The organism is Deinococcus sp. AB2017081 (genome assembly GCF_034440735.1).
GTDB lineage: Bacteria > Deinococcota > Deinococci > Deinococcales > Deinococcaceae > Deinococcus > Deinococcus rufus.
The window spans coordinates 652,676-706,587 of record NZ_CP140098.1 but is presented as its reverse complement, the minus strand read 5'-3'; the positions used below and the strand labels follow the sequence as shown (position 1 = coordinate 706,587).

Sequence of the window (53,912 nt, the reverse complement as noted above, 5' to 3'; positions counted from 1 at the left end):
CACGACCACAAAATCGATCGCCTGCCGCGCCCGGCCGACCAGACGCTCGGCCGTGGCAAAGGCGTTGGCATCGTTGTCGATCCACACCGGCACGCCCAGGTTCGCCCGCAGCAGATCCCCGAACGGCACGTGGTGCCACCCCGCCCGGTGCGACACGACACACACGCCACGCGCCGTATCGATGATGCCGGCCATGGCCAGGCCCACACCGATCAGCGGCGTCAGCGGGTCGCGCTGGGTGAGCCGCAGATGGTCGCAGGCCACGCGCGCGGCGGCCACCACATGATCCGGGGTGGGGCCATCCAGGGGCACACGGATCTGGTCGACCACATTCAGGGCCAGATCGGTCAGCACGGCCTGGATCTCGGTTTCCAGGAGTTTCATGCCGATGGCGTGGTGGCCGGCGTAGTTGATCCCCAGCGGCACCGGGTGGCGGGGCAGCTGCCGGGCAAGCTCCGGGTGCTCGATCAGGAGGCCCTCGGCGAGCAGGTCGCTGGTGACGATGGTGATCGAGGCGGCGCTGAGGCTGGTCTGCTGCGCGATCCGGGTGCGGCTCATGGGGCCCTCGCGCCGCAGTTCGTCGAGGATCAACCGGCGGTTCATGGCCCGCGCGGCCCCCTGATCGACTTTCCGTGCGCGCATGGAAGGCATGCTACCCGCTGCCCGTGCCTTCGGGAGGAGCGGGTGTGCGGCGTGGTCATGACCCCCACTTATGAGATTTCTTTCATTTGACAAAGTGAAGACAAGTCTCTACCATTGTTCAGACGCCACAATTTTTCAGGCCCGCTCCGGGCACCACCCGCACGTACCGGCCCCCGCCGGGAGGTCTTCCATGCGCCTACGGTCTGCGCTGGCCCGTCCACTCCGCCCCACCCCGTCACCGGCCGTCCTGGCACTGGCCACCCTGATCCTCGCCGCATGCGGCGCCCCCACGGCTCCTGTAAAGACGGACGCGACCCTGCACGCCGCCGCTACCCGCAGTTCCAAGCGCGGCATCGCCTACGACCTCGCCACGGTCGCCGACGTGAACGTGCTGTCGCCCGGCGTGGGCTGGTGGTACAACTGGAGCCCCACCCCGAACGCCGGCGCCCCCACGGGCAGCACCATGGAATTCGTGCCGATGCTGTGGAACGGCAGCTTCGACACGGCCACCGTTGTGGCCCAGATCCGTGCGCTGCCAGCGGCGAAAAACCTGCTGGTGCTGAACGAACCGAACCTGACGGATCAGGCGAACCTGACGCCCGCACAGGCGGCGGCCCTGTGGCCCCGCTACGAGCAGGTGGCACGCGACGCCGGCGTGAATCTCGTCGGGCCGGCCATGACGTGGGGTACCATGGCGAACTACCAGGATCCCGTCGTGTGGCTGGACGCCTTCTACGCGGCGTACCGCAGCACCAACGGACGCGACCCGCGCATCGACGCGCTGGCCTTCCACTGGTACGACTACGGTCTGGCGGGGCAGCTCGACCGCCTGAAGAAGTACGGCAAACCCCTGTGGGTGACCGAGTTCGCCAACTGGCATGGCCAGCAGGACGGCGCACAGATCGACACGGCCGCCAAACAGATCGCGCAGCAGACCGACATGGTCGCCACCCTGGAGGGCCGTGCCGACGTCGTGCGGTACGCGTGGTTCACAGGCCGCTGGAACGCCGACCCGCACTTCACCAGCCTGCTTGCCGGACAGGGGCAGCTGACCCCTCTGGGGCAGAACTACCTGAATCTGCCCGGCGCAGCCGCCACCTTGACCTGCGCCGCGACGAACATCGCCCAGGGCAGACCGGCAGTCGCGTCCTCCAGTGAATCCGCCGGCACGCCCGCGAGCGCCGCCGTGGACGGCACTGCCGGCACCCGCTGGTCGAGCGCGTTTGCAGATCCGCAGTGGCTGCGCGTCGATCTGGGCAGCACCCAGCCCATCTGCGGCATCACCGTGCAGTGGGAGGCCGCGTACGCCAGGGCCTTCCAGATCCAGACCTCGAACGACGCCACCACCTGGACGACGGTCTACAGCACCACGGCCGGTACGGGCGGCACCCAGACCCTGAACGTGACCGGCAGCGGGCGCTACGTCCGGCTGCTCGGCACCGTACGCGCCACCCCCTACGGCTACTCGTTGTGGGAGATGCAGGTACGCCGCACGAACTGATCACCGTGTTCCCCTCAGTGCGCCCCCCCGGCGCGGCTCAGCAAGGAGTCCCATGAACACACCGCTGTCTTCGTCCCTCGCGCGTGCCACCCTCGTTGCCAGTCTGGGCCTGCTGCTCGGGGGGTGCTCGGAACAGGCGGCCCCCACGACGGCCGCTGCCTCCCCCACCCTGGGTGCCCTGGCGACCTGCGCGACCCCGAACCTCGCGCTGAACAGGGCCTCGATGTCGTCCAGCAACGAGACGAACGCGAACCTGTCCGGCGCCGCCTTCGACGGCAACACGACCACCCGCTGGAGCAGTGCCTTCAGTGATCCGCAGTGGGTCTACGTGGATCTGGGCAGCGTGCAGACCCTCTGCCAGGTCACCCTCCAGTGGGAGGCCGCCTCGGCCAGGGCGTTCAAGCTTCAGGTGTCCAACGACGCCAGCACTTGGACTGACGTCTATAGCACCACTACTGGCGCGGGCGGCACCCAGACCATCCCCGTGACCGGCAGCGGCCGCTACGTCCGGATGTACGGCACGGCGCGCAACACCACCTACGGCTACTCGCTGTACGAGCTGCAGGTCAACGGGCCGGCCACCACCACGCCCACCGGGCCGGTCTGCTTCTACGCCGACCCCAACTACCTGGGCGAGTCGTTCTGCGCGAGTACCGACAGCAGCTGGGTCGGCAGCACGTGGAATGACCGCATCAGCTCGGTCAGGGTGCAGCCCGGCTATCAGGTGCAGCTGTTTAATGACATCACCTATGGCGGCACCAGCAAAACCCTCACGGCCAACGCCGCCTCACTGCCTGATTTCGATAATCTCGCCTCGTCCTTCAGGGTCAGCCAGGTCGTGAGTCTCCCCACCTCGGACACGCCGAATTTCGGGCCGAACGTGAAGATCTATGACCCCAGCGTGCCGGCCGCGACGATCCAGGCCGACATCGACGCCGCCTTCAACGCAGGGAAACTCAATGCCAGTGCGCAGTTCGGCAGCCAGCGCTACACCTTCCTGTTCAAGCCTGGCAATTACGGCCGCGTGTGGGCGAACATCGGCTTCTACACGCACATCGCGGGGCTGGGCCTCAACCCGGACGACGTGACCATCAACGGCGCGGTCAATGTGGACAGCGGCTGGAACGCCGGAGACGAGACGAACGCCACGCAGAACTTCTGGCGCAGCGCCGAGAACCTCGCGGTGGTGCCGGAAGGCGGAACCAACCGCTGGGCCGTGTCGCAGGCCGCCCCGATGCGCCGGGTGCATATCAGGGGAGCTCTGACCCTGGCTCCCAGCAACCAGGGCAACCCGACCGGGTATGCGTCGGGCGGCTACCTCGCGGACGCCCGCGTGGACGGCGCCGTCAGCTCCGGTTCGCAGCAGCAGTGGTACACCCGTGACAGCTCGATCGGCAGCTGGAACGGCGGCGTCTGGAACATGGTGTTCTCCGGCGTGAGCGGCGCCCCCGCCCAGGCCTTCCCGAACCCCCCGCACACCACGCTGGCCACCACGCCCGTGTCGCGCGAGAAACCGTACCTGTACATCGACAGCGCCGGCAAGTACCGCGTCTTCGTCCCGAACCTGCGCACGAACGCCAGCGGGGCCACCTGGCCGAACACGCCCGGCAGCAGCATTCCCCTCAACCAGTTCTACGTCGCGAAACCCACGGACAGCGCTGCCACGCTGAATCAGGCGCTCGCGCAGGGCCTGAACCTGTTCTTCACGCCCGGCGTGTACCGCATCAATCAGACGCTGAACGTCACCCGCGCGAACACCGTCCTCTACGGCCTGGGCTTCCCCACCCTGATCCCCGAGGGCGGCGTGAACGCCATCCAGACCGCCGACGTGGACGGCGTGAAGATCTCGGGCCTGCTGTTCGACGCCGGCACCACCAACAGCGCCGCGCTGCTGACCATCGGCACCGCCGGCTCGCACGTCAGCCACGCCGCGAACCCCACCAGCGTGCAGGACGTGTTCTTCCGCATCGGCGGCGCGGTCGCCGGGAAGGCCACCACCAGCCTGATCGTGAACAGCGACCACACCCTGATCGACCACATCTGGGCGTGGCGTGCCGACCACGGCACCAGCCCCACCGGCTGGACGATCAACACTGCCGACACCGGCCTGATCGTGAACGGCCACAACGTCCTGGCGACCGGGCTGTTCGTCGAGCACTACCAGAAGTACGAGGTCATCTGGAACGGTCAGGGCGGCAAGACCATCTTCTTCCAGAACGAGAAACCCTACGACGTGCCGGACAACGCCACGTGGCGCAGCGGCGCCAACGGCTACGCCGCTTACAAGGTCGCCGACAGCGTCACCACCCACGAGGGCTGGGGCATGGGCGTGTACTCGTTCTTCAACGTGAATCCCAGCGTGCACGTCGACCGGGGCTTCGAGGTGCCGAACGTCGCCGGCGTGAAATTCCACGACCTGCTCACCGTGTCGCTCGGCAACACGGGCACCATCGACCACGTCATCAACACCACCGGCCCGGTCGCGCCGCAGCCTGGCACGAACACCTCGCCCAGCAACGTCGTCAGCTACCCCTGACCGGCTGACAAGCACGCGGCCCACCCTCCACACCGGAGCGGTGGGCCGTGGCGGGTCTAGGCCAGGTGCGGCGCGAGGTTCACACCCGTCACGTAGGCCGTGTGTGAGAGGCGACTCAGTCGCACGGTGGCGAAGGCGGTGTCCCCGAATGGAAACCAGCCGTGCTGCATACCCAGCAGTTCGCGCAGCAGAGAGTTCCCGAAGCCGCCGTGCGTCACGACCAGCACCCGCTCTCCCCCACCCTGCCAGATCAGCTCCAGCGCGTGCAGCGCCCGCGCCCGGATGGCCGCCTGACTCTCGCCCCCATGTGGCGTGAAGGCGTCGAGATCGTGCCGGAAGGCGGGCATGGGGCATTTCTCCAGCGCCTCGTTCCGTTTCATGCCAGCAAGTGGCCCGTTGTCCCACTCCCGGAGGAGATCCGAGGGCGTCATGGGCACCGCCAGCGCGTCCGTGACGATCCGAGCCGTCTCTTGGGCGCGCTGCAACGTCGAGCAGTAGGCGCGGTCAAAGCCCGGCGGATTCGCCGTCCAGTACGCGGCGAGGGCCGCCGCCTGCGCCTCTCCCTCGGCACTCAGTGGCGAGTCGTAGCGCCCTTCATGGACGTTCTCGTCGTCAGCGCGGCTGCGGCCGTGACGCAGGATGGTCAGGTGCAGGGTGGTCACGTGGTTCTCGTGGCGACGATCACCCGTTCGCGGCGGCTGACCTCGACCTCCACGCACGTCAGGCGCGGGTGGGTGAACAGGAGGTCGCGCAGTGGATCGCCCGCGTACAGCGCCTCGGGGATAAACGCGGGCGGGCTGAAATTGTCCATGACCAGCGTGCCGCCCACGCGCAGTGCGTCGGCCAGCCGCTCGACGTCGACCTTCGCCGCAGCGCAGTCCGCGAAGATCAGGTCGAAGGGCGCACGATCCAGGCTGCCCGTCCAGTCGCCGTGCAGCACCTCGGCACGCGGGTCGGTCGCCAGCAGTGCCCAGACCGTCTCTGCCCACAGGGGATCGGCCTCGACGGTCAGCAGCCGGGCCGCGGCGTCCATGCCCGAAAGCAGCCACGCCGCGCCCACCCCGGCCCCGCTGCCCAGTTCCAGCAGCCGCCCACCGGGGCGCATCGCTGCCAGGGTGCGCAGCAGTCGGCCCGTCTCCAGCGAGCACGAGCGGTCGAACCCCAGCCGAGCCGCATCGCTCTGGGCCAGCCAGACCAGGGACGGCACGTCCAGATGCGCCGGTATCCTGCCCCGCGCGGCCAGCACCTGCCGGATCTGGATGTCGTCGGCCCACGGCAGCGCACGCGGGTTGACCCACGCCGCCGGCCGCCCCTCCGGGCTGGGCTCCTGCGAGAGCAGCCGCAGCGGTACACACGCCGAGTCACCGTGCAGGATCACGGCCTCTCCCGCGACCTCGCAGTGGGCTCCAGCCTCCTCCCACGCCTCGCGCACGGCCGCCTGCTCGGGCGTCTCGCCGGGATGGATGCCGCCGCCGGGCAGCGTCCAGCCACCCCACTCCAGGCCGGTCATGAGCACCAGGCCCTCGTGTTCGATCCAAGCACACGCGCGGCCCACGCGATCCAGCCCTGGCGACAGGTTCAGGAACTTCGGGCCGCTCACGCCAGCACCGCCAGGGCCCCGGCCAGCGGGGCGCGGTGGTCGCGCAGGGTGGTCAGGGTGCCGGAATGGTGAACATGGGCGGCGAACTCCACGTCCTGCGGATGTTCGGAGTGAAAGCTATCGAGGACACTGTTCGTTCCCAGCGCACGTCCCTCGTCCATCAGGGCATGAATCATCAGCCGCAGCGCCGCCCGCTGCACCTCCTCCGGGGCGCGGCCCACGCGGATTCCCTTTCTCGACACATACGGGTCGTCGGTCAGGAGGTGCGTGCAGCCGGCCCAGGGGTCGGAGGCCGCGTACTCCACCGCCCGCACACCACTCATGGCAATCGCCCCAGCACACTGCGGACAGGGCTGCACTGTGGTCAGCACCGTCCAGCCGTAACAGGCCGGGCGCGGCGTGTCCTTCAGGTTCAGCAACGCATTGATCTCGGCGTGCGCGAGGTCGTGCCCACTGATGACCCCACCCTCCGCGCTGCGCGGGTCGCCCAGCCGGTTGCGGCCCCGCGCAATCACCTGTCCCCCGGCATCGACCACGCACGCGCCGATGGGATAGGAGCCGTGCAGGTAGGCGTCCCAGGCTTCCAACAGGGCAGCGTTCCAGCCTGCCGACAGAGGAACACGGCTGCTCACGCCGGCCACGCATTCATGGCCTGTCGCAGCGCCACGATCTTGCCCAGGTGGTAGGCGTTATGCACCGCCAGGCCGTACAGAATATCGGCCATCGTCTCGCCGGGATTGACCTCCGCGTGCAGCTTCTCCGGCGAGGTCGTCCACGCGAGCGCCCGCTCCAGCCCGGCCAGGAAGTCCTCGACCAGCGCGTTCCATTCGGCCAGATCGGTCGGCGGATGCTCCGGGTAGCGCAAACCGGCCTGCCACGTCCGCTCGTACAGTGCCTCGTCGCGGTCGACCATGATGGTCTGCCACAGCGCCGCGTGCCACAGCTCGTCGTAGATGGAATGCGACTGCGCGGACGCTCTCGCGGTGACCTGCTCCAGCGTGAGGCCACTCAGGAGCTTGCGCCGGTCGGCGAATTCGCCATGGAAGAGATGTTCCCACCTGTTCATCAGTCCTTCCTCCATCTGGTTAAGGAGCCAATACCGAGCCACGCGATCACGTCTTGGACGTTGGCCGCCAGCCGATAGTCAACTGTCGTCCTCAAACACGGGAATGTCCTGCAAGTTGTCGGGAGACGTCAGCAGGTACGTTGACGGGGAAACCGGGAGGGTTGTCGACCGTCCGAGAATGTTGGGAATGATCTGCTCCGGCTGATGCTGCCGCGCGGGGGAAACACCAAGACGAATCTCGAACACGTCTTCCACCGCCTCCGCCTTCTCCAGCACAGCCCAGTCACTTCCCAGGGCCTGCATGGCCTCGACGGCCCGACGACAGGTAGCTGGCGTATTGATGGCATCGAACGGCATGATGATTTCGACTCCCTGTACGACCTCGATCTTGCCCTTCGACCACCTGAAGGTCACAGCTCGCCCCGGTTCTTCTCGATCAGGTCGTCCACGGCCTCGCGCAGCAGGCTCGCCTCGGTGCGGCCCAGGGCTCCGGACAGCTTGGCCAGACGGTCGAGCTGGCTCTTGGAGTAGTAGTTGCTCTTGAGCACCATCTTGCTCTCCACATAGATGCACGCCCGCGCCCGGCCCTCGCGTTTGGCGCGCAGCAGGGCTTCCTCGGCGGCGCGGTACAGGTCGGCGTACAGCGTGGCGTGCGCGGGGCGGGCGGCCAGACCCACGCTCAGGCCCAGGCTGCGCGGCCACTGCGGGTCGCGGTGGATGTGGAAGTGCTTGATGACCTCGTCGAACAGGATCAGCGAGGTCTCGGCGGCGGTCTCGGGCAGGATGCTGGCGTACTCGTCGCCGCCGATCCGGCCGATCACGCTGCCCGACGGCAGGCTGCCCGACAGCAGCCGCTCGACACCGCGCAGCACGCGGTCGCCCTCGCCGTGGCCCAGCGTGTCGTTCAGGGTCTTGAAGTGGTCGAGGTCAAGGACAGCCAGGGTGAGGGGAGCACCCTTCAGGGACTCGAAGGCGTCCTCGAAGGCGTTGCGGCTGAGAATGGCGGGGCGGGCGGCCATACGGGTACCTCCGGGCAGGGGACGGCAAGGATGTATGTTCCCAATACATATATATGTCCAGGGTAGGAGAATGCAAGCGCATATGCGCTTTCTCCGTGCCAGTGCACCTTGAGCGCATCACACTCAGATTCTCAGATTCTAAAGGTTGACAATTTTCTTATCGAAGCTCTAGTCTTGCGTGCGGAACGGCAAAAACCCGCCGGGCTGTCCGGCGAGCTTTCTGGCCCCACATCCCAAATCACTCTAGGAGGAACCCACATGCTGAAACCTTTGGGCGACCGAGTTCTCGTGGAAATTATCGAAGAAGCCGAGCAGAAGACCGCCGGCGGCCTGTACGTCCCGGATTCCGCCAAGGAAAAGAGCCAGCGCGGCAAGGTCATCGCCGTCGGCAGCGGCAAGACCCTGGACAACGGCACCAAGTCCCCCCTGGAAGTCAAAGAGGGCGACACCGTGTACTTCGCCAAGTACGGCGGCACCGAAGTGACGCTGGAAGGCAAGAACTACAGCATCCTGGCCGAACGCGACATCCTGGCGATCGTCGAGTAAGGGGCGGTGAGCTCTGGGCTGTGAGCCACAGCGCAGAGACGCTCTCCCCTGACCCGCCTGCAGTCAGCACCACCCTCACCCCAGGGCCGTGATCCCTCTGAGCCCAGAGCTCAGCGCCCACCGTCCCTCCGAAGGAGCAAACACCATGGCCAAGCAACTTGTATTCGACGAACAGGCCCGCCGCAGCCTCGAACGTGGCGTGAACGCCGTCGCCAACGCTGTCAAAGTGACCCTCGGCCCCCGTGGCCGCAACGTGGTCATCGAGAAGAAGTTCGGCAGCCCCACGATCACCAAGGACGGCGTGACCGTCGCCAAGGAAGTCGAGCTGGAAGACAAGCTCGAGAACATCGGCGCGCAGCTGCTGAAGGAAGTCGCCAGCAAGACCAACGACATCACGGGCGACGGCACCACCACCGCCACCGTGCTGGGCCAGGCCATCGTGAAGGAAGGTCTGCGCAACGTGGCCGCCGGCGCGAACCCGCTGGCCCTGAAGCGTGGCATCGACAAGGCCGTGCTGGCCGCCATCGAGGAGATCAAGAAGCTCGCCGTGCCCGTCGAGGACTCCGAGGCCATCAAGAAGGTCGCCGGGATCAGTGCCAATGACGAGCAGGTCGGCATCGAGATCGCCAACGCGATGGACAAGGTCGGCAAGGAAGGCGTCATCACGATCGAAGAGAGCAAGGGCTTCGACACCGAAGTGGACGTCGTGGAAGGCATGCAGTTCGACAAGGGCTTCATCAACCCCTACTTCGTGACCAACCCCGAGAAGATGGAAGCGGTGCTGGAAGACGCCTACATCCTGATCAACGAGAAGAAGATCAGCAACCTCAAAGACCTGCTGCCCGTGCTGGAAAAGGCCGCGCAGACCGGCCGCCCCCTGCTGATCATCGCGGAAGACGTGGAAGGCGAGGCGCTGGCGACCCTGGTGGTCAACAAGCTGCGCGGCACGCTGAACATCGCCGCCGTGAAGGCCCCGGGCTTCGGCGACCGCCGCAAGGAAATGCTGCGCGACATCGCCGCCGTCACCGGTGGTCAGGTCGTGTCCGAGGACATGGGCCACAAGCTCGAGAACACCACCCTGGACATGCTGGGCCGCGCCGCGCGCATCCGCATCACCAAGGACGAGACCACCATCGTGGACGGTAAGGGTGAGCAGAGCGAGATCGACGCCCGCGTCAACGCGATCAAGGGCGAACTGGACACCACCGACAGCGACTACGCCAAGGAAAAGCTCCAGGAGCGCCTCGCCAAGCTGGCCGGCGGCGTCGCCGTCATCCGCGTGGGTGCCGCGACCGAGACCGAACTGAAGGAAAAGAAGCACCGCTACGAGGACGCCCTCTCGACCGCGCGCAGCGCCGTTGAAGAAGGCATCGTGTCGGGCGGCGGCACCACGCTGCTGCGCATCATCCCGGCCGTCCGCAAGGCCGCCGAGAGCCTCAGCGGCGACGAAGCGACCGGCGCGCGCATCCTGATCCGCGCCCTGGAAGAGCCCGCCCGCCAGATCGCCGTGAACGCTGGCGAAGAAGGCAGCGTCATCGTGAACGCCGTCATCAACAGCGACAAGCCCCGCTACGGCTTCAACGCCGCGACCAGCGAGTACGTCGACGACATGATCGCCGCCGGCATCGTCGATCCGGCCAAGGTCACGCGCACGGCGCTCCAGAACGCCGCGAGCATTGGCGCGCTGATCCTGACCACCGAAGCCATCGTGTCCGACAAGCCCGAGAAGCCCCAGGCCGGTGGCCAGGGCGGCCAGGGCATGGGCGGCGGCGACATGGGCGGGATGGACTTCTAAGAGCAAGAAAGCCTACGTTGACGTGGCAAGAAAGACGAGGGGCCGCCCCCAAGTCTGAGGCCACTAAACGCAAGCCGCCCATCCAACACGGTGGGCGGCTTTGTCGTGGATATGGAGAGGCCGGGGCGTCATGCTCTGGCCTCTTTCGTTGCACCATGGAGCATGGAAGAAGAGGCCGTCCAGACGCATCACGACCTGGCAGAGTTCGTCCGGCACCTGCTCCGTGATTATCAGGCGGATGCTGGTACCTGGGAGAACATCACCTTGCCTGACTTTCTGCAGGCCATGAGCGCCTGGATTGACGATATTGGGGGCTGGTATGCCAATCGAGGCGAGGCCATTCCGGATCACCCCTCATGGGCGACGTTTGCACAGATTCTGGGAGCAGCGACCGTCTATGAATAGCACTCCGACCCTCCTCTACAGCTCATCCGGCGAGAACACCGGCATCCCCAACGTTCGCCCCGCTTTCAAGACCTGCACGTCTCGCGTCACCAGCGCGTCTGCTCCCGTGTGGTACAGCAGATCGAAGAGGTGCCAGTCGTTCCGGTCGCTCAACGTCGGCCAGGAGATCGCCGGGACAGGCGCGGCGTACTCGCCCAACAACAGCAGTTCCGTGGCGGCCGTAAATGCCGTGCCAGCGCTGATGCCCAGGCGGGCCACGCTGGGGTAGTCGAGGACGCGCTGAATCTCCAGCAGCAGGATCTCACCGAAGACCAATCCGAGTTCACGGGTGCGGAAATCCTGCCACGTGCGGGCCAGGGCGGTATCGCGCCCATGCGCGTGGGCGGCGACCGCGCTCAGGAAGCAGTGGGTATCGAGAATCAAGCGTCTCAACGGCCAAACCGCGCCCTGATCTCCTCGGCCGTGGGGGTGGCCTGCGTCTCGCCCGTCGCGGTCTCGCGCCGCGCTTTCACAACCTGCACCGCTTCCGCTATCGCCGCCTCAACCTCTTCATAGGGGTGGGCGGCAAAAGCCTCCTCGACCGCACGCAGGCTGGCCCCGATGCCGAACAGTTGCCCAGCACGCTCTGGCCCGAGCCACGCGCTCAGGTCGGTGGCCGTGATGCGGTACTGCTTGCGCTCCCTGCCACCGACCTCGACAGCGCCTAGTTCTCCGGACACGATCTTCCGGCGGATGGTCTCCGGCGTGACGCGCAGCACGCCCGCGACCTCCGCAGGGGTGAAAACCAGGACTGAAGGCAGGGCCGTCATGACACAATTTTAGCACATTAGCCACATCAGCGACTTCACGCTCCTCCAGCACCTTTCCGCCACCACTGCACCCCGAAATCCACCACCTCGCGCTGGGACATGAGTTTTGCGGTGGCGGAACCGACCGTGCCGACCGTAACCGCGCCGGTTACCTCAAACGCGGCCTTCACGGGTGGAAAGGCCTCCTCGTTGTAGTCGGTCTCGTCGAAGGTCACCCACTGGCGCTGCCCACCCCGCTGGATGGGGCCGCTGAACGGCACCGTGGGCTGCTGCCCGGCGCGGACTTCCGCGAGGTGCAGGCTCGTGTTGACCTCGGTGCCCAGCAGGAGCACCTTGCCGTTCAGGTCGTACACGCGGGCCAGCGGCGAACCGTCGCCCAGCGAGTAGGCCAGCGGGTGGTCTGCGGTGATCGCCTGGGCGTGCTGCCCCCACGCCGCAAACGAGCTGTGCGGGTGGTCGCTGCGCCGCACGTCCGGGAATGTCCGGAACAGCTCCGCGACCTGTCCCATCCCGCGACTGGGCGTCAGCGCCGGGTCGAAGGCGGACATCTCGGCGCGGATGGTCTCCCACCACTCTTCCGGCACGGCGAAGCGTCGCCACCCGGCCGGGTCGGTCAGCTGGAGGGTGAAGGTGGGCATGACCAGCGTGCCCAGCGGCGTCACGGCGTCCTGCAAGGCCTGGATGACCGCCACCGGGCCACCCGCGACCCAGCCCAGGCGGCTGAGGCTGACATGCACGATCAGCACGTCGCCCGGCTGCACCCCCACGGCACGCAGGTCGGCGGCAAGGGTCTGACGGGTGCGGGGAGCATCGGCCCGCGCGATGGCGTCGGCTTCGGTCATGGATAAAGCCCATTCGAGCGCGCAGGCCCGGCCGCTGTCATGCGCCATTGGGCGTAGGTGAGCGATACACCGCCTGTCCGGCTACTCAATGGTTCGGACACTTTTGACGAGAAGTCCTCAAGAACACGATGGACACGGTGTTTTTGCCCCTCCCCCTTGAGGGGGTAGGCTGGGAGGGGGTGAACAGGCATCGCGTCCCAGCCGGCGAATACTGTTTCCCTCTGGAGCGGCGTCATGAAACTGTCCGAACCATTGCTACTGACAGATTTATATATCAAACCAGTTTACTTTTTCAAGCTAAAACGCTACTCTGGAGGTATGAAGAAGATCGGCTTTCTCTCGTTCGGGCACTGGAACCCGTCGCCGCAATCCGGCACGCGGTCGGCGGCGGAGGTGCTGCACCAGACCATTGACCTCGCGATCGCCGCCGAGGAACTGGGCGCGGACGGCGCGTATGTGCGGGTGCATCACTTCGCGCAGCAGCTGGGGTCGCCGTTCCCACTGCTGGCCGCGATGGGCGCGAAGACGAGGCGCATCGAGCTGGGCACCGGCGTGATCGACATGCGCTACGAAAACCCGCTGTACATGGCCGAGGACGCGGGTTCGGCCGACCTGATCTCGGGGGGGCGGCTGCAACTGGGCATCAGTCGCGGGTCGCCGGAGCAGGTGATCGACGGGTGGCGGCACTTCGGCTACGCCCCCGCGCCCGGCAAATCCGAGGAGGACATGGCCCGGCGGCACGCCGAGGTGTTCCTGAACGTGCTGGAGGGCCAGGGTTTTGCCCAGCCCAGTCCGCGCCCGATGTTTCCGAACCCGCCGGGACTGCTGCGGCTGGAGCCGTACTCGGCGGGCCTGCGCGAGCGCATCTGGTGGGGGGCGGCGTCGAACGCGACGGCCGAGTGGGCGGCGCGGCACGGCATGAACCTCCAGAGTTCCACCCTGAAGCAGGACGAGAGCGGGCAGCCCTTCCACATCCAGCAGGCTGAGCAGATCCGCGCGTACCGGGCGGCGTGGCAGGAGGCGGGGCACCCCCGCGAGCCGCGCGTGTCGGTCAGCCGCAGCATCTTCGCGCTGGTGAACGACCAGGATCGCCTGTACTTCGGGCGGCAGCAGGGGCAGGATCAGTTCGGGCTGATCGACCAGTACCGTGCAGTGTTCGGCCGCAGCTACGCCGCCGAGCCGGATCGCCTGATCGAGGAGCTGCGGCAGGACGAGGCGATTGCCGAGGCCGACACGCTGCTGCTGACCATCCCGAACCAGCTGGGCGTGGACTACAACGCCCACCTGATCGAGAGCATCCTGACGCACGTGGCTCCCGGCCTGGGCTGGCGCTGAGCCGAGGGATGGGGCGGACAGCCTTCCAAGCTCAGGCCCGGTGCATCTCGTACAGCTCGATCAGGATGCCGTTGTTGTCGCGAAAAAAGGCATATCGGTCGCCGCCGGAGCCCGGCACGGTCGCGGGTTCCGAGACGAACTCCACGCCCCGTGTCCGCAACAGGTCGCGGGTCGCACCGATGTCGTCGACCGCCAGCGCCACGTGCCGGAGCCCGTGCACCCGCAGATCCTGGGCGTTCTCCGGGGCGGGTACGGCTCCGCTGACCTCGAACAGTTCCACCCAGACGCTCCCGTGGCGCAGAAAGGCCGCCCGTGCTGACAGCGCTGGAATGTCGTAGGCAGACTCCAGTTCGAAGTCGAGGGTGTCGGTGTACCACGCGATGGTCGCGTCGAGGTCGGCCACCGAGAGGCCGAAGTGGTGCATGGAGAATTGAAGTCCGGTCATGGCCGCAGTGTCCTGCCCGGACGGGCGGCCAACCAGGGACGCGCCGACGGGGGGACGGAAAAGACCACCCTTGGCCTCCGCGCCACCCGCTACCATGCGGCCGTGACATCCTCCGAACTCGGTCTGGGGGCCACGCTGCGGGCGTGGCGCGACCGGCTCGACCCGGCCGGGGCGGGGCTGCCGGTCACGCGGCGGCGGCGCACCGCCGGGCTGCGGCGGGAAGAACTGGCGGAACTGGCGGGTATTTCCGTCGATTACCTCGTGCGGCTGGAGCAGGGCCGGGCGGCCACGCCTTCGGCCGGGGCGGTGGCGGCGCTGGCGCGGGCCCTCCAGCTGGAGACCACCGAGCGCGACCACCTGTACCGGCTGGCCGGACTGCAGCCGCCCGCACCGGCCGTCATCGAGGACACCGTGCCGCCGGGCGTCCAGCGGCTGGTCACGCGCCTGGGCGACGTGGCGGTGGCCGTGTTCACCGCCGACTGGCGGCTGGCGTGGTGGAGTCCCACGTGGGCGGCCCTGCTGGGCGACCCGGCAGCAGTTGCGCCGGAACAGCGCAGTCTCGTGCGGGCCCGCTTTCCGGTGCCGGGGCAGGCGGGGCAGGTGGAGGCCTGGCCGGTGCAGTCGAGCAGCCTGGAGGCCTCCAACCGGGCCATCGTCGCGGACCTGCGCCGCGCCAGCGTCCGGTACCCCACCGACACCCGGCTGGTCGAGCTGCTCCAGCGGCTGATCGCCGGGAACGCGACCTTCGCGGCCCTGTGGCGGGGCGCAGAGGTCAGTCAGCACACCGAGGATCGCAAGACGGTCGAGCATCCCGTCGTCGGTGACATCCACGTCGACTGCGACGTGCTCTCGACCGGCGACAGCGACTTCAGGATCGTGGCGCTCACGAGCCCGCCCGGCAGCGAGGACGCCCGCCGGATCGACCGGGCCCGGCAGCGGCTGGTGGCGGACGCGGCGGCCGTCTGACCGCCGGGGCCGGGAGCGTTCCCTCCTCTACACTCCGCCCATGCGCCTGTATCTGTCGTCGTTCCGGATGGGCAACCACACGCACCGGCTGCTGGGCATGCTGCGGGGTGGCCGCAGAACCGCGCTGATCCGCAACGCCGTGGAGGGCCTGCCCTTCCGGCAGGACTCGCTGGATCGGGACGTCGGCGACCTGGAACAGCTCGGGCTGGACGTGACCCTGCTCGACCTGCGGGCACCGGACGCGGTGGAGCGGCTCCAGGACTTCGACCTGCTGTTCGTGCGGGGCGGCAACGTGTTCACCCTGCGCCGCGTGCTGGCCGAGACCGGGGCGGACGCGGCCATTCTGGAGCTGCTGCACCGGGACGCCGTGGTGTACGCGGGCTTCAGCGCCGGGCCGTGCATCCTGTCGCCGGATCTGCTGCCGCTGGCGGCGGTCGATCCGATTGGCGACATGCCCGATCCGGTCACGACCGGCCTGGGCATCCTCGACCGGCTGTTCATGCCGCATGTCGATTCGCCGGGCCATCCCGAGACGGCCGACTGCACGCGGCTGGCCGATCAGCTGGCCGCCCAGGGCCTCCCGCACTGGCGGCTGCGCGACGGCGACGTGCTGGTGCGGGACGGAGAACGCGACGACCTGCTGACGTGATGACAGAGGGTAAGCTCACCACATGCTCTATGTCACCTCCGGCGTGCCCGGCAGCGGCAAGTCCACCCTGGCGCGGCAGCTCGCCCGGCACCTGGGGGCCGCATATCTGCGCGTGGACACCATTGAGGCGGCGCTGCTGCGCTGTGGCCTGACGGCAACGGTCGAGGGCTACGCCGTGTCGTACGCGCTGGCGCTGGACAACCTGCGGCTGGGTCACGCCGTCGTGGTGGACGTGGTGAACCCGCTGGCCGTCACGCGTCAGGCGTGGGCCGGGGTAGCGCAGGAGGCGGACGTGCGGCTCGTCAACATCGAGGTCATCTGTTCGGACGCGACGCAGCACCGGCAGCGGGTGGAGGGGCGGCGAAACGACCCGGCGAACCGGGTGGGCGAGTGGATTCCGCCCACCTGGGAGTCCGTGCAGGCGTCCGCCCAGGAGTTCGAGCCGTGGAGCACGCCCCACGTGGTGGTGGACACGGCCGGAAAGTCGGAGGCACAGGCCTTCACCGCGCTGCTGGACGCCCTGACGGCATGAGGGTGCGGCTGACCGCCCTGCTGCTGGGCGTGGCCACGGTGCTCCTGGGGACGGGCGCGGCCCCGCAGACCACGCCGGGCGGCGCATGGCGCGACGACTTCCTGACCCTGAACCGCGACCGCTGGGTGGTGTCGGCCGGCGGCACGCCGTTCTGGGTGCGCGGCCCCCTGAGCGGCACGTGGGCACCGGAGCACGTGCAGGTGCAGGGCGGCCTGCTGCGCCTGCGCCTGACAGTGGACGCGCGGGGCGGGGCACGGGCCGCCGAACTCGCCACGCGGCAGGTCTCCGGCTACGGCACGTACACGGCGCGGCTGCGGGCCGCCGGCCCGGCCCGCAGCGGCTCGATCAGCGCCTTCTTCACCTACGTGGACGGCTCGGCCACCGAACTGGACGTGGAACTGCCCGGCGACGCGCCTCAGGCCCTGTGGACGAGTGTGTACCGCACGGTGCCCATCGTGCGGCAGCGCCTCACGGACACGGGCCGCAACCTGAGCACCGGTTTCCACACCTATGCGTGGGAGTGGACACCCCAGCGGGTGCGCTTCTCCGTGGACGGCCGGGTGGTTCACGAGGTCACCGACGTGGTGCCCACGCAGGCCGCGCACGTGATGTTCAACGTGTGGCCCTCGGACAGCGATTTCGGGGGGGCGTGGACGCCGGGCGAGCGGACGATGCTGGTGGACTGGGTGAGCTACGAACCGCTGAGGTGAGGAGGACTCCGACCCCCTCCCGCTGAAAGCGGGGGAAACAGAGCCGGGCTCGCGGAGCAGCGAAGGAGAAACGACAGACTCCCGGCAATGGACGGAGGCCGTATGACGGGGCGTCCAGCGTCCAGCACGGGTACGCTCTGGAACATGTCCAGCCCCGGCCCACTCCTGCTCGTCGTGACCGGGATGCCGGCCTCTGGCAAGTCCACGCTGGGTGCCCGGCTGGCGACTGCGCTGCGCTGGCCCTTCGTGACCAAGGACGAGTACAAGGCGCTCCTGCACGAGGGGCTGTCGGATCTGAAGCCGGCCCAGAGCGGCCCCCTGAGCTTCACGTTGATGTACCACGTGGCGGGCGTGACGCTGGCGGCGGGTGTGAACACCGTGCTGGAGACGCACTTCTACCGGGGCCTGAGCGAACCAAAGCTGACAGGACTGGCAGCCTCGCACGGGGCACGGCTAGCGCAGGTCTACTGCGACGCGCCGGTAGATATCCTTCAGGCCCGGCACGACGCGCGGGTGGCGTCGGGAGCGCGGCCCGTCATCGACCGGCCGATGGACTACGGCCCGCTGCCCGGTCACTGCTGCTGGACGCCGCTGGCCCTGGACGCGCCGCTGCTGTGGGTTGACACGACTGGCCCGGACGCGCTGCGGGACGTGCTGGCGTGGGTCAGGTCACTGGGCTAGAGCTTCCACTCCGGCGGTCTCCCGCGGATACTTCTCCTGCCACAGCGCCCAGCCCTCGTCCGGGAAGGCGCGTTTCGCCTCCGGGGCGAACAGGACGGCGCCCTCATGCTCCAGGGCGGCGTCGGGGCAGGGGATGACCTCGGTGTCCTGCATGGCGGGGTGCTTCGACCACTCGATCACACGGCCCGAGCCGCCCCACGGGTCGGCAGTGGCCCACACGATCCGCCCGATGCCCATCAGGGCGCTGGCCCCGCCGCACATCAGGCAGGGCTCCAGACTGGTGTACAGGGTCAGGGTCTCGGGCTGCTCGGGGTTGCCCAGCTGGAAGTACAGATCCATCTCTGCGTGCGCCAGACCCGCGTCCCCGATGTGGTCGGCCGTCTGCGGTTCCTTGTGCCGGTTGCGGCCCCGTCCGACGACCTCGCCGCTGGCATCCACCAGCACCGCGCCCACCGGGGCACTTCCGGCGGCCTGCCCCTCGCGGGCCAGGGCCAGCGCTTCACGCAGGTAGCGGGCGTGATCCAGGGGCGGCGTGTGTGGTTCCGGGCGGGTCGACATGGGGGCACTGTAGAGACGCGCCGCCGCGCCGTCGGTGGGCCTTCGCCCTTTGCCGATGCTTGAGCAAAAAAGAGGGAGCCCGGAGGCTCCCTGTGTGGATCGGCTCGGCGGGTCTGACCCGGCCTCGCGGTTCGCGCGCCCGTTTTTAACGATCCCAGAGGTGGGCGCCTCCCTCAAGTGCATCATGTACATCGTGGACTGCACTGCACGGCCCTCTCAGGCCAGAACGATCACTGTAGCATGACACGGATAATCTGTCAAATCTCTGACCCGGCCGTCTTCAGTTCACCGCCCGCTCCCGACCGGCCCACAGCTCGCCGCGCAGGATGTACTTCTGGAACTTGCCGCTGGCGGTCTTGGGCAGATCACTGCGGAACTCGTAGTGTTTGGGCACCTTGAACCCCGCCAGATGGGCGCGGACATGGGCGCTCAGGTCGTCGGGGCCCGCCTGCTGTCCGGCGTGCAGGGCGATGAAGGCGCAGGGCACCTCGCCCCACTGCTCGTCGGGCATGGCGACGACCACGGCCTCGCGCACGGCCGGGTGGCCGTACAGGATGCCCTCGACCTCGACGCTGCTGATGTTCTCGCCGCCAGAGATGATCACGTCCTTGTTGCGGTCACGGATCTCCACGCGGCCGTCGGGGTGCGTCACGGCCACGTCGCCCGTGTGGAACCACCCGCCCTCCAGGGCCTTCGCGGTCGCCCCCTCGTTGCGGTAGTAGCCCTTCATGACCAGATTGCCGCGCACCATGATCTCGCCCAGCGTCACGCCATCGTGCGGGGTGGGGAGCAGGTGCTCGTCCATGACGTCCACCTCGCCGGCCAGGAGCATTTCAAAGCCCTGTTTCGCGATCAGGGCGGCGCGTTCGGCCGTGGACCGCGCCTCCTGTTCGGCCGACAGTTCCGCAACCGTGACCAGCGGGCTCGTCTCGGTCAGGCCGTACACCTGCGTGACGTGAAAGCCCAGGGCATTCATGTCCGCGATCGTGCGGGCGTGCGGGGGGCTGCCCGCCGTGGCCACGCGCACGGGGCGGGTCAGCATGCGGGCACAGGCCGGATCGGTCAGCATGGACAGCACGGTGGGCGCGGCGCACAGGTGTGTGACCCCGTGGGCCTCGATGGCGGCGTAGGCGGCGTCGGCCCGCACGGCGGGCAGGGTGACGTGCGTGGCTCCCACCCCGAAGAAAATCCACACCCCGCCCCAGCCGTTCGCGTGGAAGTCCGGCAGGGTGTGCAGGTACACGCTGTCCTGATCGGCCCTGAAGTAGAACAGCGTCTCGACGGCGTTCAGCAGGGTGTTGCGGTGCGTGAGCATCACGCCCTTGGGGCTGGAGGTCGTGCCGGACGTGAAATTGATGGTGATAGTGGCGTCCTCGTCCGTCACCGGGATGGGCAGCGGTGTGGTGTCCTGCGCGGCCAGGCGGGCCTCGAAGGCCGCCCCCGTCTCGCCCTGGCCCATGACCCACACGTCGATGCCCTGCTCTGCCGCGACCTGCTCCACCCGGCCGTGCAGCGTCTCGTCCACGAGGATCAGCCTTACCTCGGCGTGCCGCAGCTGGAAGGCATATTCCTCGGGGGTCAGGCGGGTATTCAGCGGCACGAGCACGCTCCCCGCCCACGGCACGGCGCTGTACGTCAGCAGACCCTGGTGCGTGTTCGGCGAGAGCACCGCCACGTGTGCCCCAGCGTGCCCGGCCGCCTGCACGGCGCGGGCCAGCCGGAAGATCCGCTCGCCCCACTCGCGGTACGTGAAGCGTGGGCCGCCCGGCTGGATCACGGCCACCTGCTCGGGGTACACGCTCAGGCCACGGCGCACGAGGTCAAGGGGCGTCAGGGGAATGTTCATGGCAGGGAACCTCCGGGGACAGGTGGGCGGAGCGTCGGTGCCCTGACTCTACGCCCGGCCCGGTTGGGAGGTGGTTGAGGACACGACAGCCCGTGTCCCGCAGCTCCCGCGCGATGACCTCCGGATCGGGTTCCGTGTCCACAGACAACTCTGTCAGCGGTGTTCAGTTCCGTCCCGGGGCTGAGAAGATGCCCCACCACGCAGGCCGCTGTCGTCTCCAGGTGCTCGCTCCGCTCGATTCAGAGGCAGTGAGGGTACCCCGGGGTGCCTCTGAAATCTGCTCTGACAGCACCTCCCATGCGGCGCGGCGGCGGGTCAGGTCATCCATGGGTTCCGCGTGTGTTCTCCCCGGGATAGCGTGCCGGCATGGGAACACAGGTGATCGTCCTGAACGGGGGTTCCAGTGCCGGAAAGTCCAGCGTGGCCCGGCAGCTGCAGCGCGTGCTGCCGCAGCCGTGGCTGACGCTGGGCACCGACACGCTGGTCGACGCGCTGCCGCCGTCGCTGCGGGAGCCGGGCGCGGGGATCGGTTTTGGCCCGGACGGGCAGGTCACGACCGGCGCGGTGTTCCGCGAGCTGGATGTGGCGTGGAGTGCGGGCGTGGCGCAGATGGCCCGCAGCGGCGCGCGGATCATCGTGGACGAGGTCTTCCTGGGCGGCGCGGCCTCGCAGGCGCGGTGGCAGGCGGCGCTGGCGGGACTGGAGGTGCTGTGGGTGGGCGTGCGCTGCGATCCGGACGTGGCCGAGGCGCGGGAACGGGCCCGCGGCGACCGGGGGCCCGGCATGGCCCGCACCCAGGCGGCGCTGGTGCATGTGGACGTGACCTACGACCTGACCGTGGACACGACGCACGCCGACGTGCGGGCGGCCGCACGGCAGATCGCCGGACACGTGACCTGACCGTCCTCAGCTCCGAGCGGGCCGGGACTCGACCCCGTACACGGCCAGCCCCGCCAGGATGCCCCAGAACGCCGACCCGATCCCCAGCGGCGTGATCCCGCTGAGGGTCACGAGCAGGATGACGGGCGTGGCGAGACTGCCGGCGCGGGTGCCCTGGAACGCGGCCCCCAGGCTGCTGGCGGTGGCGGTCAGCAGGGCCAGTCCGGCCAGGGCGGCGAGCGCCTGGGTGGGCAGCACGCCCATGAGGTGCAGGACGGTACCTGCGAACAGGCCGACGATGATGTTGAAGACCCCGGCCCATACGGCAGCCGTGTAGCGCTTCGCCGGATCGGGGTGCGCCTCGGGGCCGCTGACGATGTTCGCCAGCAGCGCCCCCAGGGTCAGGTTGTGGCAGCCGAAGAATGCCGCGCCGACGCTGGCGACCCCACACGCCCGCAGGATCGGCGCGGGCGCGGGCTCGTAGCCGTTGGCCTTCAGGACGCCGAAGCCCGGCACGAACTGTCCCGTGAAGGCCAGCAGGGTCAGTGGCAGGGCGAGGTTCAGCGTGGCGTGCAGGCTGAACGCGGGGAGGACGAACTCCGGGCGCGTCAGTTCGAACGGCACGGGCGCGCCGCTCAGCAGGCCCAGGCCAGCGCTGGCGGCGACACCGGTCACGAGCACACCCGCCACCGCCCAGCGCGGCGCGAACTGCCGCAGTACGAAGAACGTGAGGATCATTGCGCCGACCAGCAGCGGCAGTTGCCCGAAGGCCTGCAGGGCCCGGAAGCCGAAGGGCAGCAGGATCGCGGCATTCAGCGCGGCAGCCAGCGGCGTGGGAATGGCCTGGAGCGCCCGCGTGAGCGGCGGGACGGTGCCCAGCAGGATCACCAGCACGCCCGAGGTGATGAACGCGCCCACGGCCTCCGGGAAGGGAATGCCGGGCAGTGCCGTGACGAGGAACGCGATGCCCGGCGTACTCCACGTGCTCAGGATCGGGGTGCGGGTACGCAGGCTGAGCAGGATGCCGGTCAGGCCGGTGAAGATCGCGTGTGCCCACAGCCACGACATCGCCGTGCCGGTGGGGAGGTTCGCGGCCTGGGCCACCGAGTAGATCAGGACGTTCGGGCCGGCCCAGCCGATGACCATGGTGATCAGGCCGGCCAGCAGGGCGCTGGGATGCGTGTCCCGCCAGAAGGCGCGTGGAGTGGGCAGCACGGCGGTCATGCCCCGCAGTGTGCGCCGCCGATTGGCCTGCTGCCCAGAGGCAATGGCAGGCATATTGGACTGCTCAGGCGACAGCCTGACTAGATTGGCCTGTTAACCTGCCCATATGACGGCCTCTCCCCTGCTGCCCGATGCCCCGCGCTGGACAACCGTGCTGGACGGCTGGCGCGGTGGGGGGGGCACGCTGTCTGCCCGGCTGACCGCTGCGCTCCAGGCGGCCGTGACCTCCGGGCACCTCACCCCTGGCGAACGCCTGCCCGCCGAACGGCCTCTGGCGAGCCTGCTGGGCGTGAGCCGCAGTACGGTCGTGGCCGCCTATGACGACCTTGCGGCGGGCGGCTGGGTCACTCGGCGGGTGGGCAGCGGCACGCACGTCTCGGCCACTGCGCCGCGCCGGTCGCCGGTCATGACGCTGCGCACGCCCGTGGCCGCCCCCCACGTGGGCGACACGCTGGACTTCACCATCGCCGTGCCGCTGCTGACCGAGGCGCAGCGTGTCCAGATGCGGGCAGCCGCGCAGGACGCCTTCGTCGAGAGCGTGTACCACCCGCACGGCCTGCCGGAACTCCGCGCCGTGATCGCCGGCATCTATACCCGCGAGGGCCTGCCCACCCGCCCCGAGCAGGTCGTGGTGACCAGCGGTGCCCAGCAGGCCATCTCGCTGATCGCCGGGGCGCTGCTACGGCGGGGCGACCACGCCCTGCTGGAAACGCCCACGTACTTCGGGGCCATCGACGTGTTCCGCGCTGCCGGGGCCGAGCTGCACGGCCTGCCGGTGGGGCCGCAGGGGGTGAATCCGGACGACTTCCAGCGCCTCGTGCGCGCCCACGGCCCGCGCCTCGCGTTCCTGACGCCCACGTACCAGAACCCGACCGGCACGGTGCTGCCCGCGCGGGCCCGCCAGCACCTGGGAGCGCTGATCGCCGACGCGAATCTCCCCACCATCGAGGACGACACGCTGTACGATCTGGGCTTCGCGGACACGCCCCCGCCCCCCCGGCTGAGTGCCTGCGCCCCGGACGCCCCCATCGTCAACGTCGGGTCGCTGAGCAAGCTGTACTGGGCGGGTCTACGGGTCGGCTGGATGCGGCTGCCCACCGCGCTGGCGGGGCCACTGGGACAGGCCAAGACCCTGGCGGACTTCGGCGGGAGTCTCCCGGCACAGCACATCGCCCTGCACCTGCTGCAGAAGCTGGACACCCTGCGGCGTGACCGACAGGCACAGGTCAGCGCCGCCCGTGACCTGCTGGCGACCCTGCTGCGCCAGCACCTGCCCGAATGGACGTTCCGCGTGCCGGACGGCGGGCAGTACCTGTGGATCGAGCTGCCGGGGGGCGGGGCCAGCCGCTACACGCACGTCGCCGCGCCCCACGGCGTCCGCCTGTTCCCCGGCGCGAGCATGGGCGTCGAGCCGTTGCCCGACCGCTATCTGCGCTTGCCCTTCACCCTCGACCCCGCCCGCCTGCCCGACGCAGTCATACGCCTGCGGTACGCGTGGGACGAGTTCCGGGGGAGACCGGGGCAGGAGGGGCTGGCCTAGGAGCCGGGAAGCTGGAGCCGCGAGCGCCATCCCCTCTTCTCCAGCGCGCGGAAGTCATCGGTGGCCGCGAGAGAGCGCAGGTACGTGGCCAGATACCGAAGTTCCGTGTCCGAGGCGTCCCCCGTCCACGGCGTCACGCGGACGAGGTGTCCGTACCCGCAGGCGTAATTGCCGGGCACATCGTCCACTGCCAGGATGCGGCCCCGTGGGTAACGGGCACGCAGCCACCCGGCCCGGAACTTCCGCGCAGGCTTGCGCCAGGACAGGTCGCCGTCCTCGCCACGCCGCCACGAGCAGCGCTCCCGATCCCACAGGAAGACCGCGTGGCCCGCCAGATCGAAGCCCGTCTCGGCGCGCAGAACGTCCAGACCGCCACGCATCCAGTCGCCGGAGGCCGCCGTCCACACGGCGAGATCGTAGTCGTGGGCGACCTGTTCAAGGAAGTGGCGCAGGTACGGACGCAGCTGAACCCGGACGACCTCGCCGTCCGCTGGTTCCACGCCGTGCCACAGGGTCTCGTCGAGATCGAGCACCAGCAGGGGGCGGGACAGCTCGCTCATCCCCTCAGTGCGCCGCCGCCTTCTTCCCCGGCCGCAGGTGCATCAGCGCGACGATGATCGCGCCCACGACCACGCCGACGATGGCCGAGCCCAGCGTCTCGACGAGCCATTCCACGACGCCCTCGATGGCGGGAACGGCGTGCCCGGCAGCCACGGCGAGGTCGTGCAGGGCGTGGTAGGGGCCGCCCAGGCCGAACTCCTCCAGGCCGACCAGCAGGATGTGGCCGCCCACCCACAGCATGGCGGCGGTGCCGATGACCGACAGGGCCGACAGCACCATCGGCATGCCCTTCACGAGGCCCCGCCCGAAGGCCCGGCCCGCGCCGGTGCCATTGGCGAGCTTCAGGCCCAGGTCGTCCATCTTGACGATTAGTCCGACCACGCCGTACACCAGCGCGGTGATCATCACGGCGACGACGATCAGGATCACGGTGCGCGACCAGAAGGACTCGTCCGCGACCTCGGCCAGCGACAGGGCCATGATCTCGGCCGACAGGATGAAGTCGGTGCGGATCGCGCCGGAGACCATCTGCTCCTCGTGTTCCGTGGTGGACAGCTTGGCGGCCTGGGCCTCGGGAGCCGCGTGCCCGCCGTGTCCGGTGACGGCCTCGTACAGTTTTTCTGCGCCCTCGTAACACAGGTACGCGCCGCCGAGCATCAGGATCGGGGTGATTGCCACGGGCAGGAACTGGCTCAGGAGCAGCGCGGCAGGCAGGATGAACACGACCTTGTTGCGCAGCGAACCCCGCGCGATCCGCCAGATGATCGGCAGTTCCCGGTCCGGGCTGAAGCCCGTGACATAGCGCGGCGTGACGGCCGTGTCGTCCACGACCACGCCGATGGCCTTCATCCCGGCTTTGCCGGCCGCCGCGCCGATGTCGTCGACCGACGCTGCCGCCAGCCGGGCGATCACAGCCACGTCGTCCAGCAGGGCCACGAGACCCCCGCTCACGCGCAGGCTCCAGGGCGGGGGGAACGGAACGGTGAGCACATGGACGGACTGGGCAGCATCAGGACTTCAGGGTACCGGAACCGAGCCGTCATCCGGCAGGGGCCGACGTTACTGGACTCTATACACCTGCCGAACCGCACACCCGCCGCGCAGGGTGCAGGCCCGGGAGATTACTTGTGCCCGTGCGCCTTCTTGTACTGGCCGGGCGGCATCCCACCGGGCTTCTTCTGGAGCCCACGCGCCTTCTTCCACGCGGCCTGCCGACCCATGACGGCGGTCAGCGCGTAGTTCCGCCCGTCCCTGCTGCGGACGATGATCGTCTGTGGCGCCAGAGGCCGGGCGGCCGACACCGTCACCGGCTGCACCAGCGGGTAGATCTCGCGGATGGTGCCGGTAGGCGTGGGCGTCATGACCTGCACCTGCGTGATCCGCGTGGTGACCGGATACGCCGGGCTGACCACGATCCCGCCGCTCCGGTTCAGGGTCGCCGCCGTCTGGCTGCCGGAGGTCAGGAACGAGACCTGCACGCCCTGCGACAGGAAGCCCACGACATTCGTGAGCGTCTGGGTGACGGCCGGGAACTGCACGCTGGCGCTGATATTCACGCTGACCGACTGCGCCCCGACAGCACTCAGGGCAGGAGCGAGGGTCAGGGCAGCCACGATCAGGGCGGTACGCATGTCTCCACCCTGCCGCCCAGAACTGATCCGCGCCTGAACCGCCCTGCACGCAGCGTTGAGGAAGCGGGGGATGGATGGGGGAGCGGCGTCGAGTGGTAGTGCGGACTTGTGGAAGGTGGAGAGATCTTGATGTGGGTCGAGAAGAATTCGGTACAGAGCACGGCAGGCTGCGCCCGCCACCCCCCTCCCCAACCCTCTGCTGCGCAGCTCTTCAAGTCTCCCACAAGGAGAGAGGGGGCAAAGAGCACGACTGGCACGGTGGAATTTCTATTGCACACCAAGCGTCGCAAGGGGGAGATGTTTTTAAGACGAAGCTCCCACCCTGCCCCTGACCGAATGCCATCGCACGTGGCCCCATCCGCTCAGGGGCGGCCCTTCACTCCTCTTGCTCCATCAACGTAGGCTGACCCGCTCATGGGCGCGTAGCGCACGGGCGCTGACAGCGACAACGCAAGAAGCAGATACGCCGCCCCTCGCCAACGTCGATCTCATAAACGCCGGCCAGGACGCAGCATCGACCACATGCCTAGCGCAGCGTCGCTCCCCCTGTCCCCTGCGGGGATAGGGGGCTGGGGGGTTGGGGAGCCCGCCGCAGGCATCACCCCTTGTCTACCCCTTCCCCGCCCCTCCCCCACGCCCCGCGCCTATGCTCCCCGTATGCAAGTGGCGCGAATTACCGTGCGGACTGGGGCCAACGCCTGACAGCCGCCGCGCTGCCGTGTCGCCCCCGCTCCCTGCGGGGGTTTTTCATTTCAGACCAAGGAGACCGCTCATGTTGCAGACCAAGGAATTCAAGCCCGGCGAGCTGGACGCCATGGATGTGCTGCGTCTGGCCCTGACGAGCAAGGTGTACGGCGCGGCCATCGAGACGCCGGTCAGCGAGGCTCCACAGCTCAGTGGCCGGACGGGCAACCGCGTGCTGCTCAAGCGCGAGGATCTGCAGCCGATCTTCTCGTTCAAGCTGCGCGGGGCGTACAACAAGATGGCGCAGCTGACCCCCGAGGAGCGCTCACGCGGGGTGATCTGCGCGTCGGCGGGGAACCACGCGCAGGGGGTGGCCTTCGCGGCGCAGGCGCTGGGGGTGCGGGCCGTGATCGTGATGCCCGCGACCACGCCCGAGATCAAGGTGGGCGCGTGCCGCCGGCGCGGGGCCGAGGTGGTGCTGCATGGCGACAGTTTCAGCGACGCCGAGACGCACGCCTTCGTCCTCCAGCAGCAGCTGAACCTGACCTTCGTGCATCCCTACGATGATCCGCTGGTGCTGGCCGGTCAGGGTACGGTGGCGCTGGAGGTGCTGCGGCAGGTCGAGGCCGAGGACAGCTACACCGTGTTCGTGCCGGTGGGCGGCGGCGGCCTGATCGCCGGCGTGGCGGGCGTGATCAAGGCGCTGCGGCCGGACATCCGCATCGTGGGCGTGGAGCCCGATGACAGCGACGCGATGTACCGCTCGATCCAGGCTGGGGAACGGGTGCGACTGGATACGGTGGGCATCTTCGTGGATGGCGTGGCGGTCAAGCAGGTGGGGGCCTACACCTTCGACCTGACCCGGCGCTACGTGGACGACTGGGTGCGCGTGAACACCGACGAGGTCTGTGCGGCCATCAAGGACGTGTTCGACGATACGCGGGCGGTCATGGAACCGGCAGGAGCGCTGGCGGTCGCGGGCCTGAAGAAGTACGTGGCCGAACGGGGGGTGACGGGCCAGACGCTGGTGGCCCTGACCTGCGGCGCGAACGTGAACTTCGACCGCCTGCGCCACGTGGCCGAGCGGGCCGAGGTGGGCGAGCAGCGTGAGGCGATCCTGGCGGTGACGATTCCCGAGCGCCCCGGCGCGTTCCGGGAGTTCATCGAGGTGATCGGGGCGCGGGCCATCACCGAGTTCAACTACCGCTACGCGCCGAGGAGCGAGGCGCAGATCTTCGTGGGGGTGCAGCTGGCGCGCGCCGGGCAGCGCCGGGAGCTCGTGGCCGAACTCGCGGCGCTGGGCTACGCGGTGACCGACCTGACCGAGGACGAGCTCGCCAAGGTGCACGTGCGGCACATGGTCGGCGGCCGGGCCCCGGAGGCGACGGACGAGCGCGTGTACTCGTTCACCTTCCCGGAGCGTCCCGGCGCGCTGCTGGAGTTCCTGACCAAGGTGCATGGCCGCTGGAACATCAGCCTGTTCCACTACCGCAACCACGGCAGCGCCCACGGGCGGGTCCTGGCCGGCATGCAGGTGCCCCCCCACGACGCGGCGGACTTCACGACCTTCCTAGACGGTCTGGGCTACCCGGCGACCGACATGACCACGAACCCGGCGTACCGGCTGTTCCTGACCTGAGCTGGACACGCTGCCCGGTGAGGACAGCCGTAGGGCGCGTCACTTTCATGAAGGCTTATGATGGATCCGTGACCACACAACGGATTCTTGTTATCGAGGATGACCAGGACATCGCGAATGTCCTGCGGATGGATCTGACGGACGCCGGCTACGACGTCGAGCATGCGGATTCCGCCATGAACGGCCTGATCAAGGCCCGCGAGGATCACCCGACGCTGATCCTGCTCGACCTGGGCCTGCCGGACTTCGACGGCGGCGACGTCGTGCAGCGGCTGCGCAAGAACAGCGCCGTGCCGATCATCGTGCTGACCGCCCGCGACACCGTCGAGGAGAAGGTGCGCCTGCTGGGCCTGGGCGCCGACGATTACCTGATCAAGCCCTTCCACCCGGACGAGCTGCTGGCCCGCGTGAAGGTGCAGCTGCGGCAGCGCACCACCGAGAGCCTGACCATGGGCGAGCTGACCCTGGATCCCCAGAAGCGTCTGGTGACGTACAAGACCGAGGAACTGCGGCTGTCGCCCAAGGAATTCGACATCCTGGCGCTGCTGATCCGCCAGCCGGGCCGCGTGTACTCACGCCAGGAGATCGGGCAGGAGATCTGGCAGGGCCGACTGCCCGAGGGCAGCAACGTCGTGGACGTACACATGGCGAACCTGCGCGCCAAACTGCGTGACCTGGACGGCTACGGCCTGCTGCGCACGGTCCGTGGCGTCGGATACGCCCTGCGCGGCTGAGCGTTCCGTGGGCCTGACTGCTGCTGGCCCGGATTTCGGTGCGCTGATCCAGGCCATTCCCAATCCCGTGGTGCTCGTCCGCGAGGACGGCACGGCGGCCATGAACCCGGCGGCGCGGAGCCGGCTGCGGCAGCTCGGCGTGGCCGAGGACTGGCGTCAGCTCTTTGACGACGACGCGCTGCTGGAGGTGCAGCAGGCCACGTCGGACGCGTGGCGGGGCGAGACGTCGAGCGTGAGCGTGAAGCTGCGCGACGTGATCGCGCCCGGACAGGTGACGGTCGCGCCGGCCGGGCCCGGCCACGCCCTGCTGCACCTCCAGGTGGGCCGTGACCCGATGGAGACGGCGCTGAACCTGCTGGACACGCTGGGGCTGGGCGTCACGGTGCACGGGCCGGACAGCACGCTGCTGCACGCCAACGACCGCGCCCAGCAGATCCTGGGGCTGAATCTCGCGCAGCTCACCGGGCGCGACGCCATGGATCCACGCTGGCGGGCGATCCGGCCCAGCGGCGAGCCCTTCCCGGCCGAGGAGCGGGCCGCCATGCAGGCGATCCTGACCGGCCAGGTGCAGCGGAATGTGGCGATGGGCGTGTTCCATCCGCCGTCGGAGGCGTGGCGCTGGCTGCGGGTCACGGCCGTGCCGCGCCGCGTGCCGGGCAGTACCCAGGTGCGGCAGGTCACGGTGATGTTCGACGACGTGACGGCCACGCAGCGCACCGCAGCAGCCCTGCGGCACAGCGAGCGGCGGTTCCGCTCCCTGGTCGAGGCCACCGCCCAGATCGTGTGGACAGCCAGCGCGGACGGCTACTTTCCACCACCTCAGCCGGGCTGGGAGGCCTTCACCGGACAGACCCCGGCCGAGTACGAGGGCCGGGGGTGGCTGTCGGCGATCCACCCGGATGACCGGGCCCACACGCTGGAGGCGTGGAAGACGGCGGTCGAGTCGCAGGACGTGTACGCGGTCACGCACCGTCTGCGGCGCGCGGACGGGGCGTTCGTGCCCATGCGGGTGCGGGCGGTGCTCGTGCGCGACGAGAGCGGCGAGATCGAGGAGTGGATCGGCACCCACAGCGAGCTGAGGCCGGTGGGCGACGCCCTGCCGGAAGACGCTGCCATCCAGGCGACGCTGGAAGATCGCGTGCGGGAACGCACGGAGCGGCTCGCGGAGGTCACGCGCTTCTCCACGCTGCTGCTCACGGCGGCGGGCGAGGGCGTCTTCGGGCTGGACGCCCGGGGCGTCACGACCTTCGCCAACCCCAGCGCAGCGCGGCTGCTCGGGTACAGCATCGAGCGCATGATCGGATCGCGCCAGCACGACCTGATCCACCACCACCACGCGGACGGCACGCCCTTCCCGGTGCAGGACTGTCCGATCCACCAGACCCTCTCGGATGGCCAGGTGCGGCGCGTGGAATCGGACGTGTTCTGGCACGCTCAGGGGCATGCGGTGCCGGTGTCGTATGTCGTGACCCCCACGCATGACGGGCAGGGGGCAGTCACGGGCGCGGTGGTCATGGTGCAGGACAGCACCGAGCGCCTGCGGGCCCAGCAGGATCTGCGGGCCGCCGTGCTGGAACTCCAGCGCAGCAACCACGATCTGGAGCAGTTCGCGTCGGTCGCCAGCCACGACCTCCAGGAGCCGCTGCGCACCATCGGCAGCTACGCGCAGCTCCTGGCCCGCCGGTACGAGGGCCAGCTGGACACGCGGGCAACACAGTACCTGGGGTTCATGGAAAGCGCCGTGGAACGCATGCGCAGCCTGATCCTGGATCTGCTCGCCTTCGCACGGGTGAGCCAGGGCACCACGCCCATGCGGTCTCTGGCCCTGGACGACGTCATGGACAAGAGTGCCCAGAACGTGGAGGCGGCGCGGCTGCTCGGGGGGGGCACCGTGTCGTGGGAGACGCCACACACCGTCCTGGGCCAGCCCTCGCTGGTCACGCAGCTGCTGACCAACCTGCTGGGCAACGCCCTGAAATTCGTGCCGCCCGAGCGCCTTCCGGTGGTGCGGGTCACGTCGCAGGCACAGGGAGACATGGTGCAGATCAGCGTGACCGACAACGGCATCGGCATCGGCGAACATGACACCGAACGGGTGTTCGGGATCTTCCAGCGGCTGCACAGCCCCGAGGAATACTCCGGAAACGGAATGGGGCTGTCTATCTGCCGTAGAATCGTGGAGCATCACGGTGGTCGACTGTGGCTGGAGTCCACGCCCGGACAGGGCAGCACCTTCCACTTCACGCTGCCCGGCGCACCCACCGACTCCCCATGACTGATCCCGCTGCCCACCGCATAGAAATCCTGCTGGTCGAGGACAACGAACCCGATGTTCTCCTGACCCTCGAAGCCTTCGAGGAGGCCAGCGTCCCCAATCGTCTGCATGTCGCCCGCGACGGCGTGGAGGCCCTGCGCTTCCTGCGCCGTGAGGGCGAGCACGCGCACGCTCCCCGTCCGGACGTGATCCTGATGGACATCAACATGCCCCGCAAGAATGGGCTGGAGGTCTTGCAGGAGATCAAGGCCGACCGCTCGCTGGCCAGCATCCCGGTGGTCATGCTCACCACCAGCCAGTCCGACGACGACGTGCGCAACTCGTACGAGCGGCATGCCAGCGGCTACGTGGTCAAGCCGGTGGGCTTCGAGAACTTCCTGAACGCCATGCGGGCCTTCGAGAACTTCTGGATGACCTTCGTGCGCTTCCCTCCCCAGCACGACCGCCACTGACCGCACGCGGTTGGCCCGACCGAGAACAGCAGAGGGAGCCGGCGGACATACTCGCCGGCTCCCTCCGCTGTGACCGGAACTCAGTTGCGGACAGTCGTCGTGGTCGTGGCCGGGCGGCTCCGCCCCAGAAGGCCGAAGAGGCCCAGCAGGCCCAGCAGGCCCCAGGGGAACTGGCGGGTATCGGCCACGCCATCGTTGTTGCTGTCCACGACCCCATCGCCGTTGGGATCGACGGTGTTGTTGATGGCCTCGCCGGTGTTCTCGACCGCCTCGCCAGTCGCGGCGGCGGCGTCGTTGATCGCCTCTCCGGTCGCGGCAGCAGCACCCTCGACCGCGTTCCCGGCGGCATCCACGGCTTCCCCAGTGGCCTCAGCGGCGTTGTCGACAGCTTCGCCGGTGGCAGCGGCGGCGTCGTCGACTGCCTCGCCGGTGGCCTCAGCGGCGTTGTTCACGGCCTCGCCCGTCGCTTCGGCGGCATTGTTCACCGCTTCACCGGTCGCCTCGGCCGCGTTGTCGAGGGCCGCGCCGGTCTGTTCGGCGGCACCGTCGGCCTCGCCGGGCGTGGCGTCCGTCTGCACCTGCACGTAACCGGTGGCGGGAGCGCTGGCCAGCGCGGCGGGCGCGGTCAGCAGGGCGAGGGTCAGCAGGGCGGCAGTCGTGGTCTTGGTCATGGGCATCTCCTGGGGGTCGAAACGTGATTCGATCCGCAGTGTGCGGTGCGATTCGCCCGGCTCCCTGAGCGACGCCCCTACGAACCTTTAACGGACTCGGGGGCCTCCGGACTGCCCGCCGCTTCCTGGAGCGCCCGGAGGACGTTGTCGAGGTGCTGATCCAGATCGACACCCAGTTCAGCCGCTCCCTGCGTGACCTCGTCGCGGTTCACTCCCGCCGCGAAGGCCCGGTTGCGGAAGCGTTTCTTCAGGCTGCTCAGTTCCACCCCGCGCACCTCCCGATCCGGGCGGATCAGGGCCGCTGCCTGCACCAGTCCGGTCAGCTCATCCACGGCGAACAGCGTCCTGGCCAGGCGGGTCTCCCGGGGCACGCCCGTGTAGGTCGCATGTCCCATGATCGCGTCGAGGATCTCCGGGGCCGTGTCCGTGTGTTCGCGCAGGTACGCCACGCCCCACGCGGGATGCTCCTGCGGGTGCCGTTCGTAGTCGAAGTCGTGCAGCAGCCCGGTCACGGCGTAGGTCTCCTCGTCCTCATGCCAGTGGCGGGCGTACCAGCGCATGGCGGCCTCGACGTTCAGCATGTGGCGTTGCAGCGAGACGGACGGCGTGTGCTCCAGCATCAGGGCGTGGGCCTGGTCACGGTTCATGGGCGCAGTCTAGCCGGGGGAAAAGCGGGCATCCGGCACCGCCACACGCCGTCCGGGGGGAAACCAGGACAAGCGTTCAGTCTTGATGAAGATCCCTGCACAATCCGTAGAAAATGTTGAGACAGCGCGCCCCAGGGGCGCTGCCCCTGTACAACCAGAGCACCCCCACGGCGGCCCATCAGTCGGGCGTCATCTTCGGCCGCTACACCCTGGGGGTCTGCCGGCCCCGCCGCACCTCGCGGCCCGGTCGCACCCCTGGTTCCCGCCGCATACACCCAAGGAGTCCTATGAACATCACCCGTTCCCTGCGTTCCACCACCCTGGCCCTGACGGCCCTGGCCGCCGTGACCCTGCCCGCCCTGCATGCCAGCGCCCAGACCGTCACGGGACAGAGCATCGTCGTCAATCCCGTGTCGCCCGTCAGCGTGGGCAGCCTGACCCTGATCAACGTGGACACGGGCCAGCCGGTGCCCGGCTACAACCCGATCCCGTCCGGCACGACGCTGAACCTCGCCGCGCTGCCCAAGCGTCTGAGCATCCGCGCCAACACGGTCGGCCCGGTGCAGAGCGTGCTGTTCGGCCTGGACGGCAACCTGAACTACCACAGCGAGAACGTCGCGCCCTTCTCGCTGTGTGACGGCAGCGACTGCGCCACGGCGCTGCGCCCCGGCCAGCACACCATCGTCGCCACGCCGTTCACCGGCACCAGCGGTGGCGGGATCGCCGGTCTGGGCCTGTCCGTGACCTACAGCGTGGTGGGCACCGCCCAGACGCCGGCCCCGGCCCCGACCTTCGGCGTGACCAGCTTCACGCTGATCAACGCCGACACCAACCAGCCGGTGCCCGGCTACGATCCCATCCAGCCCGGCGCCCGCCTGCAGCTCTCGGCGCTGCCCAAGCGCCTGAACTTCCGTGTCAACACGGCCGGCAACGTCCGCAGCATCCGCTTCGTGCGCCCCTCGGGCCGGGTGTACGTGGAGAACGAGGCTCCCTTTGCCCTGTGCGGCGACACCAAGGGCAGCAATGGCCGCAAGGGCGACTACCTGGCCTGCGCCGCCGGCGAACTGACCGTGGGCAACCGCCGCATCAGCGCTGCGCCCTTCACCGAGATGTTCGCCAAGGGCAAGACGGCCCAGACCTACACCCTGCCGTTCACCATCGTGCGCTGAGCATTGAGTACACGCCACGGGCCGCCCCTGATGATCCAGGGGCGGCCCGTACTGTTTGGACTCCGGTCAGTGGATGTAGCGTGCCCACTCGGGCTGCCAGTGCGCGAACTGGCCGTGGGCGTACACACCGAACGTAGGAGCGCGAGGCCGGGTGCGCAGCGGCATCCCGGCCTCGTCGGGGGTGCGGTTCCCCTTGTGCTGGTTGCACGATCTGCAGGCCGTGACGACGTTCTCCCAGTTGTGCCGCCCGCCCCTGGAGCGGGGCATGACGTGATCGAGCGTGAGTTCCTCGGGGCTGCCGCAGTACTGGCACGCGAAGGTGTCGCGCCGCAGCACGTTGCGCCGGTTGAAGGGCACCGGGTGCACGCGCGGACGCCGCACGTACTTGCGCAGGCGGATCACGCTGGGCACGGGCAGCACGGTGCTGGGCGAACGCACCACGTCCGCGCTGTTCTCCAGAACCTCGGCCACGCCGTACTGCACCAGCGTGATCGCGCGTTTGGCGCTGGTCACGTGCAGGGGTTCGTAGGAGGCGTTGAGTACCAGCACGCGGGGGGCATTCAGATCCGCCGCTACGTGGGGTATTCGCACCTCCTCCTCTCTGGGCATGTCCTTTCTGGAGTTCATGCCCGGCATTCTACCGCCGGGCCGTCAGAGCAATGTTGCGCCTTAACGCTTAAGTACGTCGAAGTTGGTCTTCAGATCAACCGAGCGGAGCGAGTATCGAAGAAAGTACGTCGTAGCTACCATTACGAGCTTCCGGGACAGCACCGGAACCTCTCCATTCCCGCTACGACGTACTTAGTGTCGCGCCGTGGCATTGAGGATTCTGGCCTATCTACAGCGCTGATCGGCCGGGCCTAGCCGGTCTTCAAGCCGCCGCGCAGCAGTTCCAGCACGCCGTCGGCGACGTACTGCACGGCCAGGGCGCCCAGCAGCACGCCCAGCACACGGGTCACCACGTGCACGCCGGTCACGCCGATCACGCGCCCGATCTGCCCCGACAGCCGAAGCGCCAGATAGCACAGCAGCAGCACGAAGCCGGTCACGACGAACACCAGCCCCAGCAGCAGCGGGTCGCCGTGGGCCGTGTTGGCCTGGATCATGATGCTCGCCAGCGTGCCCGGCCCCGCGATCAGCGGGATCGCCAGCGGAAACACGCTGATGTCCTGGCGTTCCTGCGCCTCGCGTTCCTCGTCCGGGCTCTCCTTGCTGCCGCTGGGGCGGGCGAACACCATGTCCAGCGCGATCAGGAAGAGCAGGATGCCGCCGGCCACGCGGAAGGAACTCAGGCTGATGCCCAGATGCTCCAGCAGCGCGCGGCCGCCCAGCCCGAAGGCCAGGATGATGCCGCCCGCCACCAGGGTCGCCTTCAGGGCCACGCGCCGCCGCTCGAAGGCCGGCCGGTTGCCCGCCAACCCGATGAAGATGGGGGCCAGGCCCACCGGATCCATGACCACCAACATGGTCAGGAAGGTGCGGTTGATGGTGGTGAGTACCTCAGCCAGATCCGGCACAGAGGGCAGCGTAACAGGCCAGGCCTGCCAGCGCGTCACGCCGCCTGCGCGGACGTGCGGCGCGCACCTGGCGACAGATCGGCCTGAGGAGGGTTTGGAACGTACAGCACGATCTTCACGGGTACTTCACACACTGCGCTCGATGGTCACATCCGCTATGGGAAGGATCGGCCAGCTGCCACAGTAGGAGAACGATGACGGCTCCTCTGATGACCTCCAGCGCCCGGCACTTCACTCCGGATCGCGCCATCCGTCCGGCACCGCGCCGCGCCGGCAGCGTGGGCCTGGGCGTCCTGATGGTGGTGCTGTTGCCCGCCGTGCTGGTCGCCTCCGCGCTGGCTCCGCGTCAGGTGCGCGAACTGGCCGACGCCAGCGACATCGACTGATTCCCGAGTCACGGCCGTGCGGCGGGCCGGACATCGATCTCCAGGGCAGAACTGGCCGTGTCCGTGCGGCCGTCCTGGGTGGTCGAGGCCTCCACACCCGCGGTGTAGGTGTTCACGCCGGTGTCCGGCGCGGCGGTGACGACGACCGGGAAGACCTCGCCGACCCGAACCGTGGCCCGCGGCAGGGTGACCGTCACGCCGGCCGCGCTGGACTGCGCCCGCAGGGTGAACACGCCGGGGTGGGTGCGGGCCGTGTAGCCGCCGACCCGGCCGGTCAGGGTACGGCTGCTGCCGGCCGGCAGCGTCAGCGTGGACACGGAGGATCCGCCTTGCGGCGCGAAGACGATGTAGCCCCCGGCGCAGCCCTGGCCACGCAGCGCGGCGATGTCCCGTGCCCCGACGAACAGCGCGGGCAGCAGGGACGCCACGACCAGCCCCAGCCCCAGCGCCGCCCGCCCCGGCCGCCGCCAGTTCGCGGCCGTGAACGCCAGCCCACCGGGGCCGAGCAGCAGCGGGGGCAGCAGCGCCAGCAGGGTCAGTCCCTGGCACGGTGCCGTGAGCACGGCGTCGCCCAGTGCCCGCACGGCGAAGGTCGCGGCGGCCCCCACGCCCCAGCCCAGCAGGAAGGCCGGCAGAAAGGTGCGCAGGCGGTACGTGGGAAAGTCCGGGGCGGGCGCGGTCACGCTCCGCAGCGTACCCCGCACGGGCCGGGACACCCGGCCTGTGTCACGCGGCGCGGCGCTCCGCCAGGGTGCGGCGCACGTCGGCCAGGCGCTGACCGTGCAGGGGGTAGAAGGCCAGCAGGAGCAGGGCGAGCGCGGCGCCCGCGATGGGCACCGCCGTCATGAACACCCGGAAGCCCTCGGCCACCGAGGCGGGCTGCACGTCCAGGGTGGGGTCGTAGCCGTAGCGGCGCGACACCCACCCGAAGGCCAGCGAGATCAGCGCCCCGCTCAGGGTGGTGATCAGACCGCTCAGCCCGAAGTACATGCCCTCGCGGCGCTCGCCAGTGCGCACCTCGTCTTCGTCGATCACGTCGGCCATGATCACGTCGCCCATCAGGATCATGCCGCCCAGACCCACGCCGAAGGCCGCCGTGACCGGCCACACGCCCGCCACGCTGTCCACGACCGCCAGCAGGCTGACGCTCACGGCGGTGACCGCGAACGCGAGCATCAGGGTGGTGCGGGCCCCGAAGCGGCTGGCGACCAGCGCCCGCCACGGCCACAGGCTCGCTCCCGCCACGACGAAGGCGGTGGCGAGCAGCAGGGTCGTGGTGGTGCCCTCCGGCGCTCCCAGGGTGTATTTCACGTAGAAGCCCATCCCGGCGGCCAGCGTGCCGGTGGTCACGAAGCGCATGGTCTGGGCCAGCACCACCGTCAGGAAACTGCGGTTCGAGAAGGTGGCCCGCAGCGCGGGCAGCAGCGGCAACGACTGCGTCTGCTGGGCCTCCGGCCGCTCGCGCAGCGCCCCCACCCCGCTGTAGATCGCCACGCCCGAGATCACGGCAAAGGCGGCAGCGGTCACCCCCCATCCGAACCGCGCCGCCAGCACGGGCGGCAGCGCCAGCCCGATCAGCAGGCCCACGACCTGCACGGCGTTCATGCGCCACGCCACGCCGGTGCGCTGGGCGTAGGTGCGGAACATCTCGGGCAGCAGGGCCAGGTAGCCGGTGCCCAGGGCGGTGCCCGCCGTCTCCCACAGCCACCACGTCGCCGCGAAGTACGCGACGAGTGCCCACGGCTCCGTGGCCCCGGAAAACGGCGCGTTGAACATGAGCACAAAGCCCAGCAGCGACGGCAGCGCCCCGTAGCGGATAAAGGGGATGCGCCGGCCCTGGCGGCTGCGCGAACGATCCGAGAGGTAGCCGATCACCGGATTGTCGATGGCGTTGTAGACGGCAAAACACGCCATGACGGTCGCGGCCAGCGTGGGGCTGAGTTTCTGGCCGTCCACGTAGTACAGCAGCAGGAAACTGCTGGCCTGGGCGGGCACCGTCAGCCCGAAGTTCATGACCGCGTAGCGCCACGCCACGCTGGACGGCGGGTCATCCAGGGCGGCGTGGCTCATGCTGGTGCCCGCATCCAGTCCCGCAGCAGCCGGTAGCCGATGGCGTGGACGCCGCTGTCCGCGATGACGCCCTTCATACGCGGGTCGCGGAAGGCCTCGTAGTTGGCGACCCGGCCCGGCCAGTCGCCGCAGATGGCCCGCAGCTCGGGCGTGTCCCGTGCCGGATGCAGGATGAAATGCGTCAGGCCCGGCGGCAATGTCGCCAGCACCCGGCGGGTCAGTTCCAGATGGTCGCCGCCCTCGTGCAGCGGCAGCATGTACAGCCCATCGACCAGTGGGCGGCCGGCGTGTTCCAGCAGCCGGCCGTAGCCCCACGCTCCGGCCGCGCCCGCCGCGTCAAAGCCCTGGGCCCGCCATCCGGCCCGGTTCATGCGCGGGTACATGGCCGGCACCCCCTCCTGCCCCGCCAGCGCCATCACGGCGGGCAGGAATTTCGGGTGGGCCAGCGCCCCCATGTGCGAGTCCACGTGCGTGATGTCCACGCCCCACGCCCGCGCCCGGCTGACCTGGGCCGCCAGTTCCGAGCGCACCGCGTCCGGCCGCGCCGTCGCCTGCACGGCCTGGACGGTGCGGGGAAAGCGGCCCTCGGCGTCCAGCAGGCCGCTCGCCGGGTCGCGGGTGCTGACCGGCCCCCAGCGCAGCACGTCCCACTCGCTGGTGATGGTCAGGTGCACACCCAGGTCGGCGTGTGGGTACCTGCGGGCCACGGCCGCCCCCTCGGCCGCCGCCGGGCACGGCACCATCAGCGCGGCCGAGGTCAGGGCGCCGACGTCCAGCAGGTCGGCGTAGGCGTCCACCGTCGCCCCGCACATGCCGATGTCGTCCGCGTGGAAGATCACGACGCGGTCGGTGGGAGCGTAGCCAAGGGCCGTCAGGAGCGGATTGGGCCGCATAGTCCTCCAGCGGGGGGAAGAGGGGGAAGGGACGTGCCCAGCATGGCACGGCCTCCATGCAGCGGGACGCGCATCTGCGGCACTGACCACGCGCAGAGCACGCAGTAGGCGGGGTGGTACGTCGCACCACCGCACCGTTCATCTGCGGGTGCGACAATGCACCCCGTATGTCAGGCCCGACCCCCACCTCCCCCACTGCCGCGAAAGCCCGCGCGGGGATTCCCAAGACCGTCTGGGATCTCGTGTTCACCTTCGTCATCCCGATCCTGGTGCTCAGCCCGAACATCCTGGGCAGCGGCATCAGCGTGGCCGACCTGCTGGGCGGCGGCTCGGCCACGCCGGGCACCATCGGGACGGGCAACGTCCGCGCCTACGTGCTGGCCGCCCTGATTCCCGTCGCCTACGTCATCTGGGATCTGGTGCGCAACCGCACCCTGAGCCCGGTCGCCATGATCGGCGGGGCGGGGGCGATCTTCTCGGGGGCGCTGGCGTTCTGGTTCGTGGACGGCTTCTGGTTCGCCATCAAGGACAGCGCCCGGTCGTATCTGGTCGGCGTGCTGTTCCTGATCAGCGCCGCGACCAGCGTGCCCCTGCTGCGGGTCTTTCTGGACGCCGCCAGCGTGGGCGAGAGCCCCGAGCACCGCGCCGCCACGCAGCAGGCCATGCGCGACCCCGGCGTCCACCGCGCCCTGGCCCTGGGCACCGTGATCTTCGCCGGCGTCGACCTGCTCGGCGGCGTGATCAACAGCGTCGTGAACTACGCCCGCGTGACCGCGAAGTTCGGCACCGACGACTTCAACGCGCAGGTCGCCGCCGTGAACGCCATCATGCGGATTCCCGGCCTGATCGTCAGCCTCGCAGGGATCGCCGTTGCCTTCTGGATCGTGCAGCGGGCGGTGCAGGCCCGTTACGGCCAGGGCGCGAGCCTGCTGGAACCCGCCAAGCTGGAGGCGGTCATGCGGGAACGGGGCGAGCTGGGGGCGGTGCAGAGGGCAGAGGGCTGAGAGAGGGAGCGGGTCGGCGGCGGGCGAACCCCTCAGTCCGCTTCGCGGCCAGCTCCCCTCAAGGGGAGCCAATGATGTGCTCGTTGCCTCCCCTTGAGGGGAGGTGCCCCGCAGGGGCGGAGGGGTTCGCCCGCTACGCCGCCCCTACTCCCCCGTCCGTGCCCTTCTCTTCTGGAACGCGCCCGTCAGCAGCTCCGTGATGTACTCCTTCGTGAACGGCATGCCGCTCTGTTCGGCGGCCGTGATCTCCTCGTCGCGGTCGTAGGTCAGGCGGACGAAGGTGGCGCTGTGGGTGGGGCTGTGGGGGTCGAATTCCAGGATCAGGTAGCACGGCAGGGTGGAGTCCAGCGGATTGCCCACGCTGCCGCAGTTGATCAGCGGGCGGCCCTCGACGTCCAGCAGCAGGGCCTCGTGCATGTCGGCGTAGACCAGGGCGTCGGCGTGGGCCTTCAGGCCGTACTGGGCGTTGGGTTCAAAGGCGGTGATCTGGTCGGCCAGGCTGGAATGGGGGTACAGGCGGTGAAACAGCCCGCGTGAACTGGCGTGGACGAAGCGCCACCACGCGCCCGCGAACTGTTCCTCGATCCCGTACGGCAACTCGCCCAGGTACGACAGCTGCGCGGGCGTGAGCTTGCTGCGCGGCCACAGATCCTGCGGGCGGTGGGTCGCGCCGGCCACGCGGGCATCCCAGTTGCCCTGGACGACGCGGCTGGCGTGCGCCTGTGTCCATTCCAGCACCTCTTTCGGGCGCGGCCCCTTGCCGACCAGATCACCCAGCACCCACGCGTCGGTCAGGCCACGGCGCTGCATGTCCGCGTGAACCGCGAGCGTGGCCGCCAGGTTGGCGTGCAGATCCGCGAGGATGGCGAGACGAATCATGTGGTTTCCGGTCGATCCGTGTCACCATCACGGAGCAACCGGATCAGCGGAAGGAGGAACACAGAGCGTTCCGGGCGTGGAGTTGACGGACTGGCGGTCTCCCAGTCTGGCAACGGAACAGACGGACTGCTGATCATGCCCCGGAGTGTAGCCCGCGTGTCCGGGCCGGACTGCGGCAGAGAGAACGGCCTGGAGCAGGTGTCCGAATGACAGCAGCATACCAACGGCGTCTGATGCTTCCATTCTTCCACCTGCTCACTCACATTCACTCGCTTCGCTCGGTCAAGAGCAAACAGCTCTCTCGACAGATGCTTTATGGCGTGGGCGTCAGGGCACGCACCATGGCCCACGTGACCACGGCGGCCAGCACCAGCCCGGCCACGACGAACCACGCGGGGGCGCGGCCACCATTCATGGCGTTCGCGGCCCCCCACGCGGTGCGCAGGTTCACCAGCGCGAACATCAGCAGGACGGCGTCCAGCGCGTCCACGGTTCGCCCGCTGCCGATGGCGAGTGGATAGCCCACGGCGAAGGTCAGGCCGACGATCAGCAGCGCGATCAGCAGTTGCAGTGCGTAGGGGGGCACCGCCGCAGCCTACCCGAGTTCGTGGTACTGGCCCCGGAAATACAGCAGGGGATCGTCGTCGGTGTAGCGGGCGTATTCCACGAAGCCCAGGTACAGGGTGTGGTCACCGGCGAGGATGGCCTGCTCCTTGCGGCACACCAGCTGCGCGACCGCGCCGCCGATCAGGGGCAGGCCCTCGTGCTCGAACCACGGCACGGCGTCCTCGGGGCCGGGTTTTCCGGCAAAGTGGTCACTGAGGGGCCGCTGGACGCTGCTCAGGACGTTCACGCCGAAGTGGGTGACGTCTTCCGCGGCCAGCAGCGCGTGCATGTGGGCGCGGGTGTCCACGCTGACCAGGATCAGCGGCGGGGTCAGGCTCACGGACACGAAGGCGCTGGCGGTCATGCCCCGGCGTTCCGTGCCGCCATTCGCCGTGATGACGGTCACGCCGCTCGCAAAGCGGCCCAGCGTCTGCCGGAATTCGTCGGGAGTGAGGCCACCGGGCGTCGCAGTCATGGCGGCAGTCTAGAGCCCTACACCCGTGCCCGCAGGCCGACCAGCAGCCCGGCCGTGAAGGCCCCGGCGAAGGGCAGGTTCGCGGTCAGCACGCGGCCCAGCCACGACGCGCCGTGCTCGCTGCCCTGGCGCAGCCACGGTTCGGTCAGGGCCTGGAGCCGCAGCCAGTTGACCGTGATCAGGTCGAGATACGCGAGCAGCTGCAGGGTGATGAACAGCACGCCCACCACGATCAGCACGACCCGGCCCACGTGCCGCAGGGCCACGCCGGTCGCGAAGCCCAGCAATGCCCCCACGCTCAGGTCGGGCAGGGCGGGCCGCAGCGCGTCGAGCAGCGAGGCCCCCAGGGCGGTGTCCGGGGCGGGGGGGGTGGGGGTCGGCAGCGTCGTCATGGGCATTCCGGGGCTCAGGGCGGGGGCAGGATAGCGCGGCCGTTCTTACGGGCGCCTTCTCCGGTGTGCCGCGCTATCCTGCGCTCACTGTGGAGAACGTGCCAGATGCCCCCGCCGACCTGCTGCCGACCGAGCGGCTCGACCGGCTCATCGCGGGGGACGAGGCCGCGTGGTACGCCTTCGTGCAGGAATACGAGGGACGCATGTACGGCTACCTGTACCGTCTGGAGGGCAACAGCGACGACGCCCTGGACCTGACGCAGGAAGTCTTCTACCGTGCATGGCGATCGATTCGCACCTTCCGGCCCGGCGAGCGGGTACTGCCGTGGCTGTATCAGGTGGCCCGCAACACCCAGATCGAGTCGCACCGCCGCAAGCAGCTCCAGCGCTTCTCACTGGAAGAGGCCCGCGAGGACATCGGCTTCGAGGTGACCAGCGCCGCCCGCTCACCCGTGCAGGCCGCCGAGAGCGCCGACGCGCAGGACCGCGTGCAGCGCGCGCTGCTGAAACTCCCCGAGGAGTACCGCGAGGCCGTGGTGCTGCGCTTCGTGGAGGACCTGCCCTACGAGGAGATCGCGCAGATCCAGGGCGTCGCCGTGGGCACCGCCAAGAGCCGCGTGTTCCGCGCCAAGGAGCAGCTCGCGCAGCTGCTCGCCGATGTCGCGGACGTGAACTGAACGCGGCCGGAACCGCATCTGTCACATCCTGGACAGATCTGGACGGATAGCCTGGGGGGGTGACACCCCCCGGTCGATCCCACCGCGTTCCCGTCCCGTCTGATCGTTCCCGGTTCCTGTCCCGCCACGTGCGGCATGCCGTGGTGCTGGGTGCGCTGCTGACCGCCACCCTGCCCGGTGCCCACGGCCAGGGCACGCCCGCGCCCTTCAAGGTGGGCTACACCGCCAGCGCCGAGGGCCGCGCGCCGCTGCTGGTCACATTCCACGCCACGGTGCAGCCCACGTACCGGGTGGACTGGACCTTCGGCGACGGCGGCACGGCCAGCGGCCCACAGGTGCAGCACACGTACTACCGCAGCGGCGTGTACACCATGCAGGCCCGGCTGCTGGACACCTCTGGCCGCGTGGTCAGCCGCGCCCAGACCACCATCGACGTGCAGTCCAGCGGGCCCGAGCGCAGCGAGCTGACCGTGCTGCTGGGTCGGGGCGAGGTGCGCCTGAGCGCCGTGGACAGCGTGTACTACACTCCGGCGGCCCCTACGCTGCTGCTCGACGGCCAGGTGGTCACCGGGCGCGCGGTGCGCCTGAGCAACGGCCCGCACCGCGCCGCAGCGGTCGGCGTGACGGGCAGCGGGCAGGTGCAGGAGCGGGCCGTCACGTTCACGGCCGCGCCGTTCACGGGCAGCGTGGTCTTCGAGACCGAGGTGCTGCGCCTGACCAACGCCGCCCGCGCCCAGGGCTGGAACTGCACCACGCTGCGTGCGGGTGGCCCGGCCCTGCCGCCCCTGAAGCAGGACGCCACGCTGGATGTGGCCGCCCTGGCCCAGTCCGCAGGCATGGCGACCGCCGGGTACTTCGACCATGTCAGCGCCCTGGACGGCAGCACCCCCATGCGGCGCGTCCAGGCGGCGGGCATGGCGCCGGCCGCCACCGCCGAGAACATCGCCGCCGGTCACGAGACGCCGGCCCAGGTCGTGGACGGCTGGCTGCGCAGCCCCGGCCACTGCCGCAACATCATGGGCGCGTATTCCCTGATCGGCCTGTCGTACGTGAACCGCCCGGGCACGACCTACGTGCGCTACTGGACGCAGGTGTTCGCCTCTCCGTGAGCCGCTACTGCAGGCGGCGGGTGAAGCGCTCGGACGCGCCCAGGCTGCCCAGCAGCAGCAGCCCGGCCAGGGCCCCGACGAGGCCGGAGATCTCGCGCCACTCGACCGACCACGCCAGCGAGCGTCCCATCTCGCGGTAGATCGCGCTGAGTTCCGACGCCGACTTCGCCTCGTAGTAGCGCCCGCCGGTCGTGGTGGCGATCTGGCGCAGGGTCTCGGCGTCCAGACTGCGGCCGGGCGGATTCCAGCGGCTGCTGCGCAGGGACTCGCCCGTGGTGCCCAGCCCGACGGTGTAGACCCGGACGCCCGTGGCCTTCACCTGGGTGGCGGCCTCCAGCGGGTCGACGCCGCTGTTGCTGCGGCCGTCCGACAGCAGCACGATGGCGGCGGTGGGGCGCTGGCTCTGGGACTGGCCGGGCGTCCGGTCGCTCTGTGGCAGGGCGTTGAGTCCCTCGATCAGACCGTCCCCGACGGCGGTGCTGAAGCCCATCGTCAGCCCGTCGATGGCGGCGAGCACGTCGGCGTGCCGGGTGGTGGGCGGCGAGTTGAGCAGCGACGAGCCCGAGAACGACGCCAGCCCCACGCGGGTGCCCGCCGGCAGCGACTTCACGAAGGCACGGGCGGCCTGCTGCGCGGCCACGAAGCGGCTGGGTTCGATGTCCTGCGCCCGCATGGAGCGCGACACGTCCATCACGAGCATGATCGCGGTGCGGTCGTCGGGCAGCGGCACAGCCGCCTGGGGCCGGCTGACCGCCAGCAGCGCCAGCCCGACGGCTCCCAGGTACAGCGCCGGGGGCAGGTGCCGGCGCAGCGGGTGCGAGCGGCCCCGCGCCAGCGCCAGCAGCGCCAGATCCGGGTGGATGGCGGCCGCCTGGGCCGGGCGGCGCAGCCCGCGCAGATATACCCAGACCAGCAGCGGCACCAGCACGAGCAGAACCAGGGCCCATGGCCAGATGAAGTTCATGGAACCCTCCGGTGCCACCGCAGGCCCAGGCCGCCCCCCACGATCAGGAACAGCGCGGCCAGGGCGGCCAGGGGGGCACTGAGTGCCAGATCGGTGCTCGCCCAGCGGATGGCGGTGCCCAGGCTGCGGGCGATGCCCTGGAGCGCGCCGGGCTCGGGTGTCTCCAGGAACTCGCCGCCCGTCAGCTGCGTGAGGCGCTGGAGGCCCTGACTGTCGAAGGGCACGAACACCGTCTGGCCTTCGATGACGCTCACGGCGCCCCCCTCTCGGCCCAGCGCCACGGCGTACACCTTCACGTCGTAGTCCTGGGCGAAGCGGGCGGCGATCAGCGGACTGCCCCCCCGGTTGGAGATCCCGTCCGAGAGCAGCAGCACCGCGCCCGGCGGATAGGGCTCCTGCGGGGCAGTGGGCGTCGGCGCCGGCGTGGTTCCGGTGGCCGGCGGGGTCGGGGTCGGCGTGATCTCCAGTTCAGGCGGGGGCGCGGCGGCCGCGCGGCCGGGCAGCGCCCGCACGGCGCTGACCAGCGCTCCGGCCAGCGAGGTCGCCTGCGCGGGTTTCACCCGTTCCAGCGCCTCCAGCACCGCCCGGCGATCCGTGGTGGGGGCCACCAGCACGGCGGCCCGGTCGGAGAAGGTCAGGAACCCGATCCGGGTCGAGGCCGGGGCCAGCCGCAGGAAGTCCCGGATCGCGGTCTGGGCGGCGGCCAGCCGGGTCGGGCGCAGGTCGTCGGCGAGCATGGAGCGCGAGGTATCCAGCGCGACCATCACGGCGGCCTGGTTGCTGGGCAGCCGCACCGGCGCGACCGGCTGGGCGGCCCCCAGCAGCAGCAGGCCCAGCGCTCCCAGCTGCAGCCCCGTGAGCCAGCGGGCCTGCCGGGGGGCGGTGTCGCGCAGGGCCGCGCCCAGCAGCGCCGGGTCGGCGTAGGCCTGGCGCCGGCGCTGTCGCTGGCGGGCCCACCCCCGCAGCGCCAGGACAGCCAGCGGCAGCAGCACCAGCAGCCACAGCAGCAGCGGCAGCTCGAAGGTCATGGCCGCCGCCCGCGCCGCGCCGCCACGAAGCGCAGCAGCGCCGGCACCGGGTCACGCTCGGTGCCCAGATCCAGCAGATCGACCCGCGCGGCGTGCAGGGAGCGGCGCAGCGCCGCGTCGCGCTCGCCCACCAGCCGGGCGTGCGCGGCCCGCACCTGCACGTCGGAGGTGTCCAGCCACAGCTCCTCGCCGCTCTCGGGGTCGCGGACACGCAGGCCCCCGACATCCGGCAGGATGCGCTCGGCCGGGTCGGAGATCCTCACCGCCACGACATCGTGCCGCTGGGCCAGCCGACCCAGCGCCCCGGCCCAGCCACCCCCGCCCGGCGGCACACCCTCCAGAAAATCCGAGACGACGAACACCAGCGAGCGCCGCCGCATGAGGTGCCCGGCATTCGTCAGGGCCGGCTCCAGGGTGGTGGTGCCCGCCGGGGGGCCGGACACGGCCGGGCGCGACAGCAGGGTCATCAGCGCCAGCGCCTGGGCCCGGCCGTGGCGCGGCGTGACCATCCCGGCCGCCGGGCCGAAGGTGATCGCTCCCAGCCGGTCGCCGTGGCGCGTGACGATCAGCGCCGCGACCCCCGCGAAGTCCCGCGCCAGATCACTCTTCAGGGCGCGGCGGGTGCCGAAGTCCATCGACGGCGAGGTGTCGATGATCAGCCAGGTGGTCAGCTCACGTTCTTCCTGATACTGCCGCACGTGCAGCCGCCCCGAGCGGGCGGTGACGTTCCAGTCGATCCGCCGCACCTCGTCGCCCGGCTGATACTCGCGCACCTCGGCAAGGTCCAGGCTGGGGCCGTAGAACAGGCCCCGGTAGTCCCCGAACAGGAAGCCGTCCAGGCGGCGCACGACCTTGAATTCCAGGCGGCGCAGCAGCTGGGCCGGCAGCTCCGGCGGCGGCCGCACCTCCGCGCGGGGCGGGGGCGGGGCCGGGCGGGGCGGCCGGCGTCTAAGCCCGATCATCTCGGGGGCTGGCATCTCGGGGGCCGGCTTCCCGCGCTCCATTCACGGCGCGGGTGCCGTGCGGATCGCCCATGTGCACGCGCGGCAGCGGCACGGCAGCGATCACGCGGGTCACGATGTCCTCGACGCGCAGTTCCTCGGCCAGCCCCTCGTAGGACGGGATGACGCGGTGGCGCAGCACCTCCGGGGCGAGGTCGCGGACGTCCTCGGGGAGCACGTATTCGCGGCCCCGCACGATGGCGAGCGCCTTGCCCCCCAGGATCAGGTTCACGCTGCCGCGTGGGCTGGCCCCGTAGGCGACCGCCTTCTGGAGGTCGGCCAGGCCCACATCGGCAGGTGAGCGCGTGGCGCGGGCCAGGGTCACCGCGTACTCCGTGACCGCCGGGGGGACGTACACCTGATCGGTCATGATCTGGAGCTGCCGCAGCTCGTCGCCCGACAGCTGCTCGGTGATCAGCGGGAAGGCCTGCGACACCCGCTCGACGATGGTGATCTCCTCGTGGACGCCGGGGTAGCCGACGATCACCTTGAACATGAAGCGGTCGACCTGCGCCTCGGGCAGGAAGTAGGTGCCCTCGGACTCGATGGGGTTCTGGGTGGCGAGCACCAGGAAGGGCACGGGCAGCGCGAAGGTCTGCGTGCCGATGGTGACCTGCCGCTCCTGCATGGCCTCCAGCAGCGCCGACTGGATCTTGGCGGGCGCACGGTTGATCTCGTCGGCCAGGATCAGGTTGGCAAACACCGGGCCGAGTTCGACCTCGAAGCTGCCCTTCTGCTGGTTGTAGATGCGCGTGCCGATCAGGTCGGCCGGCACCAGATCCGGCGTGAACTGGATGCGCTTGAAACTGGCCCCGATGGCCTGCGCCGTCGACTGGATCGTCAGGGTCTTGGCGAGCCCGGGCACGCCCTCGACCAGCACGTGCCCGCGGGCGAGCAGTGCGACCAGCAGCCGTTCGAGCAGCAGATCCTGCCCCACGATGACCTTGCGCACCTCGAACAGCAGGGTGCGCAGGCGGGCGGCGGCCTCGGTGACGGCGGCGGGCTGGAGCGGGGTCAGGGATGCAGGTTCGGTCATCACGTCCTCAATTCCGGCCCAGAGAAGGGCGGCGCGTCGGGTGCGGGCGACTGTGGGCCGGGCGACTGGGGCTGGATCGGGAACAGTTCGCTGTCCCCGTTCGGGGTGCCGCCGGGGCCACGCGGCGTGCCGGTGCCGGGGGCAGGCGTGCCCGGCTGGATGCGGTAGAACTGCCCGTCCCGGAACATCAGGACGGTGCAGTCCCCCTCGCCCGGCGTCTGGCCGGGCTGCGGCTGTTGCCCGGTGCCCGGCTGCTGCCCCGGGCCGGGCACGAGTGGAATGACCTCGCGGGGATCACCCGGAACCGGAGCGCCCTGGATCGGATCACCCTCCACGCGGTCCGCGACGGGACGCAGGAATGTGGCCGCTCCAGCGGCCGGAGCGACGGGCAGGTCGACACGACCGAGCGCGAAGCCCACGCCCAGCGCACCGAGGACGAGCGCCGCCGTCCAGCTCTTCATGGCGCGGCGGGAACGGAGCGGAGGAACACCTGAGGCCGACAGTGTGGGACAGTCACGCCAATCTCCTGGGTGAGTGAGGTCGGATGTCCACTGTACGGCGTGGGTTCCGGAGCATTTGTCATCCGCGCCCTTTATGCAGACGAATTCACAATGACCCCGTCACGGGCACCCGTCGATAGGCGGCGGGCGGAGAGCGGGCGCTGTGGAGCACCGTGGTTCCTCCCTCAGTCCTCGTGGATCGCCACGTACTGCCCGTCGGCGCTGATCCAGCCCCGGTACATGCCTTCCGTGTTGTAGGGCAGGGTCACGGTGCCGGCGCGGTCGACCGCGCACAGGCCCGCCCCGCCCAGCGCGGCCAGGTCGCCGTGGATCAGTCCGCTGGCCGCCGTTTCCAGCGACTGCCCCCCATACAGCATCCGGGCATGGATGTCGTGCCCCACGGCGAAGCGGATGAACAGTTCGCCCTTGCCGGTGCCCGACACCGCGCAGGTGCGGTCGTCGGCCCACGTGCCGGCCCCGACGATCGGCGAGTCTCCCACCCGCCCCACCGGCTTGGCGGTGTAGCCCCCGGTCGAGGTCGCCGCCGCGAGGTGGCCGTGCCGGTCGAGGGCCACCGCGCCGACCGTGCCGTGCTTCTCCTGCTCGGTGGCGCTGGCCTGCGTGCCCTGGCGTTCGCGTTCGAGCATGGTGTGAAGGGCCGCCTGTCTTGCCGGGGTGGTGAACTGCGCGTTGTCGACGGTCTCCAGGCCGTGCGCGGCGGCCCACGCGTCGGCGGCCGGGCCGATCAGCAGCAGCGGGTCGGACACGGCCGCCAGGGCGCGGGCCGCCAGCACGGGGTTGCGGATGTGCTGTGCCCCCGCCACTGCGCCGGCGCGACCGGACGCGCCGTCCATCAGCGAGGCGTCCAGCTCATGAACGCCGTCGCGGTTCAGCGCCGCACCGTACCCGGCATTGAAGACCGAATCGTCCTCCATGACCTGCACGGCGGTCGTGACGGCGTCTACGGCCGATCCGCCACTGTCCAGCACAGCGTAGCCGGCCTCCAGGGCACGGCGCAGGGCACTGCGGGCGGCGCGGTCGGTCTCGGGGGTGAGGTCGGCGCGGGGAATCGCGCCGCAGCCTCCATGGATGGCAAGGACAGGACGGGTCATGGGATCACCTCTGGGGAACGTGAAGAGCGGTGGGGACGGTGCCCGCTAGGGTGGGGACACATGACAGACGAAGACAGGCAGGTTCCAGCAGCGTCCCTCTCCGGGAGGATTGCCATCGTCACCGGGGCGTCCTCGGGCATCGGGCAGGCGACGGCGCGGGCGCTGATCCAGGCCGGAGCCCGCGTGGTCGTGGCCGACGTGAACCAGGGGGCCGGCGAGGCCAGCGCCCAGCACCTGCGGGATCACGGCGGCGACGCCGTGTTCGTGCCCTGCGACGTGGCCGACGCCGTACAGGTGCAGGCCATGGTGGAGGCGACCGTCGCCCGATTCGGCGGCGTGGACATCCTCGTCAACAACGCGGGGATCTCCGGCGGAGCCAGTCTGCTTCATGACCTCGACATCGACACCTGGGATCACGTGATGGCCGTGAACCTGCGCGGCCCCTTCCTGTGCGCCAAATACGCCCTGCCGCACCTGATGGACAGCCGGGGTGTGATCGTCAACGTCGCCTCGACCTATGGACTGGTCGGGGCGCCGGGCGCTCCGGCGTACTGCGCGTCGAAGGGCGGCGTGGTAGCGCTGACCCGGCAGCTCGCCGTGGACTACGGCCCCCGTGGCGTGCGCGTGAACGCCGTGTGCCCCGGCTACGTGGACACCGACATGGGCGGCAGCCGCGCCCGGCTCGGCCCCGAGGGGCAGGCCGCCGCCAACGCCCGGCGCGAGGCCGCCGCCGCCCGCCAGCCCCTGGGCCGCCAGGCACACGTGGACGAGATCGCCCGCGTGATCGCCTTCCTGGCGTCGGGGGCCAGCTCGTTCATGACCGGCTCGATCGTCACGGTGGACGGCGGCTGCACCACGACCTTCAACCACGGGTAGAGAGAGGTTCATGTGGAGGGGACTCTGTGACTCTGTACTCCCGAAGACCCCTCACCCCAGCCCTCTCCCCGGGGGAGAGGGAGCCGACGACCTGCGAGGCAGAGGGAGGAGCGGAGCGACGGAAGGGTGAGGGGTCTGTTGACAGCGCGTCCGACCCGTCGCGCCGTCACCTTCACAGTCCTCAGCCCTGATCCAGCGGACGGATCAGGATTTCATTGACGTTCACACGCTGGGGCTGGGTGGTCGCGTACACCACCGCAGCGGCGATGTCCTCGGCCTCCAGGGGCGTCATCTGCTTGATCCGCCCCTCGTAGGCGTCTTTCGTCGCCGTGTGCGTGATGTGATCCGTCAGTTCGGTGGCGACCACGCCGGGTTCGATGACCGTCACGCGGATGCCCAGCAGGCGCACCTCCTGCCGCAGGCCCTCACTGAAGCCGCCTACCGCCCACTTGGTCGCGCTGTAGCCCGCGCTGGTCGGCCCTGCCCCACGCCCGGACACCGAGGAGATGTTGACGATGTGTCCGCTGCCCTGGCCCTGCATGGCCTGCACGGCCGCCTGGGTGGCGTGCATCAGCGTCAGCACGTTCAGATCCATCATGCGGTGCCAGTCGGTGGGATCGGCGTCCGCGACCGGGCCCAGCAGCATGAGTCCGGCGTTGTTCACGAGGATATCGAGCCGTCCGAAGGCGCTGACGGCCTGCGCGACCGCGTCCCGCGCCTGGGCCGGGTCGGAGAGGTCGGCGGCGACCACGTGGGCCTGCCCGCCCTCGTGGCGGATGGCCTCGGCCAGGGCGTCCAGGCGATCCCGGCGGCGGGCCACCAGCACCACGGCGGCCCCCTCGGCATCGAGCGCGCGGGCCGTCGCCTCACCGATGCCGCTGGAGGCTCCGGTGACCACGGCGACCTTGCCGGACAGACGCAGGGGAGCAGGGGATCTGGTCATGGGTGGGCCTCCTGGGGCGCGAGGGCGTACAGATCGCTGTATTTGCCCGTGAGGTAGTCGAGGTAGGGCTGCGGGTCAAGGGGACGGCCGGTCACGCGCCGCAGCAGTTCATCCGGCGTGAAGGTGCGGCCGTGCCGGTAGATGTTGTCGGTGAGCCACTCGCGCAGCGGCGCGTACTCGCCGCGCTCCAGCTGCGAGTCCAGTTCCGGGTGGGCCGCCTGCGCCGCCCCGAAGAACTGCGAGGCCATGACGTTGCCGACCGTATACGTGGGGAACGAGCCGAACATCCCGGACGACCAGTGGATGTCCTGCAGCACGCCCCGCGCGTCGTCGGGGACGTCCAGCCCCAGGTCGGCCTTCACCCGGGCGTTCCACGCCGCCGGCAGGTCACGCACGTCCAGTTCGCCGCCGATCAGCGCGCGCTCCAGATCGACCCGCAGCATGATGTGGAGGTCGTAGGTCAGCTCATCGGCCTCGACGCGGATCAGGCTGGGGCGCACCTCGTTCACGGCGCGGTGGAAGGTGTCGGCGTCCACGTCTGCCAGCTGCTCCGGGAACGTCGCCTGGAGGTCGGCATAGTGCTGCTCCCAGTAGGCCCGTGACCGCCCGATGCGGTTCTCCCACAGGCGCGACTGGCTCTCGTGGGTGCCGTAGCTCGCGCCGCCGACCGCGTACAGGCCGACCAGATCGCTGGCGAGCACCGTCCGGGTCAGGGCCGGGTCGACGCCCTGCTCGTACATGGCGTGCCCGGTCTCGTGCAGGGTGCCGAACAGGGCACCGCTCAGGAAGTGCTCCTGCACGCGGGTGGTGATCCGCACGTCGTTCCGGGTGAAGCTGATCTCGAAGGGGTGCGCGGACTCGTCGAGCCGCCCGCGCCCCAGGTCGTAGCCGAAGCGCTGCGCAGCGGAGAGTGAGTATGCCTTCTGCCCGGCGGCCGGATAGGATCGCCGCAGGAAGTCGGTTCTGGGGGCAGGCTGCGCCGTGATGCGGGAGAGCAGGGCGACGTGGTGGGCTCGCAGGCGGTCGAACAGCGGCAGCAGAGTCTTCAGCGTCAGCCCCGGCTCGTAGAGGTTCAGCAGCGCGTCGTAGGGGTGATCCTCGTAGCCCAGCGCGTCGGCCAGTTCCCGGTTCAGGGTGACCATGCGCGTCAGGGCCGGGGCGAAGGCCGCGAAATCGCTGGCGGCCTTCGCCGTGACCCACGCGTCCTGCGCCTCACTCTTCAGGGTGGCCAGTTCGCGGGTCAGGGCCTCGGGCACCCGGCGCAGGGCCGCGACGGCGCTCAGGGCCTGCCGGGCGGCGGGGGCGTCCGGGGTGTCCAGGGCCGCGTGCGCCGCCGCCTCGAAGGCCGGGGCGAGGACGCGCTCGCGGGCCAGGGCGCTGATGGTCGCGCTCTGCTGCCCGCGCGTGGCGCTGCCCCCGGGCGGCATCTGCGTGCGGGCATCCCACGCCAGCAGGTTCAGGACGCACAGCAGGTCGTTGATCTCGGCAGAGCGCCGGGCAAAGTCGGTGTCGGTCATGGGGCTCCTGTGATGCTTGAAAGGTCGGCCAGCACGCTGTCCACCACGCGCGGCGCGTCGGCGGCGGGCACAACCACCACACCGTTGTCGTCCCCGGCGATGAGGTCGCCGGGCTGCACGGGCACGCTCCCGAGAGCAACCGGAACATTCACGTCGCCGCCGTCCTCACGCCGCCCCGCCTGAGGCACGGTGCCGGTGCAGACGACCGGAAAACCCAGTGCCCGGATGGCGGTCACGTCCCGGCACGCGCCGTCTATCACGGCGGCCCGAACACCATGTGCCAGCGCTGCTTTTGTCGTGTTCTCCCCCCAGAACGCCGAATGCCGGGTGCCGTGCGT

The 53,912-nt window shown here is 69.8% G+C and carries 60 protein-coding genes (2 of these 60 running past the window's edge); 23 read left to right on the top strand and 37 right to left on the bottom strand.

Translation table 11 applies throughout. From position 1 onward, the window contains the following. Positions 1–642, bottom strand: the 5' portion of a protein-coding gene (locus U2P90_RS03435) for an ROK family protein (RefSeq protein WP_322473809.1). 567 nt of this gene lie to the left of the window's left edge; only the first 642 of its 1,209 coding nucleotides appear in the window; the start codon lies at positions 640–642; its stop codon lies beyond the left edge, outside the window. A gap of 190 nt (positions 643–832) precedes the next feature. Between U2P90_RS03435 and U2P90_RS03430 the strand changes: the two genes are divergently transcribed. After that, on the top strand, positions 833–2,143 hold the full coding sequence (locus tag U2P90_RS03430; protein WP_322473808.1) for a glycosyl hydrolase: 1,311 nt from the start codon (positions 833–835) through the stop codon (positions 2,141–2,143). 52 nt (positions 2,144–2,195) lie between these two features. After that, positions 2,196–4,679, top strand: a complete 2,484-nt coding sequence (locus tag U2P90_RS03425) for a discoidin domain-containing protein (RefSeq protein ID WP_322473807.1) — start codon at positions 2,196–2,198, stop codon at positions 4,677–4,679. A 56-nt stretch (positions 4,680–4,735) separates the two neighbouring features. On the opposite strand, the gene U2P90_RS03420 is transcribed toward U2P90_RS03425, so the two are convergent. The 6 genes from U2P90_RS03420 to U2P90_RS03395 form a co-directional block, all read right to left on the bottom strand. Further along, entirely contained in the window at positions 4,736–5,341 is a 606-nt protein-coding gene (locus U2P90_RS03420; RefSeq protein ID WP_322473806.1) for a histidine phosphatase family protein, read from the bottom strand. Then, entirely contained in the window at positions 5,338–6,279 is a 942-nt protein-coding gene (locus U2P90_RS03415; RefSeq protein WP_322473805.1) for an NUDIX domain-containing protein, read from the bottom strand. The genes U2P90_RS03420 and U2P90_RS03415 overlap by 4 nt, the downstream gene beginning before the upstream one ends. Continuing rightward, complete coding sequence (locus U2P90_RS03410) at positions 6,276–6,866, bottom strand: nucleoside deaminase (protein WP_322473804.1); 591 nt, start codon at positions 6,864–6,866, stop codon at positions 6,276–6,278. The genes U2P90_RS03415 and U2P90_RS03410 overlap by 4 nt, the downstream gene beginning before the upstream one ends. A 41-nt stretch (positions 6,867–6,907) precedes the next feature. Beyond that, the gene (locus U2P90_RS03405) at positions 6,908–7,345 is read right to left on the bottom strand and encodes a DinB family protein (RefSeq protein ID WP_322473803.1); all 438 of its coding nucleotides are present in this window, start codon (positions 7,343–7,345) and stop codon (positions 6,908–6,910) included. Between the two features lie 78 nt (positions 7,346–7,423). Further along, positions 7,424–7,759: a hypothetical protein gene (locus U2P90_RS03400; protein WP_322473802.1), complete on the bottom strand. Its 336-nt coding sequence runs from the start codon at positions 7,757–7,759 to the stop codon at positions 7,424–7,426. After that, complete coding sequence (locus tag U2P90_RS03395) at positions 7,756–8,364, bottom strand: GGDEF domain-containing protein (protein ID WP_295815973.1); 609 nt, start codon at positions 8,362–8,364, stop codon at positions 7,756–7,758. The genes U2P90_RS03400 and U2P90_RS03395 overlap by 4 nt, the downstream gene beginning before the upstream one ends. Before the next feature lie 258 nt (positions 8,365–8,622). Here U2P90_RS03395 and groES point away from each other — a divergent pair, with 258 nt between their 5' ends. The 3 genes from groES (at position 8,623) to U2P90_RS03380 (ending at position 11,110) form a co-directional block, all read left to right on the top strand. After that, positions 8,623–8,910: a co-chaperone GroES gene (groES, locus tag U2P90_RS03390; RefSeq protein ID WP_295815970.1), complete on the top strand. Its 288-nt coding sequence runs from the start codon at positions 8,623–8,625 to the stop codon at positions 8,908–8,910. A 145-nt stretch (positions 8,911–9,055) separates the two neighbouring features. Continuing rightward, positions 9,056–10,705: a chaperonin GroEL gene (groL, locus tag U2P90_RS03385; protein WP_322473801.1), complete on the top strand. Its 1,650-nt coding sequence runs from the start codon at positions 9,056–9,058 to the stop codon at positions 10,703–10,705. Between the two features lie 162 nt (positions 10,706–10,867). Beyond that, a complete protein-coding gene (locus U2P90_RS03380; RefSeq protein ID WP_322473800.1) occupies positions 10,868–11,110 on the top strand; it encodes a hypothetical protein in 243 nt (80 codons plus the stop codon). 15 nt (positions 11,111–11,125) lie between these two features. On the opposite strand, the gene U2P90_RS03375 is transcribed toward U2P90_RS03380, so the two are convergent. The 3 genes from U2P90_RS03375 to U2P90_RS03365 are packed head-to-tail and all read right to left on the bottom strand — an operon-like array spanning position 11,126 to position 12,761. Continuing rightward, a complete protein-coding gene (locus U2P90_RS03375) occupies positions 11,126–11,533 on the bottom strand; it encodes a PIN domain-containing protein (protein ID WP_322473799.1) in 408 nt (135 codons plus the stop codon). A 5-nt stretch (positions 11,534–11,538) separates the two neighbouring features. Beyond that, positions 11,539–11,919 carry a helix-turn-helix domain-containing protein gene (locus U2P90_RS03370; protein WP_322473798.1) on the bottom strand — a complete coding sequence of 127 codons (381 nt, stop codon included), beginning with the start codon at positions 11,917–11,919 and terminating at the stop codon, positions 11,539–11,541. A 35-nt stretch (positions 11,920–11,954) separates the two neighbouring features. Continuing rightward, positions 11,955–12,761 (bottom strand): aminoglycoside N(3)-acetyltransferase, encoded by an 807-nt coding sequence (locus tag U2P90_RS03365; RefSeq protein ID WP_322473797.1) that lies wholly within the window; start codon positions 12,759–12,761, stop codon positions 11,955–11,957. Positions 12,762–13,079: 318 nt separating this feature from the next. Here U2P90_RS03365 and U2P90_RS03360 point away from each other — a divergent pair, with 318 nt between their 5' ends. Beyond that, positions 13,080–14,096 (top strand): LLM class flavin-dependent oxidoreductase, encoded by a 1,017-nt coding sequence (locus tag U2P90_RS03360; RefSeq protein ID WP_322473796.1) that lies wholly within the window; start codon positions 13,080–13,082, stop codon positions 14,094–14,096. A gap of 31 nt (positions 14,097–14,127) precedes the next feature. Here U2P90_RS03360 and U2P90_RS03355 read toward each other — a convergent pair whose 3' ends face one another. Next, complete coding sequence (locus U2P90_RS03355) at positions 14,128–14,541, bottom strand: VOC family protein (protein WP_322473795.1); 414 nt, start codon at positions 14,539–14,541, stop codon at positions 14,128–14,130. 102 nt (positions 14,542–14,643) lie between these two features. Here U2P90_RS03355 and U2P90_RS03350 point away from each other — a divergent pair, with 102 nt between their 5' ends. The 5 genes from U2P90_RS03350 to U2P90_RS03330 all read left to right on the top strand — a co-directional run bounded on the left by U2P90_RS03350 (position 14,644) and on the right by U2P90_RS03330 (position 18,079). Next, positions 14,644–15,507: a helix-turn-helix domain-containing protein gene (locus U2P90_RS03350; RefSeq protein WP_322473794.1), complete on the top strand. Its 864-nt coding sequence runs from the start codon at positions 14,644–14,646 to the stop codon at positions 15,505–15,507. Positions 15,508–15,547: 40 nt separating this feature from the next. After that, the gene (locus U2P90_RS03345; protein ID WP_322473793.1) at positions 15,548–16,156 is read left to right on the top strand and encodes a Type 1 glutamine amidotransferase-like domain-containing protein; all 609 of its coding nucleotides are present in this window, start codon (positions 15,548–15,550) and stop codon (positions 16,154–16,156) included. 22 nt (positions 16,157–16,178) lie between these two features. Next, positions 16,179–16,688, top strand: a complete 510-nt coding sequence (locus U2P90_RS03340; RefSeq protein ID WP_322473792.1) for an AAA family ATPase — start codon at positions 16,179–16,181, stop codon at positions 16,686–16,688. Further along, positions 16,685–17,398, top strand: coding sequence for a family 16 glycosylhydrolase (locus U2P90_RS03335; protein WP_322473791.1), 714 nt, complete (start codon positions 16,685–16,687; stop codon positions 17,396–17,398). The genes U2P90_RS03340 and U2P90_RS03335 overlap by 4 nt, the downstream gene beginning before the upstream one ends. A 144-nt stretch (positions 17,399–17,542) precedes the next feature. Further along, entirely contained in the window at positions 17,543–18,079 is a 537-nt protein-coding gene (locus U2P90_RS03330; RefSeq protein ID WP_322473790.1) for an AAA family ATPase, read from the top strand. Here U2P90_RS03330 and U2P90_RS03325 read toward each other — a convergent pair. Next, a complete protein-coding gene (locus U2P90_RS03325) occupies positions 18,068–18,637 on the bottom strand; it encodes a nucleoside deaminase (protein WP_322473789.1) in 570 nt (189 codons plus the stop codon). The two genes, U2P90_RS03330 and U2P90_RS03325, sit on opposite strands and share 12 nt — an antisense overlap. Before the next feature lie 280 nt (positions 18,638–18,917). Continuing rightward, a complete protein-coding gene (locus U2P90_RS03320; protein ID WP_322473788.1) occupies positions 18,918–20,483 on the bottom strand; it encodes an AMP-binding protein in 1,566 nt (521 codons plus the stop codon). 366 nt (positions 20,484–20,849) lie between these two features. On the opposite strand from U2P90_RS03320, the gene cpt reads away from it, so the two are divergent. After that, positions 20,850–21,383 carry a chloramphenicol phosphotransferase CPT gene (gene cpt, locus U2P90_RS03315; protein WP_322473787.1) on the top strand — a complete coding sequence of 178 codons (534 nt, stop codon included), beginning with the start codon at positions 20,850–20,852 and terminating at the stop codon, positions 21,381–21,383. 6 nt (positions 21,384–21,389) lie between these two features. On the opposite strand, the gene U2P90_RS03310 is transcribed toward cpt, so the two are convergent. Further along, a complete protein-coding gene (locus U2P90_RS03310; RefSeq protein WP_322473786.1) occupies positions 21,390–22,586 on the bottom strand; it encodes a benzoate/H(+) symporter BenE family transporter in 1,197 nt (398 codons plus the stop codon). Positions 22,587–22,692: 106 nt separating this feature from the next. Between U2P90_RS03310 and U2P90_RS03305 the strand changes: the two genes are divergently transcribed. Beyond that, a complete protein-coding gene (locus tag U2P90_RS03305; RefSeq protein WP_322473785.1) occupies positions 22,693–24,126 on the top strand; it encodes a PLP-dependent aminotransferase family protein in 1,434 nt (477 codons plus the stop codon). Here U2P90_RS03305 and U2P90_RS03300 read toward each other — a convergent pair. The 3 genes from U2P90_RS03300 to U2P90_RS03290 form a co-directional block, all read right to left on the bottom strand. Next, positions 24,123–24,686: an HAD family hydrolase gene (locus tag U2P90_RS03300; protein ID WP_322473784.1), complete on the bottom strand. Its 564-nt coding sequence runs from the start codon at positions 24,684–24,686 to the stop codon at positions 24,123–24,125. The genes U2P90_RS03305 and U2P90_RS03300 overlap by 4 nt on opposite strands. A 4-nt stretch (positions 24,687–24,690) precedes the next feature. Then, complete coding sequence (locus U2P90_RS03295) at positions 24,691–25,638, bottom strand: DUF808 domain-containing protein (RefSeq protein WP_322473783.1); 948 nt, start codon at positions 25,636–25,638, stop codon at positions 24,691–24,693. 170 nt (positions 25,639–25,808) lie between these two features. Next, a complete protein-coding gene (locus tag U2P90_RS03290) occupies positions 25,809–26,318 on the bottom strand; it encodes a hypothetical protein (RefSeq protein ID WP_322473782.1) in 510 nt (169 codons plus the stop codon). A gap of 772 nt (positions 26,319–27,090) precedes the next feature. Here U2P90_RS03290 and ilvA point away from each other — a divergent pair. Genes ilvA through U2P90_RS03270 form a run of 4 tightly spaced genes read left to right on the top strand, consistent with a single transcriptional unit; the run spans position 27,091 to position 32,102 of the window. After that, the gene (gene ilvA, locus U2P90_RS03285) at positions 27,091–28,641 is read left to right on the top strand and encodes a threonine ammonia-lyase, biosynthetic (RefSeq protein ID WP_322473781.1); all 1,551 of its coding nucleotides are present in this window, start codon (positions 27,091–27,093) and stop codon (positions 28,639–28,641) included. A 47-nt stretch (positions 28,642–28,688) separates the two neighbouring features. Then, entirely contained in the window at positions 28,689–29,375 is a 687-nt protein-coding gene (locus U2P90_RS03280) for a response regulator transcription factor (protein ID WP_380101271.1), read from the top strand. Positions 29,376–29,382: 7 nt separating this feature from the next. Then, on the top strand, positions 29,383–31,650 hold the full coding sequence (locus U2P90_RS03275; RefSeq protein WP_322473780.1) for a PAS domain S-box protein: 2,268 nt from the start codon (positions 29,383–29,385) through the stop codon (positions 31,648–31,650). Next, a complete protein-coding gene (locus U2P90_RS03270) occupies positions 31,647–32,102 on the top strand; it encodes a response regulator (protein WP_295815940.1) in 456 nt (151 codons plus the stop codon). The genes U2P90_RS03275 and U2P90_RS03270 overlap by 4 nt, the downstream gene beginning before the upstream one ends. An 80-nt stretch (positions 32,103–32,182) precedes the next feature. Here the strand turns inward: U2P90_RS03270 and U2P90_RS03265 are convergent, their stop codons facing one another. Together U2P90_RS03265 and U2P90_RS03260 are read right to left on the bottom strand one after the other, a co-directional pair. Then, complete coding sequence (locus U2P90_RS03265; protein WP_322473779.1) at positions 32,183–32,773, bottom strand: hypothetical protein; 591 nt, start codon at positions 32,771–32,773, stop codon at positions 32,183–32,185. Positions 32,774–32,850: 77 nt separating this feature from the next. After that, positions 32,851–33,420: an HD domain-containing protein gene (locus U2P90_RS03260; protein ID WP_322473778.1), complete on the bottom strand. Its 570-nt coding sequence runs from the start codon at positions 33,418–33,420 to the stop codon at positions 32,851–32,853. Positions 33,421–33,707: 287 nt separating this feature from the next. On the opposite strand from U2P90_RS03260, the gene U2P90_RS03255 reads away from it, so the two are divergent. Further along, positions 33,708–34,589, top strand: a complete 882-nt coding sequence (locus U2P90_RS03255; protein ID WP_295815935.1) for a hypothetical protein — start codon at positions 33,708–33,710, stop codon at positions 34,587–34,589. Between the two features lie 66 nt (positions 34,590–34,655). Here the strand turns inward: U2P90_RS03255 and U2P90_RS03250 are convergent, their stop codons facing one another. After that, a complete protein-coding gene (locus tag U2P90_RS03250) occupies positions 34,656–35,216 on the bottom strand; it encodes an HNH endonuclease (RefSeq protein ID WP_295815933.1) in 561 nt (186 codons plus the stop codon). Positions 35,217–35,449: 233 nt separating this feature from the next. After that, on the bottom strand, positions 35,450–36,106 hold the full coding sequence (locus tag U2P90_RS03245; RefSeq protein ID WP_295815931.1) for a MarC family protein: 657 nt from the start codon (positions 36,104–36,106) through the stop codon (positions 35,450–35,452). A 194-nt stretch (positions 36,107–36,300) separates the two neighbouring features. Here U2P90_RS03245 and U2P90_RS03240 point away from each other — a divergent pair, with 194 nt between their 5' ends. After that, positions 36,301–36,492: a hypothetical protein gene (locus tag U2P90_RS03240; protein ID WP_295815930.1), complete on the top strand. Its 192-nt coding sequence runs from the start codon at positions 36,301–36,303 to the stop codon at positions 36,490–36,492. An 8-nt stretch (positions 36,493–36,500) separates the two neighbouring features. On the opposite strand, the gene U2P90_RS03235 is transcribed toward U2P90_RS03240, so the two are convergent. Genes U2P90_RS03235 through U2P90_RS03225 form a run of 3 tightly spaced genes read right to left on the bottom strand, consistent with a single transcriptional unit; the run spans position 36,501 to position 39,455 of the window. After that, positions 36,501–37,175, bottom strand: a complete 675-nt coding sequence (locus U2P90_RS03235) for a hypothetical protein (RefSeq protein WP_322473777.1) — start codon at positions 37,173–37,175, stop codon at positions 36,501–36,503. A 43-nt stretch (positions 37,176–37,218) separates the two neighbouring features. After that, a complete protein-coding gene (locus U2P90_RS03230) occupies positions 37,219–38,562 on the bottom strand; it encodes an MFS transporter (RefSeq protein ID WP_322473776.1) in 1,344 nt (447 codons plus the stop codon). Beyond that, positions 38,559–39,455 carry a polysaccharide deacetylase family protein gene (locus U2P90_RS03225; protein WP_322473775.1) on the bottom strand — a complete coding sequence of 299 codons (897 nt, stop codon included), beginning with the start codon at positions 39,453–39,455 and terminating at the stop codon, positions 38,559–38,561. The genes U2P90_RS03230 and U2P90_RS03225 overlap by 4 nt, the downstream gene beginning before the upstream one ends. 167 nt (positions 39,456–39,622) lie before the next feature. On the opposite strand from U2P90_RS03225, the gene U2P90_RS03220 reads away from it, so the two are divergent. After that, positions 39,623–40,459 (top strand): VC0807 family protein, encoded by an 837-nt coding sequence (locus U2P90_RS03220; RefSeq protein WP_322473774.1) that lies wholly within the window; start codon positions 39,623–39,625, stop codon positions 40,457–40,459. Between the two features lie 144 nt (positions 40,460–40,603). Here the strand turns inward: U2P90_RS03220 and U2P90_RS03215 are convergent, their stop codons facing one another. The 4 genes from U2P90_RS03215 to U2P90_RS03200 all read right to left on the bottom strand — a co-directional run bounded on the left by U2P90_RS03215 (position 40,604) and on the right by U2P90_RS03200 (position 42,811). After that, complete coding sequence (locus tag U2P90_RS03215; RefSeq protein ID WP_322473773.1) at positions 40,604–41,338, bottom strand: metallophosphoesterase family protein; 735 nt, start codon at positions 41,336–41,338, stop codon at positions 40,604–40,606. Positions 41,339–41,651: 313 nt separating this feature from the next. Then, positions 41,652–41,924, bottom strand: a complete 273-nt coding sequence (locus U2P90_RS03210; RefSeq protein ID WP_322473772.1) for a hypothetical protein — start codon at positions 41,922–41,924, stop codon at positions 41,652–41,654. Between the two features lie 9 nt (positions 41,925–41,933). After that, positions 41,934–42,419 (bottom strand): flavin reductase family protein, encoded by a 486-nt coding sequence (locus tag U2P90_RS03205; RefSeq protein WP_322473771.1) that lies wholly within the window; start codon positions 42,417–42,419, stop codon positions 41,934–41,936. Positions 42,420–42,436: 17 nt separating this feature from the next. Beyond that, on the bottom strand, positions 42,437–42,811 hold the full coding sequence (locus U2P90_RS03200; RefSeq protein WP_295822905.1) for an FUN14 domain-containing protein: 375 nt from the start codon (positions 42,809–42,811) through the stop codon (positions 42,437–42,439). A gap of 89 nt (positions 42,812–42,900) precedes the next feature. On the opposite strand from U2P90_RS03200, the gene U2P90_RS03195 reads away from it, so the two are divergent. Further along, positions 42,901–43,488 (top strand): RNA polymerase sigma factor, encoded by a 588-nt coding sequence (locus tag U2P90_RS03195; RefSeq protein WP_322473770.1) that lies wholly within the window; start codon positions 42,901–42,903, stop codon positions 43,486–43,488. A gap of 59 nt (positions 43,489–43,547) precedes the next feature. After that, on the top strand, positions 43,548–44,597 hold the full coding sequence (locus tag U2P90_RS03190) for a CAP domain-containing protein (protein WP_322473769.1): 1,050 nt from the start codon (positions 43,548–43,550) through the stop codon (positions 44,595–44,597). 4 nt (positions 44,598–44,601) lie between these two features. Here U2P90_RS03190 and U2P90_RS03185 read toward each other — a convergent pair whose 3' ends face one another. From U2P90_RS03185 to U2P90_RS03160, 6 genes are all read right to left on the bottom strand, one after another. Beyond that, positions 44,602–45,561 carry a vWA domain-containing protein gene (locus tag U2P90_RS03185; RefSeq protein WP_295822897.1) on the bottom strand — a complete coding sequence of 320 codons (960 nt, stop codon included), beginning with the start codon at positions 45,559–45,561 and terminating at the stop codon, positions 44,602–44,604. After that, positions 45,558–46,589, bottom strand: a complete 1,032-nt coding sequence (locus U2P90_RS03180) for a VWA domain-containing protein (protein ID WP_322473768.1) — start codon at positions 46,587–46,589, stop codon at positions 45,558–45,560. Before U2P90_RS03180 ends, U2P90_RS03185 begins: the two co-directional genes overlap by 4 nt. Then, positions 46,586–47,551 (bottom strand): DUF58 domain-containing protein, encoded by a 966-nt coding sequence (locus U2P90_RS03175; RefSeq protein WP_322473767.1) that lies wholly within the window; start codon positions 47,549–47,551, stop codon positions 46,586–46,588. The genes U2P90_RS03180 and U2P90_RS03175 overlap by 4 nt, the downstream gene beginning before the upstream one ends. Continuing rightward, positions 47,538–48,626 carry an AAA family ATPase gene (locus tag U2P90_RS03170; RefSeq protein WP_322473766.1) on the bottom strand — a complete coding sequence of 363 codons (1,089 nt, stop codon included), beginning with the start codon at positions 48,624–48,626 and terminating at the stop codon, positions 47,538–47,540. Before U2P90_RS03170 ends, U2P90_RS03175 begins: the two co-directional genes overlap by 14 nt. Next, positions 48,626–49,087, bottom strand: a complete 462-nt coding sequence (locus U2P90_RS03165; protein WP_322473765.1) for a hypothetical protein — start codon at positions 49,085–49,087, stop codon at positions 48,626–48,628. The genes U2P90_RS03170 and U2P90_RS03165 overlap by 1 nt, the downstream gene beginning before the upstream one ends. A gap of 224 nt (positions 49,088–49,311) precedes the next feature. Beyond that, the gene (locus tag U2P90_RS03160) at positions 49,312–50,238 is read right to left on the bottom strand and encodes an isoaspartyl peptidase/L-asparaginase family protein (protein WP_322473764.1); all 927 of its coding nucleotides are present in this window, start codon (positions 50,236–50,238) and stop codon (positions 49,312–49,314) included. 60 nt (positions 50,239–50,298) lie between these two features. On the opposite strand from U2P90_RS03160, the gene U2P90_RS03155 reads away from it, so the two are divergent. Continuing rightward, entirely contained in the window at positions 50,299–51,114 is an 816-nt protein-coding gene (locus U2P90_RS03155; RefSeq protein ID WP_322473763.1) for an SDR family NAD(P)-dependent oxidoreductase, read from the top strand. A gap of 181 nt (positions 51,115–51,295) precedes the next feature. On the opposite strand, the gene U2P90_RS03150 is transcribed toward U2P90_RS03155, so the two are convergent. The 3 genes in view from U2P90_RS03150 to U2P90_RS03140 are tightly spaced (each overlapping or abutting the next) and all read right to left on the bottom strand, a layout consistent with a single transcriptional unit that may run on beyond the window. Then, entirely contained in the window at positions 51,296–52,057 is a 762-nt protein-coding gene (locus tag U2P90_RS03150) for an SDR family oxidoreductase (protein ID WP_322473762.1), read from the bottom strand. Further along, entirely contained in the window at positions 52,054–53,574 is a 1,521-nt protein-coding gene (locus U2P90_RS03145; protein WP_322473761.1) for a carboxypeptidase M32, read from the bottom strand. Before U2P90_RS03145 ends, U2P90_RS03150 begins: the two co-directional genes overlap by 4 nt. Beyond that, on the bottom strand, positions 53,571–53,912 hold the 3' portion of the coding sequence (locus U2P90_RS03140) for an RraA family protein (RefSeq protein ID WP_322473760.1). 237 nt of this gene lie beyond the right edge of the window; 342 of the gene's 579 nt are visible here — the last part of the coding sequence; its start codon lies beyond the right edge, outside the window; it ends in the stop codon at positions 53,571–53,573. Before U2P90_RS03140 ends, U2P90_RS03145 begins: the two co-directional genes overlap by 4 nt.

Coding starts and splice junctions, on each gene's coding strand:
- U2P90_RS03170 (WP_322473766.1), bottom strand. CDS start 48,626: ATGACCGAACCTGCATCCCTGACCCCGCTCCAGCCCGCCGCCGTCACC.
- U2P90_RS03425 (WP_322473807.1), top strand. CDS start 2,196: ATGAACACACCGCTGTCTTCGTCCCTCGCGCGTGCCACCCTCGTTGCC.
- U2P90_RS03330 (WP_322473790.1), top strand. CDS start 17,543: ATGTCCAGCCCCGGCCCACTCCTGCTCGTCGTGACCGGGATGCCGGCC.
- U2P90_RS03250 (WP_295815933.1), bottom strand. CDS start 35,216: ATGAACTCCAGAAAGGACATGCCCAGAGAGGAGGAGGTGCGAATACCC.
- U2P90_RS03180 (WP_322473768.1), bottom strand. CDS start 46,589: ATGACCTTCGAGCTGCCGCTGCTGCTGTGGCTGCTGGTGCTGCTGCCG.
- U2P90_RS03290 (WP_322473782.1), bottom strand. CDS start 26,318: ATGCGTACCGCCCTGATCGTGGCTGCCCTGACCCTCGCTCCTGCCCTG.
- U2P90_RS03175 (WP_322473767.1), bottom strand. CDS start 47,551: ATGATCGGGCTTAGACGCCGGCCGCCCCGCCCGGCCCCGCCCCCGCCC.
- U2P90_RS03325 (WP_322473789.1), bottom strand. CDS start 18,637: ATGTCGACCCGCCCGGAACCACACACGCCGCCCCTGGATCACGCCCGC.
- U2P90_RS03335 (WP_322473791.1), top strand. CDS start 16,685: ATGAGGGTGCGGCTGACCGCCCTGCTGCTGGGCGTGGCCACGGTGCTC.
- U2P90_RS03365 (WP_322473797.1), bottom strand. CDS start 12,761: ATGACCGAAGCCGACGCCATCGCGCGGGCCGATGCTCCCCGCACCCGT.
- groL (WP_322473801.1), top strand. CDS start 9,056: ATGGCCAAGCAACTTGTATTCGACGAACAGGCCCGCCGCAGCCTCGAA.
- cpt (WP_322473787.1), top strand. CDS start 20,850: ATGGGAACACAGGTGATCGTCCTGAACGGGGGTTCCAGTGCCGGAAAG.
- U2P90_RS03310 (WP_322473786.1), bottom strand. CDS start 22,586: ATGACCGCCGTGCTGCCCACTCCACGCGCCTTCTGGCGGGACACGCAT.
- groES (WP_295815970.1), top strand. CDS start 8,623: ATGCTGAAACCTTTGGGCGACCGAGTTCTCGTGGAAATTATCGAAGAA.
- U2P90_RS03230 (WP_322473776.1), bottom strand. CDS start 38,562: ATGAGCCACGCCGCCCTGGATGACCCGCCGTCCAGCGTGGCGTGGCGC.
- U2P90_RS03155 (WP_322473763.1), top strand. CDS start 50,299: ATGACAGACGAAGACAGGCAGGTTCCAGCAGCGTCCCTCTCCGGGAGG.
- U2P90_RS03205 (WP_322473771.1), bottom strand. CDS start 42,419: ATGACTGCGACGCCCGGTGGCCTCACTCCCGACGAATTCCGGCAGACG.
- U2P90_RS03150 (WP_322473762.1), bottom strand. CDS start 52,057: ATGACCAGATCCCCTGCTCCCCTGCGTCTGTCCGGCAAGGTCGCCGTG.
- U2P90_RS03345 (WP_322473793.1), top strand. CDS start 15,548: ATGCGCCTGTATCTGTCGTCGTTCCGGATGGGCAACCACACGCACCGG.
- U2P90_RS03220 (WP_322473774.1), top strand. CDS start 39,623: ATGTCAGGCCCGACCCCCACCTCCCCCACTGCCGCGAAAGCCCGCGCG.
- U2P90_RS03165 (WP_322473765.1), bottom strand. CDS start 49,087: ATGAAGAGCTGGACGGCGGCGCTCGTCCTCGGTGCGCTGGGCGTGGGC.
- U2P90_RS03280 (WP_380101271.1), top strand. CDS start 28,689: ATGAAGGCTTATGATGGATCCGTGACCACACAACGGATTCTTGTTATC.
- U2P90_RS03145 (WP_322473761.1), bottom strand. CDS start 53,574: ATGACCGACACCGACTTTGCCCGGCGCTCTGCCGAGATCAACGACCTG.
- U2P90_RS03405 (WP_322473803.1), bottom strand. CDS start 7,345: ATGAACAGGTGGGAACATCTCTTCCATGGCGAATTCGCCGACCGGCGC.
- U2P90_RS03300 (WP_322473784.1), bottom strand. CDS start 24,686: ATGAGCGAGCTGTCCCGCCCCCTGCTGGTGCTCGATCTCGACGAGACC.
- U2P90_RS03255 (WP_295815935.1), top strand. CDS start 33,708: ATGAACATCACCCGTTCCCTGCGTTCCACCACCCTGGCCCTGACGGCC.
- U2P90_RS03370 (WP_322473798.1), bottom strand. CDS start 11,919: ATGACGGCCCTGCCTTCAGTCCTGGTTTTCACCCCTGCGGAGGTCGCG.
- U2P90_RS03185 (WP_295822897.1), bottom strand. CDS start 45,561: ATGAACTTCATCTGGCCATGGGCCCTGGTTCTGCTCGTGCTGGTGCCG.
- U2P90_RS03395 (WP_295815973.1), bottom strand. CDS start 8,364: ATGGCCGCCCGCCCCGCCATTCTCAGCCGCAACGCCTTCGAGGACGCC.
- ilvA (WP_322473781.1), top strand. CDS start 27,091: ATGTTGCAGACCAAGGAATTCAAGCCCGGCGAGCTGGACGCCATGGAT.
- U2P90_RS03265 (WP_322473779.1), bottom strand. CDS start 32,773: ATGACCAAGACCACGACTGCCGCCCTGCTGACCCTCGCCCTGCTGACC.
- U2P90_RS03430 (WP_322473808.1), top strand. CDS start 833: ATGCGCCTACGGTCTGCGCTGGCCCGTCCACTCCGCCCCACCCCGTCA.
- U2P90_RS03305 (WP_322473785.1), top strand. CDS start 22,693: ATGACGGCCTCTCCCCTGCTGCCCGATGCCCCGCGCTGGACAACCGTG.
- U2P90_RS03215 (WP_322473773.1), bottom strand. CDS start 41,338: ATGATTCGTCTCGCCATCCTCGCGGATCTGCACGCCAACCTGGCGGCC.
- U2P90_RS03360 (WP_322473796.1), top strand. CDS start 13,080: ATGAAGAAGATCGGCTTTCTCTCGTTCGGGCACTGGAACCCGTCGCCG.
- U2P90_RS03240 (WP_295815930.1), top strand. CDS start 36,301: ATGACGGCTCCTCTGATGACCTCCAGCGCCCGGCACTTCACTCCGGAT.
- U2P90_RS03160 (WP_322473764.1), bottom strand. CDS start 50,238: ATGACCCGTCCTGTCCTTGCCATCCATGGAGGCTGCGGCGCGATTCCC.
- U2P90_RS03200 (WP_295822905.1), bottom strand. CDS start 42,811: ATGACGACGCTGCCGACCCCCACCCCCCCCGCCCCGGACACCGCCCTG.
- U2P90_RS03340 (WP_322473792.1), top strand. CDS start 16,179: ATGCTCTATGTCACCTCCGGCGTGCCCGGCAGCGGCAAGTCCACCCTG.
- U2P90_RS03355 (WP_322473795.1), bottom strand. CDS start 14,541: ATGACCGGACTTCAATTCTCCATGCACCACTTCGGCCTCTCGGTGGCC.
- U2P90_RS03270 (WP_295815940.1), top strand. CDS start 31,647: ATGACTGATCCCGCTGCCCACCGCATAGAAATCCTGCTGGTCGAGGAC.
- U2P90_RS03260 (WP_322473778.1), bottom strand. CDS start 33,420: ATGAACCGTGACCAGGCCCACGCCCTGATGCTGGAGCACACGCCGTCC.
- U2P90_RS03225 (WP_322473775.1), bottom strand. CDS start 39,455: ATGCGGCCCAATCCGCTCCTGACGGCCCTTGGCTACGCTCCCACCGAC.
- U2P90_RS03380 (WP_322473800.1), top strand. CDS start 10,868: ATGGAAGAAGAGGCCGTCCAGACGCATCACGACCTGGCAGAGTTCGTC.
- U2P90_RS03320 (WP_322473788.1), bottom strand. CDS start 20,483: ATGAACATTCCCCTGACGCCCCTTGACCTCGTGCGCCGTGGCCTGAGC.